The 55815-nt window shown below is 71.1% G+C and carries 57 protein-coding genes and 1 tRNA gene (2 of these 58 only partly in view); 16 read left to right on the plus strand and 42 right to left on the minus strand.

Annotation, left to right across the window (positions count from 1 at the left end; genetic code table 11):
• The 13 genes from rpsJ to ACWGQ1_RS02800 all read right to left on the minus strand — a co-directional run.
• On the minus strand, positions 1 to 274 hold the 5' portion of the coding sequence (rpsJ, locus tag ACWGQ1_RS02740) for a 30S ribosomal protein S10 (protein ID WP_017201594.1). The gene continues 35 nt to the left of window position 1, outside the view; the window shows 274 of its 309 coding nt (coding positions 1-274); its start codon is at positions 272 to 274; the stop codon falls past the left edge of the window.
• 842 nt (positions 275 to 1116) lie between these two features.
• Entirely contained in the window at positions 1117 to 1329 is a 213-nt protein-coding gene (locus ACWGQ1_RS02745; RefSeq protein WP_105723378.1) for a hypothetical protein, read from the minus strand.
• 154 nt (positions 1330 to 1483) lie between these two features.
• Positions 1484 to 2674: an elongation factor Tu gene (tuf, locus tag ACWGQ1_RS02750; RefSeq protein WP_136028873.1), complete on the minus strand. Its 1191-nt coding sequence runs from the start codon at positions 2672 to 2674 to the stop codon at positions 1484 to 1486.
• 148 nt (positions 2675 to 2822) lie between these two features.
• Positions 2823 to 4937 (minus strand): elongation factor G, encoded by a 2115-nt coding sequence (fusA, locus tag ACWGQ1_RS02755; protein ID WP_136028870.1) that lies wholly within the window; start codon positions 4935 to 4937, stop codon positions 2823 to 2825.
• Positions 4938 to 5024: 87 nt separating this feature from the next.
• Positions 5025 to 5495, minus strand: a complete 471-nt coding sequence (rpsG, locus tag ACWGQ1_RS02760; RefSeq protein WP_017201608.1) for a 30S ribosomal protein S7 — start codon at positions 5493 to 5495, stop codon at positions 5025 to 5027.
• A gap of 5 nt (positions 5496 to 5500) precedes the next feature.
• Positions 5501 to 5869 carry a 30S ribosomal protein S12 gene (gene rpsL, locus ACWGQ1_RS02765; RefSeq protein ID WP_013584051.1) on the minus strand — a complete coding sequence of 123 codons (369 nt, stop codon included), beginning with the start codon at positions 5867 to 5869 and terminating at the stop codon, positions 5501 to 5503.
• A gap of 217 nt (positions 5870 to 6086) precedes the next feature.
• Entirely contained in the window at positions 6087 to 6734 is a 648-nt protein-coding gene (locus tag ACWGQ1_RS02770) for a spermidine/putrescine ABC transporter substrate-binding protein (RefSeq protein WP_205812819.1), read from the minus strand.
• Positions 6735 to 6783: 49 nt separating this feature from the next.
• Positions 6784 to 7218, minus strand: coding sequence for a hypothetical protein (locus ACWGQ1_RS02775; RefSeq protein ID WP_206252865.1), 435 nt, complete (start codon positions 7216 to 7218; stop codon positions 6784 to 6786).
• A 65-nt stretch (positions 7219 to 7283) separates the two neighbouring features.
• A complete protein-coding gene (locus ACWGQ1_RS02780; RefSeq protein WP_452312288.1) occupies positions 7284 to 8426 on the minus strand; it encodes an ABC transporter in 1143 nt (380 codons plus the stop codon).
• A gap of 117 nt (positions 8427 to 8543) precedes the next feature.
• Positions 8544 to 8696: a hypothetical protein gene (locus tag ACWGQ1_RS02785; protein ID WP_168387200.1), complete on the minus strand. Its 153-nt coding sequence runs from the start codon at positions 8694 to 8696 to the stop codon at positions 8544 to 8546.
• Between the two features lie 69 nt (positions 8697 to 8765).
• Complete coding sequence (locus tag ACWGQ1_RS02790; protein WP_452312289.1) at positions 8766 to 9668, minus strand: ABC transporter permease subunit; 903 nt, start codon at positions 9666 to 9668, stop codon at positions 8766 to 8768.
• 1 nt (position 9669) lies between these two features.
• Entirely contained in the window at positions 9670 to 11274 is a 1605-nt protein-coding gene (locus ACWGQ1_RS02795) for an ABC transporter permease subunit (protein ID WP_447653166.1), read from the minus strand.
• A 72-nt stretch (positions 11275 to 11346) separates the two neighbouring features.
• Complete coding sequence (locus tag ACWGQ1_RS02800; RefSeq protein WP_136028863.1) at positions 11347 to 12555, minus strand: sugar ABC transporter substrate-binding protein; 1209 nt, start codon at positions 12553 to 12555, stop codon at positions 11347 to 11349.
• 189 nt (positions 12556 to 12744) lie between these two features.
• On the opposite strand from ACWGQ1_RS02800, the gene ACWGQ1_RS02805 reads away from it, so the two are divergent.
• Complete coding sequence (locus ACWGQ1_RS02805) at positions 12745 to 13233, plus strand: YajQ family cyclic di-GMP-binding protein (protein WP_136028861.1); 489 nt, start codon at positions 12745 to 12747, stop codon at positions 13231 to 13233.
• Between the two features lie 409 nt (positions 13234 to 13642).
• Complete coding sequence (locus ACWGQ1_RS02810; protein ID WP_136028859.1) at positions 13643 to 14275, plus strand: GntR family transcriptional regulator; 633 nt, start codon at positions 13643 to 13645, stop codon at positions 14273 to 14275.
• Here the strand turns inward: ACWGQ1_RS02810 and ACWGQ1_RS02815 are convergent.
• From ACWGQ1_RS02815 to ACWGQ1_RS02840, 6 genes are read right to left on the minus strand one after another with little or no spacing between them, the layout of a single operon-like run.
• The gene (locus tag ACWGQ1_RS02815) at positions 14266 to 15276 is read right to left on the minus strand and encodes an alpha/beta hydrolase (protein WP_136035749.1); all 1011 of its coding nucleotides are present in this window, start codon (positions 15274 to 15276) and stop codon (positions 14266 to 14268) included. The genes ACWGQ1_RS02810 and ACWGQ1_RS02815 overlap by 10 nt on opposite strands.
• Before the next feature lie 37 nt (positions 15277 to 15313).
• Positions 15314 to 16345 (minus strand): hypothetical protein, encoded by a 1032-nt coding sequence (locus ACWGQ1_RS02820; protein ID WP_452312290.1) that lies wholly within the window; start codon positions 16343 to 16345, stop codon positions 15314 to 15316.
• Positions 16346 to 16405: 60 nt separating this feature from the next.
• On the minus strand, positions 16406 to 17779 hold the full coding sequence (locus tag ACWGQ1_RS02825; protein ID WP_136028853.1) for an FAD-dependent oxidoreductase: 1374 nt from the start codon (positions 17777 to 17779) through the stop codon (positions 16406 to 16408).
• A gap of 56 nt (positions 17780 to 17835) precedes the next feature.
• Entirely contained in the window at positions 17836 to 18897 is a 1062-nt protein-coding gene (locus ACWGQ1_RS02830; RefSeq protein ID WP_136028851.1) for a polyprenyl synthetase family protein, read from the minus strand.
• A gap of 43 nt (positions 18898 to 18940) precedes the next feature.
• Positions 18941 to 19660 (minus strand): class I SAM-dependent methyltransferase, encoded by a 720-nt coding sequence (locus tag ACWGQ1_RS02835; RefSeq protein ID WP_136028849.1) that lies wholly within the window; start codon positions 19658 to 19660, stop codon positions 18941 to 18943.
• Entirely contained in the window at positions 19657 to 20220 is a 564-nt protein-coding gene (locus ACWGQ1_RS02840) for a DUF402 domain-containing protein (protein ID WP_136028847.1), read from the minus strand. Before ACWGQ1_RS02840 ends, ACWGQ1_RS02835 begins: the two co-directional genes overlap by 4 nt.
• Positions 20221 to 20274: 54 nt before the next feature.
• Here ACWGQ1_RS02840 and ACWGQ1_RS02845 point away from each other — a divergent pair, with 54 nt between their 5' ends.
• The gene (locus ACWGQ1_RS02845; protein ID WP_452312291.1) at positions 20275 to 21528 is read left to right on the plus strand and encodes an isochorismate synthase; all 1254 of its coding nucleotides are present in this window, start codon (positions 20275 to 20277) and stop codon (positions 21526 to 21528) included.
• Positions 21529 to 21543: 15 nt separating this feature from the next.
• Here ACWGQ1_RS02845 and ACWGQ1_RS02850 read toward each other — a convergent pair whose 3' ends face one another.
• The 3 genes from ACWGQ1_RS02850 to ACWGQ1_RS02860 are packed head-to-tail and all read right to left on the minus strand — an operon-like array spanning position 21544 to position 24414.
• Positions 21544 to 22386, minus strand: coding sequence for a polyphosphate kinase 2 family protein (locus ACWGQ1_RS02850; protein ID WP_136028843.1), 843 nt, complete (start codon positions 22384 to 22386; stop codon positions 21544 to 21546).
• Between the two features lie 16 nt (positions 22387 to 22402).
• Complete coding sequence (menD, locus tag ACWGQ1_RS02855) at positions 22403 to 24067, minus strand: 2-succinyl-5-enolpyruvyl-6-hydroxy-3-cyclohexene-1-carboxylic-acid synthase (RefSeq protein WP_247637669.1); 1665 nt, start codon at positions 24065 to 24067, stop codon at positions 22403 to 22405.
• Positions 24064 to 24414 carry a PLD nuclease N-terminal domain-containing protein gene (locus tag ACWGQ1_RS02860; protein WP_136028489.1) on the minus strand — a complete coding sequence of 117 codons (351 nt, stop codon included), beginning with the start codon at positions 24412 to 24414 and terminating at the stop codon, positions 24064 to 24066. The genes menD and ACWGQ1_RS02860 overlap by 4 nt, the downstream gene beginning before the upstream one ends.
• Positions 24415 to 24488: 74 nt before the next feature.
• Between ACWGQ1_RS02860 and ACWGQ1_RS02865 the strand changes: the two genes are divergently transcribed.
• From ACWGQ1_RS02865 to ACWGQ1_RS02875, 3 genes are all read left to right on the plus strand, one after another.
• Positions 24489 to 24929: a hypothetical protein gene (locus tag ACWGQ1_RS02865; RefSeq protein WP_452312292.1), complete on the plus strand. Its 441-nt coding sequence runs from the start codon at positions 24489 to 24491 to the stop codon at positions 24927 to 24929.
• 67 nt (positions 24930 to 24996) lie between these two features.
• Complete coding sequence (locus tag ACWGQ1_RS02870) at positions 24997 to 25650, plus strand: DsbA family protein (protein WP_247637671.1); 654 nt, start codon at positions 24997 to 24999, stop codon at positions 25648 to 25650.
• Positions 25651 to 25717: 67 nt separating this feature from the next.
• Entirely contained in the window at positions 25718 to 27796 is a 2079-nt protein-coding gene (locus ACWGQ1_RS02875; protein WP_247637672.1) for a bifunctional lysylphosphatidylglycerol flippase/synthetase MprF, read from the plus strand.
• 42 nt (positions 27797 to 27838) lie between these two features.
• On the opposite strand, the gene ACWGQ1_RS02880 is transcribed toward ACWGQ1_RS02875, so the two are convergent.
• A complete protein-coding gene (locus ACWGQ1_RS02880; protein WP_247637673.1) occupies positions 27839 to 29119 on the minus strand; it encodes an MFS transporter in 1281 nt (426 codons plus the stop codon).
• Between the two features lie 69 nt (positions 29120 to 29188).
• Between ACWGQ1_RS02880 and ACWGQ1_RS02885 the strand changes: the two genes are divergently transcribed.
• Positions 29189 to 29803, plus strand: coding sequence for a TetR/AcrR family transcriptional regulator (locus ACWGQ1_RS02885; RefSeq protein ID WP_136028668.1), 615 nt, complete (start codon positions 29189 to 29191; stop codon positions 29801 to 29803).
• 9 nt (positions 29804 to 29812) lie between these two features.
• Here ACWGQ1_RS02885 and arfB read toward each other — a convergent pair whose 3' ends face one another.
• From arfB to ACWGQ1_RS02900, 3 genes are all read right to left on the minus strand, one after another.
• Positions 29813 to 30253 carry an alternative ribosome rescue aminoacyl-tRNA hydrolase ArfB gene (gene arfB / locus ACWGQ1_RS02890; RefSeq protein WP_136028667.1) on the minus strand — a complete coding sequence of 147 codons (441 nt, stop codon included), beginning with the start codon at positions 30251 to 30253 and terminating at the stop codon, positions 29813 to 29815.
• Positions 30254 to 30303: 50 nt separating this feature from the next.
• Positions 30304 to 30379 (minus strand) — tRNA-Met (locus ACWGQ1_RS02895).
• A gap of 59 nt (positions 30380 to 30438) precedes the next feature.
• Positions 30439 to 31431, minus strand: a complete 993-nt coding sequence (locus ACWGQ1_RS02900; protein WP_136028666.1) for a helix-turn-helix transcriptional regulator — start codon at positions 31429 to 31431, stop codon at positions 30439 to 30441.
• Between the two features lie 62 nt (positions 31432 to 31493).
• On the opposite strand from ACWGQ1_RS02900, the gene ACWGQ1_RS02905 reads away from it, so the two are divergent.
• From ACWGQ1_RS02905 to ACWGQ1_RS02915, 3 genes are all read left to right on the plus strand, one after another.
• Positions 31494 to 32531: an ABC transporter ATP-binding protein gene (locus ACWGQ1_RS02905; RefSeq protein WP_136028665.1), complete on the plus strand. Its 1038-nt coding sequence runs from the start codon at positions 31494 to 31496 to the stop codon at positions 32529 to 32531.
• On the plus strand, positions 32528 to 33307 hold the full coding sequence (locus ACWGQ1_RS02910) for an ABC transporter permease (protein ID WP_136028664.1): 780 nt from the start codon (positions 32528 to 32530) through the stop codon (positions 33305 to 33307). Before ACWGQ1_RS02905 ends, ACWGQ1_RS02910 begins: the two co-directional genes overlap by 4 nt.
• 159 nt (positions 33308 to 33466) lie before the next feature.
• Positions 33467 to 34333, plus strand: a complete 867-nt coding sequence (locus tag ACWGQ1_RS02915) for an SDR family oxidoreductase (protein WP_452312293.1) — start codon at positions 33467 to 33469, stop codon at positions 34331 to 34333.
• Between the two features lie 31 nt (positions 34334 to 34364).
• Here the strand turns inward: ACWGQ1_RS02915 and ACWGQ1_RS02920 are convergent, their stop codons facing one another.
• The 5 genes from ACWGQ1_RS02920 to ACWGQ1_RS02940 all read right to left on the minus strand — a co-directional run bounded on the left by ACWGQ1_RS02920 (position 34365) and on the right by ACWGQ1_RS02940 (position 40245).
• Positions 34365 to 35765 (minus strand): DUF6716 putative glycosyltransferase, encoded by a 1401-nt coding sequence (locus ACWGQ1_RS02920; protein ID WP_452312294.1) that lies wholly within the window; start codon positions 35763 to 35765, stop codon positions 34365 to 34367.
• Positions 35762 to 36634 (minus strand): N-acetylneuraminate synthase family protein, encoded by an 873-nt coding sequence (locus ACWGQ1_RS02925; RefSeq protein WP_136028661.1) that lies wholly within the window; start codon positions 36632 to 36634, stop codon positions 35762 to 35764. Before ACWGQ1_RS02925 ends, ACWGQ1_RS02920 begins: the two co-directional genes overlap by 4 nt.
• A gap of 91 nt (positions 36635 to 36725) precedes the next feature.
• Positions 36726 to 37895 (minus strand): cytidylyltransferase domain-containing protein, encoded by a 1170-nt coding sequence (locus tag ACWGQ1_RS02930; protein ID WP_452312295.1) that lies wholly within the window; start codon positions 37893 to 37895, stop codon positions 36726 to 36728.
• A gap of 5 nt (positions 37896 to 37900) precedes the next feature.
• A complete protein-coding gene (locus ACWGQ1_RS02935) occupies positions 37901 to 39268 on the minus strand; it encodes a polysialyltransferase family glycosyltransferase (protein WP_452312296.1) in 1368 nt (455 codons plus the stop codon).
• Positions 39265 to 40245, minus strand: a complete 981-nt coding sequence (locus ACWGQ1_RS02940) for a glycosyltransferase (protein WP_452312297.1) — start codon at positions 40243 to 40245, stop codon at positions 39265 to 39267. Before ACWGQ1_RS02940 ends, ACWGQ1_RS02935 begins: the two co-directional genes overlap by 4 nt.
• A gap of 375 nt (positions 40246 to 40620) precedes the next feature.
• Here ACWGQ1_RS02940 and ACWGQ1_RS02945 point away from each other — a divergent pair, with 375 nt between their 5' ends.
• Both ACWGQ1_RS02945 and ACWGQ1_RS02950 read left to right on the plus strand, forming a co-directional pair.
• Positions 40621 to 41520, plus strand: a complete 900-nt coding sequence (locus ACWGQ1_RS02945) for a hypothetical protein (RefSeq protein WP_452312298.1) — start codon at positions 40621 to 40623, stop codon at positions 41518 to 41520.
• 44 nt (positions 41521 to 41564) lie between these two features.
• Positions 41565 to 41861, plus strand: coding sequence for a DUF4229 domain-containing protein (locus ACWGQ1_RS02950; protein WP_136028656.1), 297 nt, complete (start codon positions 41565 to 41567; stop codon positions 41859 to 41861).
• 108 nt (positions 41862 to 41969) lie between these two features.
• Here ACWGQ1_RS02950 and ACWGQ1_RS02955 read toward each other — a convergent pair whose 3' ends face one another.
• The 3 genes from ACWGQ1_RS02955 to ACWGQ1_RS02965 are packed head-to-tail and all read right to left on the minus strand — an operon-like array spanning position 41970 to position 43638.
• The gene (locus ACWGQ1_RS02955) at positions 41970 to 42938 is read right to left on the minus strand and encodes a 1,4-dihydroxy-2-naphthoate polyprenyltransferase (protein WP_136028655.1); all 969 of its coding nucleotides are present in this window, start codon (positions 42936 to 42938) and stop codon (positions 41970 to 41972) included.
• Between the two features lie 34 nt (positions 42939 to 42972).
• Positions 42973 to 43263, minus strand: a complete 291-nt coding sequence (locus ACWGQ1_RS02960; protein ID WP_136028654.1) for a DUF4287 domain-containing protein — start codon at positions 43261 to 43263, stop codon at positions 42973 to 42975.
• 12 nt (positions 43264 to 43275) lie between these two features.
• Entirely contained in the window at positions 43276 to 43638 is a 363-nt protein-coding gene (locus ACWGQ1_RS02965) for a cupin domain-containing protein (RefSeq protein ID WP_136028653.1), read from the minus strand.
• A 45-nt stretch (positions 43639 to 43683) separates the two neighbouring features.
• On the opposite strand from ACWGQ1_RS02965, the gene ACWGQ1_RS02970 reads away from it, so the two are divergent.
• Entirely contained in the window at positions 43684 to 44709 is a 1026-nt protein-coding gene (locus ACWGQ1_RS02970; RefSeq protein ID WP_206252838.1) for an ArsR/SmtB family transcription factor, read from the plus strand.
• 90 nt (positions 44710 to 44799) lie between these two features.
• Here ACWGQ1_RS02970 and ACWGQ1_RS02975 read toward each other — a convergent pair whose 3' ends face one another.
• Complete coding sequence (locus tag ACWGQ1_RS02975) at positions 44800 to 45258, minus strand: Lrp/AsnC family transcriptional regulator (RefSeq protein WP_136028652.1); 459 nt, start codon at positions 45256 to 45258, stop codon at positions 44800 to 44802.
• 72 nt (positions 45259 to 45330) lie between these two features.
• Between ACWGQ1_RS02975 and ACWGQ1_RS02980 the strand changes: the two genes are divergently transcribed.
• A complete protein-coding gene (locus tag ACWGQ1_RS02980) occupies positions 45331 to 46770 on the plus strand; it encodes a DUF6421 family protein (protein ID WP_452312299.1) in 1440 nt (479 codons plus the stop codon).
• Between the two features lie 105 nt (positions 46771 to 46875).
• Positions 46876 to 47535 (plus strand): SDR family NAD(P)-dependent oxidoreductase, encoded by a 660-nt coding sequence (locus ACWGQ1_RS02985; RefSeq protein ID WP_452312300.1) that lies wholly within the window; start codon positions 46876 to 46878, stop codon positions 47533 to 47535.
• 61 nt (positions 47536 to 47596) lie between these two features.
• Here ACWGQ1_RS02985 and ACWGQ1_RS02990 read toward each other — a convergent pair whose 3' ends face one another.
• Positions 47597 to 49066 (minus strand): MFS transporter, encoded by a 1470-nt coding sequence (locus ACWGQ1_RS02990; protein WP_452312301.1) that lies wholly within the window; start codon positions 49064 to 49066, stop codon positions 47597 to 47599.
• 61 nt (positions 49067 to 49127) lie between these two features.
• Between ACWGQ1_RS02990 and ACWGQ1_RS02995 the strand changes: the two genes are divergently transcribed.
• A complete protein-coding gene (locus ACWGQ1_RS02995) occupies positions 49128 to 50195 on the plus strand; it encodes a threonine aldolase family protein (RefSeq protein WP_136033116.1) in 1068 nt (355 codons plus the stop codon).
• A 6-nt stretch (positions 50196 to 50201) separates the two neighbouring features.
• Here the strand turns inward: ACWGQ1_RS02995 and ACWGQ1_RS03000 are convergent, their stop codons facing one another.
• The 6 genes in view from ACWGQ1_RS03000 to ACWGQ1_RS03025 are tightly spaced (at most 32 nt apart) and all read right to left on the minus strand, a layout consistent with a single transcriptional unit that may run on beyond the window.
• Entirely contained in the window at positions 50202 to 50924 is a 723-nt protein-coding gene (locus ACWGQ1_RS03000) for an FCD domain-containing protein (RefSeq protein ID WP_206252835.1), read from the minus strand.
• A gap of 14 nt (positions 50925 to 50938) precedes the next feature.
• A complete protein-coding gene (locus tag ACWGQ1_RS03005) occupies positions 50939 to 52381 on the minus strand; it encodes an aldehyde dehydrogenase family protein (RefSeq protein ID WP_452312302.1) in 1443 nt (480 codons plus the stop codon).
• A 1-nt stretch (position 52382) separates the two neighbouring features.
• A complete protein-coding gene (locus ACWGQ1_RS03010; RefSeq protein ID WP_168443068.1) occupies positions 52383 to 53768 on the minus strand; it encodes a glutamine synthetase family protein in 1386 nt (461 codons plus the stop codon).
• A complete protein-coding gene (locus ACWGQ1_RS03015) occupies positions 53753 to 54517 on the minus strand; it encodes an SDR family NAD(P)-dependent oxidoreductase (RefSeq protein ID WP_136033124.1) in 765 nt (254 codons plus the stop codon). Before ACWGQ1_RS03015 ends, ACWGQ1_RS03010 begins: the two co-directional genes overlap by 16 nt.
• A 32-nt stretch (positions 54518 to 54549) precedes the next feature.
• Complete coding sequence (locus ACWGQ1_RS03020; protein WP_247637687.1) at positions 54550 to 55323, minus strand: gamma-glutamyl-gamma-aminobutyrate hydrolase family protein; 774 nt, start codon at positions 55321 to 55323, stop codon at positions 54550 to 54552.
• A 14-nt stretch (positions 55324 to 55337) separates the two neighbouring features.
• A protein-coding gene (locus ACWGQ1_RS03025) for an APC family permease (RefSeq protein ID WP_136044473.1) crosses the window boundary here: on the minus strand, positions 55338 to 55815 show its final stretch. It continues 1007 nt past the right edge of the window; the window shows 478 of its 1485 coding nt (coding positions 1008-1485); its start codon lies beyond the right edge, outside the window; the stop codon is at positions 55338 to 55340.

Raw genomic sequence — 55815 nt, forward strand, 5'->3', positions numbered from 1 at the left:
GGTCGAGGCGCATCAGCGAGTCGACGGCCTTGGGCGTCGGGTCGACGATGTCGATCAGACGCTTGTGGGTGCGCATCTCGAAGTGCTCGCGGCTGTCCTTGTACTTGTGGGGCGACCGGATGACGCACACGACGTTCTTCTCGGTCGGAAGGGGCACGGGTCCGACGACGGTCGCGCCCGCACGGGTCACGGTGTCGACGATCTTGCGTGCGGACGTGTCGATGACCTCGTGGTCATACGACTTCAGGCGAATGCGGATCTTCTGTCCCGCCATTGTCTGCTCTCTCTCTATAAGCGTCGTACCGTCCTGGACCGGGTGGCCCTGGGGCATTGGACGCACGTCGGCGCGGATTGCGCCTCGGCACGAGAACGGCTCTGCAAACCGATCTGCTGCACCACTGTTCTGCTGTCAGCCGGACGCCCGGAGGCGAACGGATGCCCGACCCTCGCCGCGCACGGCGATGCCCTCGAAATGAAGGTGTCGGGATTGTGTTCTGCTGCCCGCGGCCTAGAACCCTGTGCTTCCGAAGAGGCACCGTCTATGCACTGCCCTGGCAGTGATCCGGCGCACGCACAGCGGCGACGGAATATCGAACCTGTCTATTCTGCCACGGGCGATTTCACTTCTGCAAACCCGGGCGTGTCGCGCCTCGTGTCCGCCCTCTTCGGCGGGGGTCTGCAGCTCGTGCTCAGGCCCGAGTGGAGCGCGGGGCGAGGCATCCCCATGCCTCGCCCCGCTTGGGGAGGGCGTTCAGTGCGAGGGGGCACACCGAACGCGAGGTGCCCAGCGTGAAGGGACGCCGGACGCCTCGACCGAGGGCACGGCGGAAGACCCGCCGCGCAGGCGGGGAGACGCTCTGGCGCAAAGAGTGCGCGCGTCGCACGATGATCCCCAAGATCGTTTTCCCCAGTGTGAACGCGGTAGAACCGCGTGCTTCAGGAAACCGAACCCCTTCGGTTTCCCCGACCGCAAGATCCCCAGGCGGTCTGCATCATCCTACTCGATCTCTCCGTCAGTTCGCCAGTTCGCGCTGGCGCGTGCCGAGATTCCAGAGCGCCCGGGTACGAGAAGAGCGGCGCCCCTCGGAGGAAGCGCCGCTCGTGAACGATCTCGGGCTACTCGTTGCCGACCGCCTTGTCCGCGCTGTCACGGATCTCGTCGATCTTGTCGGCCGCACCGGGAGCGATCTTCTTGGCGAAGTCGGCGACACCGTCGAGCACCTTGTCGCTGATGTCCTCGGCCTGCTCGCTCTTGACGGCCTCGGCGATCTTGTCCTTGTTCTGCTCGTACAGGTCCTTGCCCTTGTTCACGGCGTCGTCGATACCCATGTGGCTCCCCTTCGGAGGTGTGTGTGTCCGGCCGATGAGACCGGACACACTCATTGTGCATGCCCTCCCCCGCCCGCGGAAGCCCGATTAGAGCGTGGAAAACGACAAAGAGGCCGGACCCGAAGGTCCGACCCCTTTGCGAGGAAGCAGATGCTTACTTGATGATCTTCGTCACCGTACCGGCGCCGACCGTACGACCACCCTCACGGATGGCGAAGCCGAGGCCCTCCTCCATGGCGATCGGCTGGATCAGCTCGACCGTCATGTCGGTGGTGTCGCCGGGCATGACCATCTCGGTGCCCTCGGGCAGCGAGATGACGCCGGTGACGTCCGTGGTGCGGAAGTAGAACTGCGGGCGGTAGTTCGTGTAGAAGGGGTTGTGGCGGCCACCCTCGTCCTTGGACAGGATGTACGCGGTGCCCTCGAAGTCGGTGTGCGGCGTAACCGAACCCGGCTTCACGATGACCTGGCCACGCTCCACGTCCTCGCGCTTGGTGCCGCGGAGGAGCAGACCACAGTTCTCGCCGGCCCAGGCCTCGTCGAGCTGCTTGTGGAACATCTCGATACCGGTGACGGTCGTCTTCTGCGTCGGACGCAGACCCACGATCTCGACCTCGGAGTTGATGGCCAGCGTGCCACGCTCGGCGCGACCCGTGACGACGGTGCCACGACCGGTGATCGTGAAGACGTCCTCGACCGGCATGAGGAAGGGCTTGTCACGGTCACGCTCCGGGTCCGGAACGCTGTCGTCGACAGCCTGCATCAGGTCCAGGATCGCCTGGGTCCACTTCTCGTCGCCCTCGAGAGCCTTGAGAGCGGAGACGCGGACGACAGGAGCGTCCTCGTCGAAGCCCTGGCCGGCGAGCAGCTCGCGGACCTCGAGCTCGACGAGCTCCAGGATCTCCTCGTCGTCGACCGCGTCCGACTTGTTCAGCGCGACCAGCAGGTAGGGAACGCCGACCTGCTTGGCGAGCAGCACGTGCTCGCGCGTCTGGGCCATCGGGCCGTCGGTGGCGGCGACCACGAGGATCGCGCCGTCCATCTGAGCCGCACCCGTGATCATGTTCTTGACGTAGTCGGCGTGGCCGGGAGCGTCGACGTGCGCGTAGTGGCGCTTCGGGGTCTCGTACTCGATGTGCGAGATGTTGATCGTGATACCACGCTGGCGCTCTTCCGGCGCCGAGTCGATGGAAGCGAAGTCACGCTGCACGTTCGTGTCGGACGGGTACTTGTCAGCAAGCACCTTCGAGATCGCTGCGGAGAGCGTGGTCTTGCCGTGGTCGACGTGACCGATCGTTCCGATGTTGACGTGCGGCTTGGTCCGCTCGAACTTGGCCTTAGCCACTGGGTCCTCCTCAGGACGTCGTTGTAGAGGTGCCGGGCACTGGTTTGCGACCGGTTCTCTACGGGTTAGGTTCTCAGTTTAGTAGAGAGGGAATGTGAAGTTGTAGGTGACCTGGGAACAGAGCGGCGGGCTCTGTTCCCAGGAAGTGTTACTCGCCCTTGGCCTTCTGGACGATCTCGTCGGCCACCGCGCGCGGGACCTCGGCGTAGCTGTCGAACTCCATGGAGTAGACGGCGCGACCGGAGGTCTTCGAACGCAGGTCGCCGATGTAGCCGAACATCTCGGACAGCGGCACCGCAGCGCGCACGACCTTGACGCCGGCGGCGTCCTCCATCGACTGGATCTGGCCACGACGCGAGTTCAGGTCACCGATGACGTCGCCCATGTACTCCTCGGGAGTACGGACCTCGACGGCCATCAGCGGCTCGAGCAGCACGGGGTTGGCACGACGCGCGGCCTCCTTGAAGCCCATGGAGCCCGCGATCTTGAACGCCATCTCCGAGGAGTCGACGTCGTGTGCCGCACCGTCGACGATGGTCGCCTTGACGCCCACCATCGGGTAGCCCGCCAGGACACCGACGTTCATCGCGTCCTGGAAACCGGCGTCGATCGAGCCGATGTACTCGCGCGGGATGCGGCCACCCGTGACCGCGTTCACGAACTCGTACGTCTTCTCGCCGTCGAGCTCGAGCGGCTCGATGTTGAACTGGATCTTGGCGAACTGACCCGAACCACCGGTCTGCTTCTTGTGCGTGTAGTCGTGCTTCTCGACGGCCTTGCGGATCGTCTCGCGGTACGCCACCTGCGGCTTGCCGACGTTCGCCTCGACGCGGAACTCGCGCTTCATGCGGTCGACGAGGATGTCGAGGTGCAGCTCGCCCATGCCCTTGATGGTCGTCTGACCGGTCTCGGGGTTGAGCTCCGTGCGGAAGGTCGGGTCCTCCTCAGCGAGCTTCTGGATGGCGAGACCCAGCTTCTCCTGGTCGGCCTTGGTCTTCGGCTCGATGGCGACCTCGATCACCGGCTCGGGGAACGTCATCGACTCGAGCACGACCGGCTGCTGCGGGTCGGCCAGGGTGTCACCGGTGGTGGTGTCCTTCAGTCCGATCACGGCGTAGATGTTGCCGGCGGTCAGCTTGTCGACCGGGTTCTCCTTGTTGGCGTGCATCTGGAAGATCTTCCCGATGCGCTCCTTCTTGCCCTTGGTCGAGTTGATGACCTGAGCGCCCGACTCGAGCTCACCCGAGTAGACGCGCACGTACGTCAGGCGACCGAAGAACGGGTGCACGGCGACCTTGAAGGCCAGGGCCGCGAACGGGTCCTTCGCGTCGGGGTGACGCTCGATGATCTTCTCCTCGTCCTTCGGGTCGTGCGCCTCGATGGCGGGCACGTCCAGCGGGGACGGGAGGTAGTCGACGACGGCGTCCAGCATCGGCTGCACGCCGCGGTTCTTGAACGCCGAGCCGCAGAGCACCGGGTAGATCTCGCTGGCGATGACCATCTTGCGGATGGCGCCCTTGATCTCTGCGACCGTCAGCTCCTCGCCGCCGAAGAACTTCTCGAGAAGCTCCTCGTCGGTCTCCGCGACCGTCTCCAGCAGCTGCTGGCGGTACTCCTCGGCCTTGTCCTTGAGGTCGGCCGGGATCTCCTGCACCTCGTACGAGGCGCCCATGGTCACGTCACCCTTGGCGTCGCCGGGCCACACCAGTGCGCGCATCTCCACGAGGTCGATGACGCCGACGAAGTCGTTCTCGGCACCGATCGGGAGCTGCAGCACGAGCGGCTTGGCACCGAGGCGGTTGATGATCGTGTCGACCGTGAAGTAGAAGTCCGCGCCGAGCTTGTCCATCTTGTTGACGAAGCAGATGCGGGGGACGTTGTACTTGTCGGCCTGACGCCACACGGTCTCGGACTGGGGCTCCACGCCCTCCTTGCCGTCGAACACGGCGACCGCACCGTCGAGGACGCGGAGCGAGCGCTCCACCTCGACCGTGAAGTCCACGTGACCGGGGGTGTCGATGATGTTGATCTGGTTCTTGTTCCAGAAGCAGGTCACGGCGGCAGACGTGATCGTGATGCCGCGCTCCTTCTCCTGCTCCATCCAGTCGGTGGTCGAGGCGCCGTCGTGCGTCTCGCCGAGCTTGTGGTTGACGCCCGTGTAGAACAGGATGCGCTCGGTCGTCGTGGTCTTGCCGGCATCGATGTGCGCCATGATGCCGATGTTGCGGACCTTGCTCAGGTCCGTGAGCACGTCTTGTGCCACAGGAGTGTCCTTATCTTTTGGAGCAGTCGTACTGCGAAGAGGGGGTGCCCGTCCCTCGGCGGGTGGCCGAGGGACGGGCCGAGCTGATTACCAGCGGTAGTGAGCGAACGCGCGGTTCGACTCGGCCATCTTGTGGGTGTCCTCGCGGCGCTTGACCGCGGCACCGAGGCCGTTCGACGCGTCCAGGATCTCGTTCTGGAGACGCTCGGTCATCGTCTTCTCACGACGACCCTTCGCGTAGCTCACGAGCCAGCGCAGCGCGAGGGTGTTCGCGCGGTGCGGCTTGACCTCGACCGGAACCTGGTAGGTCGAGCCACCGACGCGGCGGCTGCGGACCTCGAGCGTGGGGCGCACGTTGTCGAGCGCCTTCTTGAGCGTGGCGACGGCGTCCTGACCGTTCTTCGCCTCGACACCGCGGAGGGCGCCGTAGACGATCGACTCGGCCAGCGACTTCTTGCCGTCGACGAGGATCTTGTTCACCAGCGAGGTGACGATCGGTGCGCCGTAGACCGGGTCGTTGACGACGGGGCGCTTCGGGGCGGGACCCTTACGAGGCATCTAACTCAACCCTTCTTCGCGCCGTAGCGGGAACGAGCCTGCTTACGGTTCTTGACGGCCTGGGTGTCCAGGGCGCCACGGACGATCTTGTAACGCACACCGGGGAGGTCCTTCACGCGACCGCCGCGGACGAGCACCAGCGAGTGCTCCTGCAGGTTGTGGCCCTCACCGGGGATGTACGCGGTGACCTCGGTCCCGTTGCGGAGCTTCACACGGGCGACCTTGCGCATCGCCGAGTTCGGCTTCTTCGGGGTGGTGGTGTAGACGCGGGTGCAGACCCCGGCCTGCTGCGGGTTCGACTTGAGCGCCGGCGCCTTGGTCTTCGAGACCTTGGGCGAGCGACCCTTGCGAACCAACTGCTGAATGGTTGGCACGTTCTCTCCTCATAGTGCTGCACGGTGACAGCGTGATGGGTTTCACATCATGACCCACCGGCACGCCGGAACCGGCGAGCTTTTGGTGTGGTGGGTATGCCGTGGGGGCGGACCGGCATGGGGCCGACGCCCAGCGCGCACGTCAGGACGTGCACACACCTGATCAAGTGTAATGCCGCGTAACCAACGCGGTCAAATGAGGGCGGCCGCCGCCGGCTCAGCTCACGTCGGGGCCGAACGGCGAGTCGAGCGACTCCGTGAGTTCGGCGAGCATGGCTTCGATCTGCGGTTCGACGTGCTGCGACACCGCCGCCTGAATCGAGACGCGGTGGCGCAGCAGCAGGCCGCAGATCTCGCGGCCGATGAGGTTCGCGTACTCGTCGGCGAGGGCCACTTCCTGCCGTAGCGCGATCTTCGCCTCCTCCGACAGGGGCGGCAGCGGCGGGAGCTCCGCCGCGGAGTCGTCGGCGAGACCGGCGATCGTGAACAGGAACGGTGCGCCGGGAACCGGCTCCGGGTCGAGCGGCAGGCCCTCGAACTCGGGAGCCAGGTCCTCGGTCGGGCGGTAGCTGCGTGCTCTGTTCCTGGCCGCTTGGCTGTCGAGCTCGCGCTGGAGCATCGGAAGGTTGCGGGCCGTGTAGTCCGCGACCGCGTGGTCGACGATCGTCTTGATGCGCGTCGACAGCCCGTGCTGCACGCCGTGGGGTGTGTCGCCCGCGATCCCGGCCGCGGCGAGGATGGGCGAACCGAGACAGCGACGGCACGGCGCGACCCGGCCGCGGTGGGTGGCCGGCTCCCAGCGCGGCACCCAGCGCAACCACGCCTCGACGGCCTGGTCCACCTGCGTCTCCAGTGAGCGCTCCACGACACCAGCGTACGGCGCGTCACCGCTCCCCGCGCGGATTTGCGGGGGGTCACTCCCCCTCGTCGTGCTCCCAGGGCCATCGCGGACGTTCGCTGCGGGTCCGACGGAGGGCGATACCGCTCCAGCCCGCGATCGCCGCCGCCACCAGGACCACCGCGCTAGCGCCGCCCCGGACGAGGTCTCCCGCGACGGCCGTCGCGATGATGAGGCTCTCTGCGGCAGCCAGCACCGCAATCCACAGCGTCGCGAGATGGACCAGCGCGGTGAGGAGTGCGATCACCAGCGCGGAGCCGAACGACGGACGCCGGCGCCGCAGCGTCGCGCCGAGCGACAGAGCGAACGCGACCACCGCCAGGATCATGCCCACCACACCCGGCACCTGGCCGAGGCCCTCCACCGCGATGATGTCCCGATCCGTCGCCACGCTCAGCGCGCCCAGCCCGAACACCGACAGCGCGAAGAACCCGATGGAGGCGAGCACCACCGCGAGGACAGGCGAAACCCCCGCGGACTCGGGCCCGCGGGGGTTCGGCGTGGTGGCGTGCGTGACTACCTCGCCAGCGTCGGGCCGGCTTCGAGGGTGCGCTCGTACTCGCGCTGCGCCTCGGCGTTCAGCTCCGTCTTGCGGGCGCCGCTGCGGGCCACCCAGGCACCGAACCAGATGGTCAGCTCCCTGGCGAACACGAATGCAGCGATGGCGAGCGGGGCGAGCAGCTGCTCCCCCGCGAGCTCCAGGCCCTGCGAAGCGGTGAGCTTCCAGAACGGCGCCTCGAAGAGCTGTCCGAGGATGTGCCCCGCGTACGCGATGAGCCCGACGATGATGCCGAACACCACCCAGAGGCCCCAGCGGCCGCGGTTGATGATCGCGCCGAGGAGCCAGAAGCCCAGGAAGAACACGACGACGGGCGTCCAGTAGCCCCACGTGAGCAGCGGCGCCAGGAAGGCCTCGCCGATGTTCTCGCCCGTGACGTCTCCGGCGATGGCGCGCAGGCCGACCGCGGTGCCGAGGTAGAGGATGGCGAAGGCGACCGTCGCCAGGAGGCCGATCGCCCCGGCCGTTCCGCGGTTTCCGCGGTCGCGCGGCGGCTCCGGAGCCTGAACGAAGATCGGCTGAGGCTGAGCTGCGGCGGCGCCGGCTGTCCCGACGTACGGCTCCGACGGGACGATGCGTGTGTCGGCGTCGTCGGAGTGCGGGGCGTATGCCGTGTCCGCCATGGACGACTCCTCGTGACGTGGCGACCAGGAGGCCGCCCCGGGAGTCGGGAAGGCCGCGGTCGCATCGGCGTCGCGACGATCGTCCGCGACGCGGTCATCCGGACGGTCGCCCGCGAGCCGGTCGGCGGGAAGACGCTCGGCACCGCGGTCGTCGGCGAGCCGGTCGGAATCCGCTCGCTGCTCGGCGACGGCCGCACGGTCGGCGACGGGTACCGCGCCCGCGGCGGGAGCGGTCGAGCTGAAGGCGCCGGGGTGGTCGCGCTCGGCGGCCTCGAACGCGGCGAGATCGGGGTCGACCGGCGGGTGCTGGCGCTCCGGGTTCGCGTCGGCGGGCGTGCGCTCCGCCTCGGCCTCCGCGTCGGAGCCGGCGACGTCCGCTCGGGCTGCGGCGGCAGCATCGAGACCGGCGTTCGCGCTACCGACGACGTCGTCGACGTCGCGCGGCTTCTCGGGCTGACGAGCCTCGGGATCACTCATGGGGGTGCGCCTCTCATCGATGTGTGCTCTGCGAGGGTACCGCCGCGTGTCCAGGCCCTCACGGAGGCGTGCCGACGTGTCGCCGGGTCGGTGCCTGCGGAAGGGGGGAACCGCGGATCAGGGCAGGGCGGAACGCAGAGCGTCGCCGAAGAACTGCGCCAGCACCGGCATCATCGGCAACGACAGCCAGAGCAGGCCGCCGATGATCACGGTGCAGATCACCCCGGCCACCCAGCTCATCCCGATGCTGCGACCACCCACCCGTGCCATGTCGCCAGGGTACGTCGCGCCCCGTCGACCGCCGGGGTGCAACGCCGAGGTGACGGGCGACCGGACGGCTTAGCCCTTCGTGGCACCGGCGGTGAGGCCGCCCACGATGTACTTCTGCAGGAACAGGAACAGGATCATCACCGGGATCGCGGCCATGACCGCACCGGCGCTGAAGGCCGACCAGTCCGCGTAGCGCGGGTTCGCGACGAGCTTGGTGAGCCCGACCACGAGTGTCTGCTGATCGACGTCGACGAGCATGACGCTCGCGATGACGTACTCGTTGACCGTGCCGATGAATGACAGCAGCCCGACCACGGCCAGGATGGGCGCGACGAGGCGCAGGATGATCGTGAAGAAGATGCGTGCGTGACCCGCACCGTCGATGCGCGCCGCCTCGTCGATCTCCTTGGGGATCGTGTTGAAGAAGCCGTACATCAGATACGTGTTCACCCCGAGCGCTCCACCGAGGTAGACCAGGATCAGCCCGGTATGGGTGTTCAACCCGATCGCCGGGAACCAGTCGCCGATGGTCGACATGAGCAGGAAGATCGCGACGACCGCGAGGAGCTGCGGGAACATCTGCACGACGACGATCGTGACGAGACCGACCCGGCGACCGGCGAAACGCATGCGCGAGAAGGCATACGCGGCGCAGGCTCCGATGAACACGGTCACGGCGCCGGTGACCACCGCGATGAGCAGGGTGTTCAGGAACCAGGTGCCGTAGGGGTTCTGGGGGTCGCTCAGAATGCGTACGTAGCTGTCGATGCCGATGGCGGAGAACAGCTGGTTCGAACCGGTCAGCGTGCCCTTAGGGTTCAGCGAGGCCGAGACCACGTAGAGCAGCGGGAAGAGCGCGAACGCGCTCACGACGATCGCGACGAGGTGCCGCCAGCCGGTGTCGGCGAACCAGGCGCGGAACGAGCGGCGGCGCGGAGCCTGACGGGCGGCGGTGGGGCTGGTCGTGCTCATGTCAGTTCAGCTCCTCGAGGGCCTTGGTCTTGCGGAAGCTGATGATCGAGATGGTCGCGACGACGATGAAGATCAGGATCGTGAACGCCGAGGCGAGTCCGTAGTCGCGGGTCTGCCCGGTGAAGGCGACCTTGTAGACCATCGAGATGAGGATGTCGGTGTGGCCGACCGGGATCGACACGTCGCTGAACCGGGGACCCCCCTTGGTCAACATGTAGATCAGGTTGAAGTTGTTGAAGTTGAACGCGAACGACGAGATCAGCAGCGGGGCCACCGTCACCAGCAGCAGGGGGAGCTTGATGCGCCGGAAGATCTGCCAGGCGTTCGCCCCGTCCATGACGGCCGCCTCGTTCACGTCCTCCGGGATGCCCTGCAGCGCGCCCATGCACACCAGGAACATGTACGGGAACCCGAGCCACAGGTTCACCAGGAGCACCGACACCTTCGCCAGCACGGGATCGGTGAGCCACGGGATCGCGGCACCGCCGAACAGCACCTGGTTGATGAAGCCGAAACTCTCGTTCATCATGCCGGCCCACACCAGCGCCGAGAGGAACGCGGGGAACGCGTACGGCAGGATCAGGATGATGCGGTAGCCGTTGCGGAACCGCATCCGCGTGTTGTTGAACACGAGCGCCAGTAGCAGCCCGAGGAAGAACGTGGAGGCCACCGAGACCAGGGCGAAGACGAACGTCCACACGGTGACCGAGATGAGCGGACCCCGGATCGAGGAGTCCGTCACCGCGCGTACGAAGTTGTCGAAGCCGACCGTCGTCTGCCAGCCGGGAAGGAGCTGATCGCCGTTCTCGGCGGTGAACGCACCCTCCCCCGTGTCGCGGTACACGGTGCCCGTGTCCGTGTCGGTGATGGTGTCGGCCGTCGCGTCGTACGCGAGCGTCGAGACGTACAGGTAGCCCTTCTGCCCGTCCGGCGCGCGGAGGCTCCCATCGTTCGGGTCGTCGCTGAACGGCACCGAGAGCTGCTCCAGCTGGTCGGACAGCGTGAACACCGTCGCGAGCGGAAGGGTGGTCCACCCGTCGACCGCGACCGCCTGCCCGCCCTGGAAGTCGGCGTCGACCTCGTGCAGCGGCTCGTCGGCCGTGCCGAGCAGCGCATCGCCCGTCTCGGGGTCGGTCACCAGGAAGCCGTAGGTGCCGAACTGCTCGACCACGGTCACGGGGTAGGTCGGCGAGTCCTCGACGCGCTCCTGCGCGGAGGCGAGGAGCGAGGAGATCGCCTGCTCCTTGGTGCCGTTGTGGCCGGTGCCGTAGTTCGTGAACCCGATGTACCCGGTGTAGAGCAGCGTGAACACCTGGAAGAGGACGAGGAAGATGATGCCGGGGGTCAGGTATTTCGCCGGGACGCGCCGGCGCGAGAAGTAGATGTAGTTGACGAGGATCGTCACCAGGACGACGATCGCGAGGATCAGCCACTCCCGGTGCGCGAAGAGCACGAAGGCCGCATAGACCGCGATCGCGTCGACGATGGCCAGCAGCAGGATCTTCAGCAGCATCCAGCCGATCGGTCGGGACGCCGCTTCGGCGATGGCGGCGGCTTGGCGCTGTCGTTTGGTCAGAGGCGCGATGCGCTCGTCGGTGTCTGTCATGTCGTCCTCGTCATGATCCTGCCGGAGCGGGCGGTGCGGCCCGCTCCGGCAGGGTCTGTGCCGTTGCGGCGGTTACTTGATCGCGGCGGTCACGTCGTCGACGAGCTTCTGCCACGTCGCCTTCGGGTCCGCACCGTTGATGATGGCGGCCTCGGCCACACCCCAGTACTGCCACACTGCGCCCATCGCGGGGATGGCCGGCATCGGGACGGCGTCGGCACCCACGGCCTGGAATCCGGCGATGATCGGGTCGGACGCCGCGGAGTCGGCCGCAGCGGTGAGGGCGGGCAGCACGTTGCCCGCCTTGAACAGCTCGAGCTGCACGTCCTCGGTGCCGATGTAGTTGACGAGGAAGTCGTTCGCCGCGACCTTGTTCTTCGACTCGGCGCTCACGAAGAAGCCCTTCACGCCCGCGAACGGGGAGGCGGTCTGGCCGGTGGGGCTCGGGATCGGGTCGATCGCGACGTTGATGCCGGCGTCGGTGGCCGCACCCACGTTCCACGGGCCGGTCAGCCAGAACGCGGCCGTGCCGTCGAGGAACTGCTGCTTCGCGATCTCGCCGTCCACGTCGGTGTTGAGCGTGCCGGCCGCACCCTGAGCGCCCAGCCAGTCGGCGAAGGCGAAGCCACCCTCGCTGCCGAGCTGCAGGTCGCTCGGGTCGTAGCTGCCGCTGTCGTCGGTGCCGAAGACGGGGGCGCCGAACGCGGTCTGGAACGGGTACAGGTGGTACGGGTTGCCCTCGGTGCCCTGCTCGACGACGAACTTCCCCTTCGAGACCATGTCGTCAAAGCTGGTGGCCGGCTGGGGCACGAGGTCGGCGTTGCGCAGGACGGCGATGTTCTCGACCGCGTACGGCAGCATGTAGACCGTTCCGTCGTAGGTCGCAGCCTGGAGGGCCACCGGGAGGTAGTCCTCGGAGCTGTCACCGAGCTCGATCGGGGCGACGACGCCATTGGTCGACAGCTCGCCGAGCCAGTCGTGGGCGCCCATCACGATGTCGGGGCCCTTGCCCGTCGGCACCTGCTGGATGAAGTCGTCCTTCATGTCGTCGACGGACTTGCCGACCAGCTCGACCTTGACGCCGGTCTTGTCCTGATAGGCGTCGGCCGCACCCTGGAGGGCGTCGACACGTTCGGCGTCGACCCAGACCGTGAGCGAGCCGCTGTCGTCGCCGCCGGAGGAGGATCCGCCGCTGGTCCCCGCGGAGCAGCCGGCGAGCGTCAGAGTCGAAACGATGGCGATCGCGCCCGCGGCGAGCACGCCCCTCTTGTTCACCTTCATTGGTGTGTGCCTCTCTCAATGCTGTTCAACCTGCAAGGACTGCAAGCGCTTACAGTATGCATCGATCAGGAGCGGGATCGCAATCGAGAGCAGCGTCGATATCAACCTGTGATGGGGCACGCGGGGCGGCACCCGACTGAAAACGCTTCCACGCCTGTCGTCACGAGGGCTGCTCGATACACTGCCTGTATGGCTGACAGTTCCTTTGACATCGTCTCGAAAGTGGATCATCAGGAGGCCGAGAACGCCCTGAACCAGGCACGGAAAGAGGTCGAGCAGCGCTACGACTTCAAGGGCACCGGGGCATCCATCGCGTGGAGCGGGGAGCAGATCCTCATCACGGCGAGCTCGGAGGAGCGCGCGAAGGCCGTGCTCGACGTGTTCCAGTCGAAGCTCATCAAGCGGGGCATCTCCCTGAAGAGCCTGGACTCGGGCGAGCCGTTCGCGAGCGGCAAGGAGTTCCGCATCGTCTCGAGCCTCAAGGACGGGATCTCGTCGGAGAACGCGAAGAAGATCGGCAAGATCATCCGCGACGAGGGGCCCAAGGGCGTGAAGAGCCAGATCCAGGGCGACGAGCTGCGCGTGCAGTCGAAGAGCCGCGACGACCTCCAGGCCGTGATCGCTCTCCTGAAGGGCTCCGACCTCGACATCGACCTGCAGTTCGTCAACTACCGCTAGGTCGCGCGGCACAGAGGGGATCCGGCGTCGCCGGGTCCCCTTTCGCGTGCGCTCCGACTTTCCCCGGTCAACGCATATCGAGATATCGGTGTGCTTGACCAAGACTGGAAGCGGCCCCGATCCGTCGGAGCCATGGACGCCCTCGTTGCACGCCGCCCGCGCGGAACGAGGTGCCCGGGATTCGCAGGTGCTCTCGTGGGGACGAGGGTGCAGGCACCGCGGGCTCGCGTCACCGGATCCGAAGTGCCCGCACCACGGTGAAGGAAGAAAGAAACAGCTCACCGGCCCGCTGCCCGCCCCCACGAACATCGGATCCGCAGGTGAGAAAGATCGGCACGGCGTCGCCGGCCCCACCGCCACACGGGGGGACCGCGGAACCGTGACAAGAAGTGAAACTGGGGGCTGGTCCATGGGGCACGTCGAGACGAAGACCATCGGAGAAAGCAAGCAACTCCTCGCCGACGAGGTCTTCCACCACATCGGAAGACTCATCGTCGAGGGCGAACTGGGGGAGGGCGAGCGCATCCGCGACGTCGACGTGGCCGATGAGCTCCACGTCTCCCGGACCCCGGTCCGAGAGGCGCTGCAGCGACTCGAGAGACTCGGGCTCGTGACGATGTACCCGAGTCGGTACACCGAGGTGACCGCGGTGACGGCGGCCGTCGTGACGCAGTCGCTCGAGTTCGCCGGGTACCAGGCGGGCATCGCCGCCCGGATGGCCGTGCCACGGCTCAGCCCGGCGGAGCGCCAGCGGGTCGTCCGCCTGATGGAAGAGGTGCGCCGCACGCTGCGCGACGGGGCATCGACCTCGAGTGCGCGGTGGGCCGTGTTCGCGTATCTCGCGGAGCACAGCGGCAACCACCAGCACCGCATGCTGATCACCGACGTCGACGTCGCCCTCGCCCGTAACCTGCGCGCGTGGGTGGTCCCTCGCGGAGACCGTGAGCGCATGCGACAGGTGTACGACGACTTCGAGATCGCCGTCACGCGGGGCAACGGGGACGAGGCGGAACGCCTGGCCCGTGCGATGTACTACGTCTGAGCGGCCCTCCAGCCGACCACCCAGCGGTCCAGGCGTCGATACGCGTCCTCACGGGCCGCGTGTCGCGACAGGAACACGTCGTGCAGCGCTCCGTCGATGCGCTCGACGGTCACCGTCGAGCCCAGCCGGAGCGCTGCACGGGCGATGTCATCGACCACGAGCACCGAATCCGCCGACGTGAGGTCGTCCGACCATCGCGTCGGCGGGACGAAACGCGCCGACAGCAGCACGCACACCGGTGCCTCGATCGACAGCCCGGCCGCCACCGTCCGATGGCCCGACAGGATCGCGTTCAACCAGCCGGCGTACACCGCCATGGTCTGCACCGGACGCCAGGCGAGGTTCACGTCCATCGGGTCGTCGGGGTCGGCCACCTCCTGCTGGGCCCTGGTGTAGTAGCCGAGGTCGACCTGGGGCGCCGCGTCCAGCGGCCGGATCCGCGCCTGGAACTCGACCATCGGCGCGATCGCCGCGCGGACGGGGGCGAACTGGAACTCCAACCACGGACTGTTGAGGATGAGGGCGTCCGCGGTGTGCGGGTGCCGGGACGCCCACAGGCTCAACGTGAGCCCGCCGGTCGAGTGACCGAGGAGGACCAGCCGCCGTGCGGACTCCTCTCCCCCCTCACCTCGGCCCATCGCCGTCAGTGCGGCGGCGATGTCCTCGTCATAGGTCGCCAGGTCGCTGATGTACCCCGGGGTCTGGCCCTCGCGCAGACTGCGTCCGTACTTGCGCAGGTCCAGCGCGAAGAAGCGCGCACCGCGAGCCGTCCAGAAGCGCGCCAGCCGCTTCTGGAAGAAGTAGTCCGACCAGCCGTGGATGTAGAGCACGTCCACGCCCTCGAGCAGGCGCCGACGGCCCCTGGCCCGATCCCACCAGCCGGACGGCGCGGGCAGCGCACGCACCAGTGTGGCGACCACGGGTCCCTGGTCATCGACGCCGAGGTCGAGCGTCAGCTGTTCGAACTCCTCGCCCAGCACATCCGGGATCCACTCGGCCATGCGTCTCCCCCCGTCGCCGCCAGGCTAGCCCACCGGGCTACTGACCGCCCGGGCGACCGACACCGAAGTTCTCCACGATGGTCGACGCGAGCGGCGCGAGGTCGCTGATGCCCGATCCCTGGAAGGTGATCAGCCGCAGCCAATCCGTCCCGACGCGGACGTCGAGCACCGTGCGGCCCTGCTCGTCCACACCCGTGAGCGCGGCATCCGCGCCCGCGACCTCCACCGGCTTCTCGCCCTCGATCTGCTCGAACGCCCACGCCCCTCCGGGCAGTGTCGTCAGCATCAGGTAGCCCTGCGCGCTGTATTCGTCGTCGCCCGAAGCGTAGTAGCAGATGCGGGAACCGTTGACCGTCTGGTACACCTCGGCCGGGATGGACCACCCGCCGAAGCCGTCGATCACGTGCACCTCGGTGCCGAGCTGCTCACCGAACTCGACGTCGGTGAGGAACCGCGAGCACTCCACGCCCGCGATCGCGCTCTCCGGCACCACGACCTCACGCAGCGACGCCGCGGCGGCCGCGCCGATGCGACGCAGTCCCTCCTTGATCGCCGGCGCATCGTCCGGGCCGAGCGCCGGATCGACGACCGCCCCGGACACCAGCACCTCGCCCTCCACGACCTGGAAGAAGCAGTACCCGCCGACCTCGCAGCGCGCCTCCTCACCCGCGTAGCCACCGCGCGACTCCGCGCCCTCGATCAGGGCCGTCGCGCCCGGTGCGACCGAGACCTCCCAGTTGCGCTCGCTCGTACCGGACGAGCACGCGATGCCGCCCGCCCGCTGGAACATGTGCTGTGCGGGTCCCGGATACCAGCTCGGCGCCGACCACACCCCCAGCACCTCCGCGACCTCGCCGGCCGGTTCACCGGTGGCGGTGGTCATCTCGGCGGCCACGTCGGTGCAGCTCACATCGAACGCCGGCGTCGGGGCGACGATCGGATCCGTCGTCGGCGTGGGCGATGCCGAGGCCGACGGCGTCGACGTCTCGGTGGGCTCAGGCTCCGGCGCGCATCCGGAGAGGAGCAGCACGGTCACGGCCGCGAGGGCCAGGAGGAGGCGGTGTCGCATGCCCTCAGCCTAGGGCGGAGTGCTCCTCCGGCCCGGGCGCGCTGCGGCGATCCGGGCGGGTCACTCGCCCCGCGACACCCGCACCATCTCCTCGCGCGGCACGACCTTCACGCGGGCGCGCTCGTGCGGGGCGCCCAACGCGATCTCGTGCTCGTCGAGGCGGTGCCACCCGTCGAGGTCGGTCCACGCGACGCCGCGCTCGGCCAGCAGCGCCGGGATGGCCTCCTCCGACGGATCCTCCGGGTGCCACCAGGAGCCCTGGTCGTTGATGACGTGCCGCACGGTCTCCATGGCGTCGGACTTCGTGTGCCCGATGAGCCCGACAGGTCCGCGCTTGATCCATCCCGTCGCATAGACGCCGGGCACGCGCTCGTTGGAGTCCTTCGCCAGCACCTGACCCTCGCGGTTCGGGATCACGCCGTGCTTCTTGTCGAACGGAACACCGGGGAGCGGGGAGCCGAAGTAGCCGATCGCGCGGTACAGCGCCTGCACCGGGACCTCACGGAGCTCGCCCGTGCCGATCGCGCCACCCTGCCCGTCGGGCTTCGTGCGCTCGTACACCAGGGCGGCGACGCGGCCCTGGTCGTCTTTGCGCACCTCGACCGGCTTCGCCCAGAAGTGCAGGTGCAGGCGGCGCGAGGCCGTTCCCCCCGCGTTGTTGACGGAGTCGCGCTTGCGCCACGACTGCAGGATGCGGTCGATCACCATGACCTGCTTGTTGCTGGCGATCGCGTCGCGCGCCGCCTCGTCGTAGTCGAAGTCCTCGTCGTACACGACCATGTCGACGTCGCGCAGCTCCCCGAGCTCGCGCAGCTCCAACGGGGTGAACTTGACCTGGGCCGGACCGCGGCGACCGAACACGTGCACGTCGGTGACAGCGCTCGCCTTCAGCCCCTCGTACACGTTCTCCGGGACCTCGGTCACCAGCAGGTCCTCCGCGTGCTTGGCCAGCATGCGCGACACGTCGAGCGCCACGTTGCCGTTGCCGAGCACCGCGACCGACTCCGCGTCGAGAGGCCACTCGCGCGGCACGTCGGGGTGGCCGTCGAACCAGCTCACGTAGTCGGCGGCGCCGTACGATCCGACCGCATCGATGCCCGGGATGTCGAGGGAGGTGTCGCGGATCGCGCCCGTCGCGAAGATCACCGCGTGATAGTGCCGCTTGAGGTCGTCCAGCGTGATGTCCTCGCCGAAGCGCACGTTGCCGAACAGGCGGATGTCGCCGCGGTCGAGCACATCGCGGAGGGCCGTGATGATGCCCTTGATGCGCGGGTGGTCCGGGGCGACCCCGTACCGCACCAACCCGTAGGGGGCCGGCAGCTGCTCGAACAGGTCGATCGAGACGTCGAACTTGCGCTCGGCCTTCAGCAGGATGTCCGCGGCGTAGATACCGGCGGGGCCGGCGCCGACGATGGCCAGTCGGAGCTTGGTCATGGAGGTCCTTTCGTATGCCGTCGCCGCCGTCACGCGGCGCGAAGCCGCGGGTCGCGTCAGCTCGAGCGCTCGGCGAGGGTCTCGGCGAATCGGGTCAATGCCTCGCGCACGGTGCCGCGCGGCAACGGCCGGAGGGCGTCGATCGCCTCCTGGGTCCACGCATGCGCGAGTTCGAGGGTCTTCTGCGTGACCGGGTGGTCGCGCAGCTCGTCCAGGGGGCCGTCGAGGATCGCGGGGTCGGCTCCGTCCGCGATGAGCGCGACGCCGTCGTCGATGCGGGCCGCCAGGTCTTCGGCCGTCGCATCCTTCTGCGCCTTGAGCAGCAGGTAGGGCATGGTCGGCACGCCGGCGCGCAGGTCGGTGCCCGGCACCTTGCCGGTCTCCTCCGGCTTGGCCGACAGGTCGATCACGTCGTCGAGCAGCTGGAACGCGACGCCGATCTTCTCGCCGTACACCCGCAGCGGCTCCTCGTACTCGGTCGGCGCGTTCGAGAAGATCACGCCCCCCTGCGTCGCCGCGGCGATGAGCGAACCGGTCTTGTCGGCCAGCACCTGGATGTAGAACGCGATCGGGTCGTCATCGGGCTGCGGACCGAGCGTCTCGTGCATCTGTCCGAGGACGAGGCGCTCGAACGTGTCGGCCTGGAGACGGATCGCCCGCTCGCCGAGCCGCGACATGAGCTGGCTGGCCCGGGAGAACAGGATGTCGCCGGTGAGGATGGCGATGTTGTTGCCCCAGACCGCATGGGCAGCGGGCACCCCGCGGCGGCGGTCGGCGCCGTCCATGACGTCGTCGTGATACAGCGATCCGAGGTGGGTGATCTCCAGCGCCTTCGCGACGTCGATCACCTCGGGGGTGTTGCCGTCACCCAGCTGCGCGGCGAGCAGCGTGAGCACGGGCCGGATGCGCTTGCCGCCGGCCTCGTACAGATAGCGGCTCGCAGCGTCGGCCAGCGGATCGGCCACGCGGACGTCATCGGCGAGCCCGGTCTCCACGAGCTCGAGCCCGTCCTCGATCGTGCGGGCCACCCGGCGTCCGGCGGGGCCGATGAACACGCGATCGCTGAAGCCGAGACGGCTCGCCAGTCGCGAACCCGGGGGGTGGGGGCTCGAAGTCACGCTCCCAGCCTACCCGCGTCGGATGCCGCGGTTCGCGCCGTGCTCACGCGGGCTTGCGCGCGCGGTGCAGGGCGACGATGCCGAACGAGAGGTTGCGGTACGCGACGTCCTGCCACCCGGCATCGCGGATCCACGCGGACAGCCGCTTCTGGTCCGGCCACTCGCGGATCGACTCGTTCAGATAGTCGTACGCATCGCCGTTCGTCCCGGCCACCCGGGCCACCCGCGGGAGCACCTGGGCGTTGTAGAAGCGGTATGCCCCGCGGAACAGCTTGCCCGGCGGCGTCGAGAACTCGTTGATCACCAAGCGCCCGCCGGGCTTGGTCACGCGGTAGAGCTCGCGCAGGGCCTTCTTCGGGTCGTTCACGTTGCGCAGCGCGTACGACATGGTGACCGCGTCGAACTCCCCGTCCTCGAACGGGAGGGCGGTGGCATCGGCCTGCACGAAGGACAGGTTGCGCATCGCTCCGTGCCGACGTCGGCCCTCCGCGAGCATGCCCGGCGAGAAGTCGGCCGCGACGACCTGCGCGCCGCTGCGGGCCAGGGACGCCGAGGACGACGCCGTGCCCGCCCCGAGGTCGAGGATGCGCTCCCCCGGCTTCGGCGCCACGGCCCGGGTGGTGGCGGCGCGCCACAGGGCGTCGTTGCCGAACGTCATGGCGGTGTTCGTGCGGTCGTAGCCCGCCGCGACCTGGTCGAACATGCCGCTCACGCGGGCGGGGTCCTTGCCGAGGTCGGCGCGGTTCTTGTCGTTCGAGGTCACGCGTTCAGTCTAGGCGCGAGATCGAGCGCCTCCAGCCGGTCGAGCCAGACGTCGGCGGTGGCATCGTCGAACGGCGCGACCCTCGCCCGCACCCGCCCCTCCAGGTCGAGCGCGAGCGCCTCCAGGTGGGTCATGACGTCGGCCGGATACCCGTACACGACGCTGTGCTCGGCCCACTCGTCGCGGTCGTCGACCCAGGTGCCGCGCTCCCCCTCCACGCGCACGACGTCGAGGTCCATGTCGATCCCGACGGCACGCAGCGGGTCGTCCGACCACTGCACCTCCCACCCGAGGTCGATGTAGATGCGCAGGCCGCGCGGGTGCCGCCGGTTCACGGTCAGGGCGAAGTCGCGACTCGGCGGGACCAGCGTCACATTGGGCGTCGCGGCGTGGAACTCCGCCCCCGGGCGGACGCTGTGCCAGCCGGCGGGCTGACCGACCCAGTCGCCCCAGTGATCGGCACCCAGGTAGACGCACTCGTGCCGCCAGTGCGGCGACCCGTCCCACTTGCGCCACTGGAAGACCATCTCGGTGCCGGGTGCGGGGCGCGCGTCGCTCATCCGCCCACCCTACGACGCGGGATCGCCGCCGGCGCCGCGGCCTAGGCTGGACACGTGCATCACACCCACCTGGTCGTGGAGACCCGACAGATCGACCCGGTCGAAGACCTCCTCGCCTACGCCGACCCCGCACGCCCCCTCGCCTGGCTCCGCCGTGGAGACGGGATCGTCGCGGTCGGCGAGCCGTTCGCCGAGATCCGTCCGACCGCCGAACCGGGGCAGACGCGTCTCGAAGCCCTCGCGACGTTCTGGCGGGGGCTGTCCGCCCAGGCCGACGTGACCGACCCCCTGGGGCTGCCGGGCACCGGGCTCGTGGCGTTCGGCGCCTTCACGTTCGATCCGTCGTCCACCGCCGACAGCGTGCTCACGATCCCCTCCCGCGTGCTCGGCCGCCACGGCGACCGGTTCTGGGAGACGCGGATCCGCCTGGCCGAGGACACCGCGCGACCCACAGCGCTCGAGACCCGCCCGTACGGTCCGCACTGGGCCGGTACGGTCGGCCCCGGCGCACAGAGCCCCCAGGGCTACCAGGACGCGGTCCGCGCCGCGCTCGAGCGCATCGCCGACGGGGAGCTCAGCAAGGTCGTGCTCGCGCGCGACCTGCGCGGCACCGTCCCCGCCGGGTCCGATCTGCGGCGCCTCGTGCGAGCCCTCGCGACCGGCTACCCCGACACCTGGGCGTTCGCGGTGGACGGGCTCATCGGCGCGAGCCCGGAGACCCTCGTGACCGTGCAGGACCGCACCATCACCGCGCGCGTGCTCGCCGGCACCATCGGCCGCGGTGCCGACGCCGACGCCGACACGGCCGCGTCGACGCACCTGGCCTCCAGCATCAAAGACCTCGACGAGCACCAGTACGCGGTGCAGAGCGTGCTCACGGAGCTCCGCCCGCACACCAGGGCGCTGGCCGCGAGCGAGCAGCCGTTCCTCCTGAAGCTGCCGAACCTGTTCCACCTCGCGACCGATGTGGAGGGCGAGCTCGAGGAGGGGAGATCGGCCCTCGACCTCGTGCGCGCGCTGCATCCGACCGCGGCGGTCGCCGGCACGCCCACGGCCGCGGCGGTCTCCGCCATCCGCGACCTGGAACCCTTCGACCGCGGGCGCTACGCCGGACCGGTCGGCTGGGTCGACGCGGACGGCAACGGCGAGTGGGCCATCGCGCTCCGGTGCGCGCAGTTCACGGCGACCGGAGGCGCGATCGCGGTGACCGCCTACGCCGGCGCCGGGATCGTGGCGGGATCCGATCCCGAGAGCGAACTGCTGGAGACCCGCGTGAAGTTCCGCCCCCTGGTCGACGCCCTGGCCTGACGACCACAGCCCCGGTCAGCTCGCGGCCAGCCGCCTCTTCTCCGCCTCCACGTCGAAGTCGGCGACGGGCCACTGCGGGTCGATGTCCTGCAGCGCCGCGAGCAGCAGCTCCTGCACCGCGAGCCGCGCGTACCACTTGGCGTTCGCCGACACCACGTACCACGGCGCCGCGTCGGTCGAGGTGCGGTCGAACACCGTCTGGTAGGCCTGCATGTACTGCGGCCACAGCATCCGCTCGTCCACGTCGCCCGGGTTGTACTTCCAGTGCTTGTCCGGACGCTCCAGCCGCTCCATGAGTCGCGCCTTCTGCTCCTCGGGCGAGATGTGCAGCATCACCTTGACGATGCGGACGCCGGAGGCCGCGACCCGCTCCTCGAACGCGGTGATCGCGTCGTAGCGGCGCTCGATCTCCGCGGCATCGGCGAGCTGCCGCACCCGCCCGATCAGCACGTCCTCGTAGTGCGAACGGTCGAACACCCCGATGAAGCCGGGCTCCGGGAGGCGCTTCTCGACGCGCCACAGGAAGTCGTGCCGCCGCTCCTCCTCGGTCGGGGCCTTGAACGCGGCGAGCGCGACGCCCTGCGGATCCACACCGCCGACCACGTGCCGGACGATGCCGCCCTTGCCCGCCGAGTCCATCGCCTGCAGCACCAGAAGCACCGCGTCCTGCGCCGTGCCGACCCGACTCTGCGCGAACAGACGCTCCTGCAGGTCGTTCAACCGCTCCAGCCCGGCGGCGAGGTCCTCCCTCCCGCGCGACTTGCCGTGGTCGTACCCCGGCGTGGCGTCCGGATCGACATCGGCGAGGCGGAAGCCGGGCCCCACCCGCAGGTTCTGAGTCCAGGTGTGCGCGTTCATACGCACATCCTGCCAGTCACCGCGCCAGCGGCACCTCGATGATCTGACGTCCGCCGTGCGGGGACGTGAGGGCCTGATCCAGCGCCGTCCGGGTCGTGACGCGCTGATACTCCCACCCGTACGCCAGCGCGAGATGCTCCAGGCGCACGCCATGCGGGGTGTAGAAGACCCGGTCGAGATGCGCGGACGGCGCCGACGACGCCACCTCGAGCCCGTCGAAGATCGTGCCGCCGCCGTCGTTGCCGACGATCACCTGCAGCCGCGGCTCCTGCTCTCCGGGCGGCAGCAGCAGCGCCCCGACGTCGTGCAGGAACGCGAGATCACCCAGCAGCACCCGCGTGATCCCGGGGGCGCCGGCGGCCTGACTCGCGACCGCGATACCGGTGGCGGTGGCGATCGTGCCGTCGATGCCCGCGAGCCCGCGGTTGGCGTGCACCGGGACCTTCTTGCCCGCCAGGACCTCGTCGGCCACGCGCACGAGCCGGGACGACCCGAACACGAGGCGGTCGTGCGGCCACGTGGCCCGCCACACCGCGTCGACCAGCCGCTCGCGGTCGAGCGGGCGGCGGACGGCGTCGAGCTCCGCGCGGACGGCGTCGCGCCGGGCGGCGAGGTCGGTGGACGCGAGGGCATCGGCGTCGGGCGCCTGCTCGCTCAGGTCGACGGCCTCGGCAGCCGACGCCCGCATCCACTGCCCGAGCCACTCGCGGTCGGGCTCCCCCGGGGCCACCGTGACCGCCGCGACCGCGCGCGTGCGGTGGTTGAGGTCGAGCTCCTCCCCGCCGCGGCGCACCGCCACGACCTCCACGTCGTGGCGCGACAGCAGCCGCGCGGCCTCACGGCTCAGCGTGGGATGGCCGAACACGACGACACGCTCGATGCGGCCGCCGAGGTCGTCGCGGGAGAGCAGCCGACGGTAGCCGTGCACGAGGCGACGCCCGAACCGCGCGCCGCTCACGACCTCGGCGATCAGCGGCCAGTCCGCCGTGTGGGCGAGCTCCTCCGCGGCGGCACCCGCGTCGGCGCCCGCGAGCACGACCGTGCGCGGACCGCGCGGCAGCACGACCGGCTCGGACACGGCGGCGACCGGTGCCGCGCCGTCGCGCACGTCGACCGGGGGCATCGCCCCGGACAGCGGCTCGCGCGACGGCAGGTTCAGGTGCACGGGGCCGGCGACGCCCGGGACGGCTGCGGTGTCGGCGACGCCCACGGCCGCGGCGACGGCCTCGGCCGCCAGACCCCGCCAGTCGCCGTCGCCCGGCACCGGGGCGTCGACCGTGGCGCGCACCCACGGGTCGAACAGCCCCGGCTGGACGGTGGCCTGGTTGGCGCCGACACCGCGCAGCTCCGGCGGACGGTCGGCCGTGAGCAGCAGCAACGGCACCCCCGCGTGAAACGCCTCCATCGTGGCGGGCAGGAGGTTCGCGACCGCCGTCCCGCTCGTGCACACGACCGCGGCGGGCACGCCCGTCTCGCGTGCGATGCCCAGGGCGGTGAAACCGGCGACGCGTTCATCGATGCGCACGTGCAGCCGCAGCACCCCGTCGTCGGACAGTCGCGCGGCAGCGAGTGCGAGGGCCTGCGAGCGCGACCCCGGCGACAGCACCACGTCGCGCACGCCGTTCGCCACGAGCTCGGCGAACAGGGACGCCGCGGCGTCCGTCGCGGGCGACGACGTCACGGGCGCGGATCCGCGGTGGGCGGCTCGTCGGTCTCCTCGTCCAGGCGGGCGAGCTCCTCCTCCAGACGGCGGATCCGGGCGTCCTGCTCCGCCTTGCTGATGCTGCGCAGGAACGCCGGATCGTCATCCGGGGCGAGCGTGCGCTGCACGCCCTGGTCGTTCGCGCGACGACGGCCGATCACGAACCAGAGGATGCCGCCGATGACCGGGATCAGGACGACGATGGCGATCCAGGCGGCCTTGGGCACACCCCGGTGCCGCGTCGGCGGCTGCACGGCGCAGTCGACGATGCTGAACACCCAGAACACGGCGGCGAGGAAGCCGCCGATGATGAGTAGTCTCGCCACCCTTCCAGTGTAGGCGTGTCCGCGCGGGCGGGGCCCCGGTGAGGCAAAGGCCCCGTTGCTAGACTGCGCGGGTCATGCCGCCTCTCGCGACCACCCGGAGCCCGCGAGCGCGCGCCGAGCGGATCCTGCTCGCCAGGGTCGTCACCGCCGTCGGCCTCGCGCTCCTCCTCGTCGTCGGCGCCTGGTCCACCGCGCACGGCCCCGGCGACAGCCACGCGACCCTGTGCCTCGCCGCCGGGACCTCCGCCGCGGGGGCGGAGGCCGCGGACGGCGCCCCCGTCGCCGCCGCCGTCGCCGTCGCAGCCCCGGAGGACTCGACCGGAATGGCCGCGGTCGCCTGCACCGCGGCGGCGCTGTGCTGCCTCACCCTGGTGCTGCTCCTCGGCCGCCGCATGCTCCGCGGACCCGGCACGCCGCTCGGCCGGACACCCCGCACGACCCCGCCGCTGCGCGCGACGCCCCGCCCGCGCCGGCTCGCCCCCTCCCTCGCACAACTGTCCCTCTCCCGGACCTGAGCCGTACGACGACTCCGCGCCGCGCCCGCGGCACCCCCATCCGTCGTACCCCTGTCTGGAGAACCCCGTGAGAACCCCTGTCAAGGCGACCCTGATCGCCATCGCCGTCGCCGTCGTCCTGCTGATCGTCGCCATCGTCTGGGCCATCACCCAGCGCGCCGACGAGCCCGACCCCGACGCGGGCCAGCGCCAGCCGACCGTCCGCACCGATTCGCACGTGCTCGACGAGGGCGGTCCCGACGCCGTCACGGTCGTCGAGTTCCTCGACTTCGAATGCGAGGCGTGCGGCGCCTTCTACCCGATCGTCGAGGAGCTCCGCGACACGTACGACGGCGACATCCGCTACGTCGCGCGCTACTTCCCGCTCCCCGGCCACGTCAACTCGACACAGGCCGCCCTCGCCGCCGAGGCCGCCGCGCAGCAGGGCCGCTTCGAGGACATGTACCACCACCTGTTCGCGACGCAGGCGAACTGGGGCGAGCAGCCCGAGGAGACCCCGGAGGTGTTCCGCGCGTTCGCCCAGGAGCTGGGCCTCGATCTCGCGGCGTACGACGAGGCCGTCGCCGACCCCGCCACGCTCGCGCGGGTGGAGCAGGACAAGCGTGACGGCGAGCGACTCGGCGTCACGAGCACCCCCACGTTCTTCGTCGACGGCGAGATGCTCGAGCTGACGGCCTGGGGCGATCTGGAGGACGCGATCGCGAACGCCGTCGCGGACTGACCCGGCGGCAGCGGAATACCCCGGCCGGGTCCCGCCGGCCGGGGGGACCCGTCGCTACGCTGAGCGCATGTCCGAGGATGCCTCCGCTCCCGCGCGCCCCCTGATCACCGTCGCCCGGCGCATCCCAGCGACCCTCACGATGGTGGGCCTGATCCTGGTCGTCGGCGTCGTCTCACAGGGACTGTGGCGGCCGTTCGAGGATTCGGAGCTGTTCCCCTCGGTCGCGTACGGCCTGCCCAACCTGTCGGACGGCAAATGGTGGACGCCGGTCACCGGCACGTTCTTCGTCAACCAGCCGTGGGTGTACCTGTTCACGATCGCCGGCTTCTGGGGCATGGGGTACCTGGAGTTCCGTCGCGGAAGCCGCGTCGCGATCGCCTACTACGTGGTGGGACAGCTCTTCGCGATCTTCGCCACCGCGCTGCTGCTCCTGCTGCTGTCGCAGTTCGAATGGGCGTGGGCGGCGGAGCAGGCGCGCGCGCTCGACGTGGGCGCGTCCGGGGGCACGATGGCCTGCATCGCTGCAGCCGTCGGCCTGTTCCGTCCCCCGTGGCGGGTACGCGGCTGGCTCATCCTCCTCGGGTTCGTCTTCATCGCGATGATGTTCTGGGGCAAGGTCGCCGACCTCGAGCATCTGCTGGCGGTGCTGCTGATCCTCGCGGTGGACCGCAGCCTGCGCGTGCGGCACACGACGGTCCGCGAGCAGCGCCTCATCGCGGTCATGGCCGTGCTGCTCCTGCTGGCGACCGAGGTCATCACCGTCCTGGTCCCGACCGACGGCCCCTTCGGCCCCACCGCACCCGTCTCCGGCGGATTCCTGGACACCGCGCTCGACGCGGCCGTCATCCTGCTCATCGCGAACGGGCTGCGTCGCGGTCGGCGATGGGCGTGGGTGCTCGCGATCATCCTCGCCAGCCTCAACGTGCTCTCCGGCGCGCTCATCCTGGCGCTGATCATCCTGACCAGCGAGGCACAGCTCGAACTACAGATCGACGGCGAGACCGAGCTCGCCCTCGCCAGCGGCGTGCTCTGGCTGCTGATCCTCGTCTACCTGATCGTGGTGCGGCGGGCGTTCCGAGCCCGACGGCGGTCGAAGCTCGGCGCGCAGCCGGCACCCACGCTCGCCGATCTGGAGAAGGAGCTGAAGACCCACGGCGGCGGCACCCTGTCGTGGATGACCACCTGGGAGGGCAACGCGTTCGCGCGCGTGGACGGCGGCATCGTCGCGTATCAGCGGCGCAACAGCGTGGCACTGGCACTGGCGGATCCGATCGGGCCGCGCGAACGCCGCACCGATGCGGTGCGGGACTTCATCCGCGCGGCGGAGGGCGCCGGGCTCATCCCCTGCTTCTTCAGCGCCGACGATGCCACGCGGGCCGCGGTGCCGGAGACCTGGCGGAGCCTGGTCGTGGCGGACGACACGATCGTCGACCTGCCGGGCCTGGAGTTCACCGGAAAGCGCTGGAACTCCGTGCGCACCTCCCTCAACAAGGCAGGACGCGAGGACATGACGTTCCGGATGACGCATCTGAAGGAGGAACCCTGGGGGGTGCAGCAGCAGCTGCGGGCGATCTCCGAGGCCTGGGTCGGCGACAAGGACCTCCCCGAGATGCGCTTCACACTCGGCACCCTCGAGGAGGCGGAGGATCCGGAGGTACGGCTCGCCCTCGCCATCGCCCCCAACGGCGACGTCGACGGCTTCCTCTCCTGGCTGCCCATCTACGGCGAGGGCGGCGTCGTGCGGGGGTGGACGCTCGACCTGATGCGCCGCAGGGAGGGCGGATTCGGCCCCGTCATGGAGTACCTCATCGGGTCGTCCGCGAAGCAGTTCTCCGACGAGGGCGCGCAGATCATGTCGCTCTCCGGGGCTCCGCTCGCGCACGACTACCCGCCGGACGCGGGCATGATCGCGGCGCTCAGCGACCGGCTCGCGGAGGCTCTCGAACCCGTGTACGGGTTCGGTTCGCTGCACCGGTTCAAGCAGAAGTTCCACCCGCGCTACGAGACCATGTACCTGCTGTTCCGCGACGAGAGCGACCTCACCCGGATCGGCGGCGCGCTGACGCGGGCGTTCCTGCCGGATGCCACGCTGCGGCAGTTCGCCGGTGCCGGGCTGGAACTCGTCCGCGGAGGCGGGAAGGACTGAGCCGCGGGGCGCACCGGATCACCGGGGCACCCCGCGGAGCTGTCACTCGGCGGCCACGAGCTCCGCGGGCGCCGGGCCGGAGGGTGCGGGGCGCGGGCGCTTCGCGGTGTTCGCGATGTGGGCGCGTGCCACGACGATCCCCGCGACGGCCATCAGCGCGACCCCGAGCCAGTAGGGGGCGGCGTGGCTCACGGCGGTGTAGAGGGCCGCGGCGATCAGCGGCGCGACCGTGCCCATCGCGGCGTTGAGCGACTGGGTGGCGCCACCGAGCCAGCCCTGCTCGTCGTCGCCGACGGCGTTGGACATCGCGCCGTCCATGGCGGCCTGCGCGGCTCCCTGTCCGGCGGCGAGCAGCAGCGCCCCGACGATGAACAGCCACGGCTGGGCGATCAGCGTCGCGACGACCGCGAGACCGGCCAGGCCGATCGCCTGGGCGACGATGCCGCTGAGGATCACGCCGCGCTCCCCCATCCGCGGAAGCAGGATGGCCAGCAGCACGCCCTGGATGAGGATGTCGACGATCCCCACGCCCGCCGTGAGGAGCCCGATCTGCGTCGGCCCCCACTGGATGGAGTCGAGCGCGAGGATGCTGAAGTTGTTGACGAAGAAGCCGAACGGCAGCGCGAGCAGGCCGAACGCGATCATCAGGCCGCGCAGCTCCCGGCGTCCGAAGGCCTCGCGGAACACCGCGAACGGCTGCACGGCGCGCAGCGTGATCCGCGGGATGCGGTTCTCGGGCTTCAGGCTCTCCGGCAGCAGGGAGATGCTGAGGATCGCGATCACCAGGGCGACGGCGGCGGTGAGGAACACGGGCAGGCGCAGGTCGATCGCCGCGAGGAGCCCGCCGACGGCCGGGCCGATCATGGTGCCGATGCCGGTCAGCGCTCCGAGCAGGCCGAAGCGCTGTGCACGCTTCTCCGGCGGGGTGATGTCGGCGAGGTAGGCGAACAGCGCGGGCAGGTCGCCCGCCGTCAGCCCCTGGATGACACGGGCGAGCACGAGCACCCAGAGCGCTCCGCCGATGCCGAACAGGGCCATGGAGAACGCGGCGCCGAAGGCGGCGGCGATGATGACGGGCCGTCGGCCGAACCGGTCGGAGAGCCGGCCGAGGAAGGGCGCGACGAGGAAGGCGCACAGGCCGTTGACCGCTTCCAGCACGCCGACCCAGAGGGCCAGGTCGCGCTCGTGCGAGACGTACTGCAGCACGACGAACGGCAGCACGGGGAGCACCACCGTCATGCCGATGACGGTGAGCATCGTCAGCACGATGAGCATGATCCAGGCGCGGGTGGCACCACGGACCGAGGAGATGGGTGAAGTCATATCGAAAGTGTAGCGATACCAGTTTTGGCGTCAAGCCACTTTTATACCGAGCGCGGTAGCCTGGCTCTCATGACCACCCCCGCGCCCCTCGGCCGCCGCGAGCGCAAGAAGGCCGCGACCCGCAAGAACATCTCCGACGTCGCGACGAGGATGTTCCTCGAGCGCGGCTTCGACAACGTCAGCATCCGCGAGGTCGCCGACGCCGCCGACGTCTCCCCGACCACCGTCTTCGCCCACTTCCCCCAGAAGGAGGCGCTCGTCTTCGACGAGGACGACGAGCAGCGCGACCGCCTCGTCGCCGCCGTGCGCGACCGCAGGACCGGCGTCACCATCAACCGCGCGATCCATGACTTCTACGCCGCCGAGATCGGCGCCAACCTCGACGAGCACGGAGACGACGTCGCCCGCACCTTCCTGCGCTTCCTCAACGAGACGCCGGCCCTGCGCGACTACGCGGCGAAGATGTGGCTGCGGCACGAAGACGCCCTCGCCGACGCGATCGCCGAGGAGCTCGGGCTCACCGCCCCCACGGCGGAGATCCGCGTGTACTCCCGGTTCATCCTGCAGATGCAGATCCTCGTGACCGAGAGCGACGACCAGCGCGACATCCTCGAGGCCGGATTCACCGTGCTGGAGGAGGGCTGGGGCCCCGTCGAGAAGCGGCTCACCCGCGACTCCGGCTGAGCGGCTCCCTCACTCCTCGCGCGGACGACGCCGCAGGCTCTTGACGTCGGTGCGGCGGTGCTTGGCCGTGAGCCGACGCTCCCTCGATCCGCGGCTCGGCTTCGTCGCGCGGCGCGGCGGGGCGGGCGGACGCAGGGCCTCCGCGACCAGGGCGGCCAGGCGTTCGCGTGCGGCCTCCCGGTTGCGCAGCTGCGCCCGATGCTCGGACGCCGCGATCGTCAGCACCCCGCCGACGAGCCGTCCCCGCAGACGCTCCAGGATCCGCTCGCGCTGCACCGGCGACAGGACCGCGGAACCCGCGGCGTCCCACACCAGCTCCACGCGCGAGTCCGCCGTGTTCACCCCCTGTCCCCCGGGGCCGGAGGAGCGCGAGAAGCGCCACGACAGCTCGGCGTCGGGGATCGTGAGACCGGCCGTGACGCGGAGTCCGGGTCGAGGGGCGGTGGGCATCCGTCCATCATGCGCCATGTCGTGGACGCGGACGCGAACGCCTCAGGGAGTGGACGCGACGGCGGGAGTCGAACCCGCAACGCCTCCGGATATGAGCCGGGGCCCGGGACCGCCCGGATCGCCGCGATGGCACTGACGTTACCTGGCCGTGATGTTCCCCGCCAGGGTCGTTCCCTGGGATGACCCTATGAGTCCGCGGATGACGCGGGCGTGGGAGCGTCCAGCGCCCGCAGCAGTCGCTCGACCGCCTCGCGCAGCTCCGCACGGTGCGGCTCGGGGAAGCTCGTGGTGTACTCGACGCCCGCGGGGATCCAGAGCAGTCCGTACATCGCCTCCCGCCAGTCCGCGCCGCCGAAGGGCCAGCGCGTGCGGTCGGGTCCCTCCGCCGTGGCGCCCTGTCCCCACGGCCCGAACCGCTCCTGCATCTCCGCCAGCGGCAGCTCCATCACCGCGTCGGTCTCGATCTTCTGCGGCGACCACGACGCCGCGATCAGCACCCGCTCCTCGATCTCCTGCGCACTGAGCTCGCGCCGCGCGAACAGCACCCTGGTGTGCTCGACGGACGTGATGCGGTCGACGCGGAACGTGCGCCAGTCCTCGCGGTCGAGGTCCCAGCACAGGAGGAACCACTTGCGTCCGGCCGGGGCGAGGGCATGCGGCTCCACGCGCCGCACGCTCTCCTCCCCCTGCCCGTCGACGTAGCGCAGCCGCAGCCGCTCGTGGTCGCGCGTGGCGAGCGCGATCTCGCCGATGACCACGGGCGACACCACCGGTCCCGCGCCGATCCGCGGGGGCTGCACCGCCGCGGCGAGCGCGTTCACCCGCTGCCGCAGCGCCGAGGGCAGCACCTGCTCCAGCTTCGCCAGCGCGGTCAGCGTCACCTCCGCGCCACCGACGAGCTGCTGCGTGGCGGCGACCCGCAGGCCGATCGCCATCGTGACCGCCTCGTCGTCGGTCAGCAGCAGCGGCGGCACGGCGCTCCCCGCCTCCAGCCGGTAGCCGCCGGCCGATCCCGGCGTGGACTCGACGCGATAGCCCAGCTCGCGCAGGCGGTCGACGTCGCGGCGGACGGTGCGCTCGGTGACGCCCAGTCGCGAGGCGAGCTCCGTGCCCGGCCAGTGCCGGTGCGTCTGCAGCAGGTTGAGCAGGGCGAGGGCGCGGGCGGTGGTGTCGGACATGAGCTCAGATTGGCAGACGATGCGGACAGGATGTGTCCGCGTTGCTTTCTACGCTCTCTCCCATGAACGAAACCCTCATCGAGACCGAAGGCCTGACCAAGACCTTCACCGTCAAGAAGGCGCCGGTGCACGCGGTCACCGACGTCTCCTTCAGCGCCGTGCGGGGTGAGCTCGTCGCATTCCTCGGCCCGAACGGCGCCGGCAAGTCGACGACCCTCCGCATGCTCACCACCCTGATCCCGCCGTCGGCCGGCAGCGCGCGCGTGGTCGGGCACGACATCCGCACCGACGCCGCGGGCGTCCGCGCGCGCATCGGCTACGTCGGTCAGCTCACCAGCGGCAGCTTCTCCCAGCGCGTGCGCGACGAACTGCTCAGCCAGGGCGCCTTCTACGGCCTGACGAAGCGCGACAGCGTGCGGAGGGCGGACGAGCTCATCGACTCGCTCGACCTGTCGTCGTTCGCGGGCCGCACCGTGCAGCAGCTCAGCGGCGGGCAGAAGCGCCGGCTCGACATCGCCCTCGGGCTCATGCACGCACCACCCCTGCTGTTCCTCGACGAGCCCTCCACGGGGCTCGACCCGCAGAGCCGCGCGAACCTGTGGGAGCACATCCTCGACCTGCGCGCACAGCACGGCACCACGGTCTTCCTCACCACGCACTACCTGGAGGAGGCCGACCGCTACGCCGAGCGGGTCATGGTGATGGACAAGGGCCGCATCATCGCGGACGACGACGCGGCCTCGCTCAAGGCCACCCTCGCGGGCGACGTGCTCACGTTCGGGTTCGCCGACGCCGCGGAGGCCGAGCGGGCGCGCACCGTGGTCGCCCGACGGAGCCCGGCCGAGGTCGTGCGGGACGACGCCTGCCTCTCCCTCGCGGTGCCCGACGGCGACCGGCTGCTGCCCGTTGTCGTGCGGGAGCTCGACGCCGCGGGCATCGTCGTGCAGCGCGCGACCGGAGTGCCGCCCACACTCGACGACGTGTTCCTCGCCCTCACCGGGCGCACCCTGCGCGATGCGGGCGAGGGTGCAGGATCCCCCGAGTCCACGGACGAGCCCACGCCCGCCTCCACCCCGACCACGACAGGAGTCCTCTCATGACCACCACCGACACGCTCGTGCGCCCGAACCTCGCACGCGACACCCGCCACGTGCTGACGCGGGAGCTCAAGCCCGTGGTGCGGGACCCGTTCACCCTGATCTTCAGCCTGCTGCAGCCCCTGGTGTTCCTCGGGCTGTTCGCCCCGCTGCTGATCGGCCAGTCCGGACAGCCCGCGGGCGAGACCCTGTCGTGGTTCGTGCCGGGCGTGCTGGTGATGATCGTGCTGTTCGGCACCGGCGCCACCGGGTCGAACCTCCAGTACGAGATGATGACCGGCTCGCACGAGCGCACCCTCGTCGCCCCGCTCGCCCGGTCGTCCCTCCTCGTCGGCCGCGCATTGAAGGAGATCGCGCCGATCGTGGTGCAGGCCCTCGTGATCGTCCTGATCGCATGGCCGTTCGGGTTCGCGGTCGACGTGCCGGGCCTGCTGATCGGCCTCGCGCTGCTCGCCGTGTTCGGGGTGGGCCTCGGCTCGCTCTCGTACTCGCTCGCGCTCGCGACCAAAGACCGGGAGTGGCTGTTCTGGGGCGTGCAGCAGTCGCTCATCTTCCCGCTGCTGATCCTGTCGGGGATGCTGCTGCCGCTCGACGCCGCGCCGGACTGGATGCGCGCGGTCGCGACGGTCAACCCGGTGAACTGGGTCGTGCAGGCGGAGCGGGCGCTGTTCGCCGGGGACCTGGGCGACCTCACCGTGCTGTGGGGGTGGATCGCCGCACTCGCGGTGGCCACGGTCGGCCTCGTGGTGGGCGTGCGCGCCATCCGCCGCAGCAACTGACCCGCGCTCGACGCCCGCGACGGCGGCCTCGATTCTGCGGGGCCACCGCCGCGGGCATCGGGTCGCTAGCGCCGCCACCCGCCGCCGTCAAGCGCATCGACCGTGCTCCGTCGGCCCTCGTATCGTCGCCCGCACGACCACGAGCAGCAGGAGGGCCGCATGTCCGAATCGCAGCACAACGACAAGACGCCGACCACGGGCCTGGAGTCCGGGGAGCCGCAGGCGCGCCTGGAAGCCGAGGCCCGACGCGCGATCGTGACCGGCGCGGACTCGGGCATCGGCCGCGCGACCGCGGTCGCCCTCGCCGCGGCCGGCATCGACGTGGGCATCACCTGGCACAGCGACGAGGCCGGCGCCCAGGAGACCGCGGAGGAGGTGCGCAGCCACGGCGCTCGGGCCGTGGTCGCCCGCCTCGACGTGGCGGACATCCCCGCGTGCGGCGACGCGGTCGACGGCCTGATCGCCGAGCTCGGCGGGGTGGACGTGTTCGTCAACAACGCCGGAGCGGGACTGCAGACCCCGTTCCTCGACGTGACCCTCGACGAGTGGAACCGCGTGGTCGACACCGACCTCACCGGCGCGTTCGTGTGCCTGCAACGGGCGGCGCGGGCCATGGTCGCGGCCGGACGCGGTGGCCGGCTGATCGCGGTCACCAGCGTGCACGAGCATCAGCCGATGGTCGGGGCGAGCGCGTACGACGCCGCGAAGCACGGGCTCGGCGGCCTCATGAAGAACCTGGCGCTCGAACTCGGTGCGCACGGCATCAGCGCGGTGAGCGTGGCCCCCGGCGAGATCGCCACACCCATGACCGGGCAGACCGACACCGACCCGCACACGGAGGACCGCCCCGGCATCCCGCTCGGACGACCAGGGGACGCGCGCGAGGTGGCCGCGCTGATCGCCTTCCTGGCCTCGCCCGAAGCCGCCTACATCTCCGGGGCCTCGGTCGTGATCGACGGCGGCATGCTGCACATGGGCCCGCAGGCCGGCGCCGCGGTCGAGAGCCACGACTGGCGCCGCCTCTGACGCACCACGACCCGGATGGACGAGGCGGGGCTCAGCGACGCAGCGAGTCGGCGAACGGGTTCGGCTCGAGCGTGTAGTCCGTGGACGGGTCCGCCCACGTGGAGGCGCCCTCCGGACTGCGGCGAGCGCGGACGCCGGACAGCAGCCGCACCGCCGGGGCTCCGACCGCGAGCGCGAGCCGTCCGGAGATGCTGCGGTCCTCCCGTCCGAGCACACTCGCCCGGTGCCAGGCCTCGTGCAGCGCACCCCCGCGCGCGGCGGGCACCCGGCGCGGAGGCAGCGCGCCCGCTCGGCGCAGCGCGACCAGCTCCTGCACCCGGTCCCACCAGTCCGACTCGGCGGCGGGGTGGAAATAGTTGTCGCGCAGCCAGGCCGGGTGCGGGCGCCGGAAGCGGCCGGCGACGACCTCGCCCGCCCCGCCCAGCAGCCCGCTGCCGACGAAGACCGTGTTGAGCAGGCTCTTGCTCACCCCGAAGCGGTCGAGCGCGATGACCGGCACCCCGTGCGCCAGCGCCTCCACGGCGGCGGTCGAGCTCACGGTGACCAGCCCGGCCGCCGTCTCCAGCGCCGTGTCCATCGGAGCGTGCGAGAACACGAGGTTCCGCGGCCGCGCGGCCCCGAAGAGCCCGGTGTAGGGCTCGCGGTCGAGGTGGGTCTCCGCCTCGCCCTGTCGCGCACGCAGCTTCACCACCACGCGCCGGTCGGGGTCGGCCTCGGCGGCGCGCACCAGCAGGGCCGCGATGTCGGCCCTCGCCGCGCGATCCGCGGGCACCAGCGCCTGGGCGGCGAAGACGACGTCCGTGGCACCCGGCCGCGGCTCCGCGTCGGCCACCGGCTCCGTCGGGCGGTCGGCGAGGGCGGTCCGCGGCGCCCCTCCGGCGAGGATCCGCGCCTCGGCACGCTCCGCCCGCCTCCGGCCGCCGTGCGGGCCCCGTGCGAACGGAAGGGTCGCGAGCGCCAGCGGCACCGGCACCCCGATCCGCTCCCCCAGCTCGGCGAACGCCCTGACCTCGCGGTGGGAGTGCACGATCAGCAGGTCGGTGTGACGCCGGTACTCCAGGGCTCCGCGCTGCGCCGGGATCGCCATACCGGGCAGCCCCGACACGACGACGGGCCGGTGCGCGAGCGAGTCGATCACGCGTCCGAGCAGCCGCACGAACGGCCCGCGACCGGCGAGCAGCACCGCGTCGGGCCGCTGCCGGTCCAGCCACGCCGCCACCTGCGCGAGGTCGAGCCGGGTGACATCGGTCGCCGCGACCCCGGTGCCCTCCCGCGCCGCGCGCTCCTGCTCCGCGCTCACCGTGAGGGGCGTGCGCACCAGCAGCAGCTGCGGGCGCAGACCGGGCACCGCGCCGAGCAGCGAGGCCGACCACTTCACGAACGAGTCGGCATCGGCGACCGCGACCACGCGCAGCCCGGAGGCGTCGGTCATGCCGGCACGCGACGCAGCTTGGCCATGGGGGCGCGCTCGCTGTCGAACACGCGCTTCACGCCGTCGCCCACCGCCCGCTCGATCACCCGGATGTCGCGCACCAGGTGCTCGAGTCCGGTCGGCTCCAGCGACGCGGCGTGGTCGGAGCCCCACATCGTCCGGTCGAGCGTGATGTGCCGTTCGACCGCGACGGCGCCCATCGCGACCGCGGCGAGCGAGATCTGCAGGCCGCGCTCGTGGCCCGAGTATCCGACGGGGATGCCGGGGTAGCGGTCGCGGAGGGTCGCGATGACCCGCAGGTTCGCCTCCTCCGGCTCCAGCGGATACGTCGAGGTCGCGTGCATCAGCACGACCCGGTCGGTGCCGAGGGTGTCGAGGGCGCGGTCGATCTGCTCGATCGTGGACATGCCGGTGGAGAGGATCACGGGCTTGCCCGTCTCGCGCAGCGCGGTCAGCAGCTCGGTGTCGGTCAGGCTCGCGGAGGCGACCTTGTGCGCCACGACGTTCAGCTCCTCCAGGAACGCCACGCTCGGCACATCCCACGGCGACGCGAACCAGTCCAGCCCGAGCAGCGTGGCGTGGTCGCCGATCTCGACGTACTCGTCGCGGCCGAACTCGACCCGGCGCCGGTAGTCGAGATAGCTCATGACACCCCACGGCGTCTCCCGCGGTACATCGCGCATGTGCTCCGGCGTGGAGATCTCGGGGGTGCGCTTCTGGAACTTGACCGCGTCGGCCCCGGCCCGCGCCGCGACGTCGATCAGTCGCTTGGCGATGTCCACGTCGCCGTTGTGGTTGAGGCCGATCTCCGCGATGACGTAGGCCGGACGGCCGCCGCCGATCACACGCGAGCCGATGCTGACAGTCATGAATCCTCCGGTCGTCGAGCGGGTTGCCGCCGTCCTTCCTGAGTACGCGCCGCGGGTGAACGGCCCTCGACCGGAGGGTTACCGGGGGCGGTCAGCTCGACAACACGCGTTCGACGAGCTCCCTGACCGCACCGTCTCCCCCGCGGCGGTGCAGCACGACCCTGGCCTCGGCCCGCACGAGCGGGTGCGCGTCGGCGACGGCGACCGGCCACCCGACGATGCGCATCGCCGGGAGGTCGTTCACGTCGTTGCCGAGGTACGCGATGTCGGCGAGCGGCATGCCCTGCTCCTGCGCCCACCGCCGCAGCGCGTCCTCCTTGTCGTCGATGCCGTGCAGCACGGGGACGCGCAGCTTGTCGGCCCTCGCCCGCACGACCGGGTTGACCTCGGTGGAGAGGATCAGCATCGGCACGCCGGCGCGGCGCAGCAGCGCGACGCCCATGCCGTCCTCCCGGCTCACCCGTACCCGCTCCCCTCCGTCGGCGTCGACGATCGCGGTGTCGTCGGTGTGGACGCCGTCGAAGTCGGTGACCACCGCGCGCACCGGGATCCGCGCGGGAGTCTCACGCAGGGCCGCCAAGGCCCGCGCCGCCGCGAGCTGCTCCGCGTCGTCGATCTCGATCGCGCTCCACTCGGGCACCGCGATGATGCGGGTGCGGCCGAAGAAGCGGTGCCGGCTGCGGCGGAACCCGTCCGCCCGGAACACGTAGAACGCCCCGGTCTCGAGGTGATGCGGCTCACGGTCCTGGCGCCGTGGACGGTGGCTCGCGTCGTGGTTGAGCGCCTCCGCCTCCCCGTCGGGCCCCGTGCGCCACAGGAAGCCGTACGTCTCGACGGCCGCGAACGCGCTGTCGGCCGTGCCCTCCCGCACGGCCTCGACGGCGGCGGACAGCTCCACGCTCGGCACGAAGGGCGACGTGGCCTGCACGAACGCGACGACCGCGAACGACTCTCCCCGGCGCTCGAGCTCGTCGAGCGCGTGGAGGATCGCCGCCTCGGACGACGCGGTGTCGCCCGACAGCTCCGCGGGGCGCCGGACGATGCGCGCGCCCGCGGCCTCCGCGACCGCCGCGATCTCGTCGTCGTCGGTGGAGACCACGACCGCATCGATGCCCGCGGCGGCCGTTGCCGCGTGCACGGCCCTGGCCACGAGCGGCACCCCGCCCACGCGCTCCAGGTTCTTGCGCGGGATCTGCTTCGACCCGCCGCGCGCCGGGATGATCGCCACCGTCCGCGGCGCTCCCTCGTCTGTCTGCTGCATGCTCGTCATCCTCCCCGGATCTCCCGCCACGCGCGACCGGCGCGACGCCGTGCCCCGATCGCCGTCAGCCGCCACTCCTCGATCCGCCCGATGCCGCCCGCGGGGTGCCGCAGGCGCTGTCGCAGGGTCGCGGGCGCGGCGCCGGGCAACCGCAGCTGCGTGAGGCGTTCCGCCGAGAAGTACCGGCGGCGCTCGTCATCGTCGAGGTCGCGCAGGAACTCCTCCGCGCGCTCCCGCAGGTGCTCGGCGACGAGCGGCTGCATGGCATAGCCGACCGCATCGACGAGGCGCTGCAGCTCGGGCGGCTCCGGGCTCGGGGCGTCGGTGCGGGTGAGGGCGTCGACGATCGTGAGCGGGATGCGGTTGCTGTTCTCGAACGGAGCGAGCGTGCCGAGCAGGTCCGCGGTCCCGGCGGCACCGATGTCGCGGCCGAACACCGTGTGCACGGTCGGCAGCGCGGTGGAGAACGCCGCGACCACGGCTCGCGCATCGAGGCGTTCGGCCGCCAGCTCCGCGGGCCCCGTGCCGCGGTGCTCCTCGAACGCCATGCCGAGCGACTGCGCCCTGGCACGGACGGCATCGGTGAGCAGGGGTGGCGCCGCCGGATGGGGCTTGAACACGATGCGCTCCGGCTCCCACGCAGCCGCCCGGTCGACCAGGCTCTGCTGCAGCGCGATCTCCTGCGCCGGTGTCTGCAGTTCGAGCGCCGACAGGTACTGCCCGAGCACCAGCACGGTGGACGGTCCCGGCTCCGGGTCCGCCGGCACCGTCGGCACCTCCGGCGTCGCGGTCTCGCGCAGCGCCGCCGCGAAGGCCGCGCGCGGCACCGGCACGGTCTCGGCGGTCGGCGACGCGACGAGCGGACGCACGCCGGGCACGACGTCGGCGTAGACCACGCGGCCGATCCGTGCCGTCACGGTGTGCGGCAGCCGCACCCGCATCGGCGCATACGTCATGAGGCCGTCGCCCACGATCGTGAGACGCGCGTCGGGAAACAGTCCGAACAGCGTCCGCGCCGGAGCGACCTGCGGGCTCTGCACGCACAGCTCCAGGTCGCGGGGGTCGATGCCCCAGGCCCGGGCGATCAGCCGACCGAGCACGGGCAGTTCGCCCTCCGGGGGCTCCCACGCGCTGGGGTGCAGCGGGCCGAGGAGGTCACTCAGCGGCTCGATGCGGTCGAACCGGGCGCGCAGCCGACCCAGGGCCGGGTCGGCGTCGATGCCGACCGCGAGCTCGGGCACGCGCGACGAGGTGAACGGCACCAGCACCTGCTCAGGGCGCGCGGCGGTCGGCCCATCGAGGAGGCCGCGGTCGATCGCCGCGACGGCGGTCGCGAGACCGTAGGCGCTGTGCAGCGCGAAGACCCGCGTCACGGCGTGTGCCCCGCACGTCGGAGCGTGCGCGCGAGCACGCGGCGCCGGGGCGCGTCGAGCCGCTCGACCACCGCGGCGACCTCCGGCGCGGGGAGACCGCGGAGCAGCTCGCGGATGCGCGACCGCATCTCCGCGCGCACCGGCGGCGACATGCGCCGCGAGCGCACCAGGTGGTGAGAGCTGAGCGCGAGCGCGGTCCACACGGCCTTGGGCAGGAAGCGCTCGGCGTCGCGGTCGCGCTGCGCCAGGGCGACGACCTGGGACAGGGCCTCGGCGAAGTCGAGCTGCCGCAGGTCGGCGATCTGGGTGAGCGAGCCCGCGACGCCGCGGCGGTAGAGCAGCGCCGGGGCGTCGACGACCGCGAACGACGAGGCCTCCAGGTGCAGCCGCCAGATCCACGGCCGGTCCTCCGCGGTGAACAGTCCGGGCGGGAACCCGGCCAGGCCGCGGTCGAGGAGGCGGCGGTGGAACAGCCCGGCCCAGGCGTACGGGTAGTCGACCATGGTCGGCTCGTCGGCGGGCAGGATGGCGCTCCGCGGCGAGGCGACGGTCTCGCGCCAGGGGAACGGCGCGCGCACCAGCGTGCGGCGGGTGCCGGTGACGGTCACGTGATCGGTGCGGACGAAGTCGCAGCGCAGCGCGCGCAGGCGAGAGGCCAGCACGGCCAGCCGCCGCGGCTGCAACCAGTCGTCGCCGTCGAGGAAGCAGAACGCCTCGCCCTCGACGAGCGCGAGACCCTGGTTGCGGGCGCTCGCCAGGCCGCGCGGCGTCGGGTTGTGCACCACCCTGGCGCGCGGGAACCGGTCGGCGTAGTGCTGCATGAGCGCGCGCGTGTCGTCGCGGGAGCCGTCGTCGATCGCCACGAGCTGCAGATCGTGCGGGTCGTCGAACTGCCGGGTGAGGGTCTCGAGGGTCGTCCCGATGTAGGGTCCGGCGTCCTTCGCGGGAAGGATGACGGTGACGAGGGGCGTGCGCACGGAACTCCCGGGGTGGGCGGTGTGCGGAGATCGTCGCAGTCGCGCGTGTCCGGTCGGCGACGTCACGGTGAACGGCGGGTGACGCGAGGCGCGGCAGGCACAACGCTGAGGTGTGGTCCGCACCCGAACGAACCACACCCCCAGTGCGTTGCACTGCCGGGTGCGAGCACCCGGGAAACCGACACCGTGCGGTGCCGGCCCACCCCGCGGTTTACTGGCCCCCACCAGCGGGCCGAGGGGTGTGCGTCGAGAGCGACTCCATGAAGATCAACACTCAACACGTAACATGATACATACCTCTCCACGAGATGCCGAATCGATGCGGGGAGCCGCGTCGATTGGCGCGGTCACCCGGCATCCGCGACCATGGAGCCCATGCTCTGGCCGTTCGGAACGATCTGGCGACCGGTGCGACGGCGCCGCCGGAGCACCGGGATCGACCTGCGCTGGCTGTCCGCGCGCACGTGGACCGAGCGCTGGTATCCCCAGGGCATCGACGTGGGCCGGCTGCGCGGACGACGCACGCTCGCGGTGAGCTGGTTCCGCCAGGACAGGGCGGGCCGCCACCTCGCTTCCCGGGTCACGATGATCGACCTCGACCGGTCGCGTCACCTCGACGTGGTGCTCGCCGTCCCCGGGGAGGACGGCCGCCTGGAGCCCGCCCCAATCCACGCCGGCGGCCTCGCGTGGTTCGACGACCGCTTGTTCGCGGCGGCCACGGGCCAGGGGATCTGGGAGTTCGACCTGGCGCGGCTCCGCCGGGTGCGCGGCTCCGACGCCCACCGCCTGGCCGGGAGCCGCCGCCGCGGAGGTCGCAGCACCGTGCTCGTCGCCGTGCGCACGGCTCAGCACCCGGTCGACCTCCGCTGCTCGTTCCTCGGGCGGGTGTTCACGGCCGACGGCACTCCCCTGCTCCGTGTGCTCATCGGCGAGTACCGCGGGAACGACCGCGGCGTGGTCGGCGAGTTCGACATCCCGAGCGCCGCGCAGCCCCGCTTCGTGGAGCGCGACCGGGTCGCGCCCGGCCTCCGGCACCTGCAGGGCGCCGTGCGCTGGGGCGAGACGCGCTTCGTGTCGCAGTCCGATCTGCTGCACCCCGGAGCCCTGTGGACCGATCGCGACGGTTCCTGGCGGCGACACCCCGTCCCACTGCCCGCCGGGTGCGAAGACCTCGCCCTCGACCCCGAGGCGGGGGTGCTCTGGACGCTCGGCGAGCACCCGTGGCGACGCGTCGTCCGCGGCATCCCCTTCTCCGCGCTCGACCTCCCCGGGTGAGCGGCGGCGGCTGGCACATCGGCGGGCGAACGTAGACTGAGGGAGTGAAGAAGCCCGCCCCCCTCCTCGTCTACACCGTGCTGCGCCTGCTGGCATTCCTCGTCCCGCTGGCGATCCTGTGGTTCTTCTTCCCGATCTTCCGCGAGTTCTGGTGGCTCGCCGCCATCTTCGCCGCCCTCATCGGGGCGAGCATCTCGATGCTGTTCCTGCGCACGCCGCTGTCCGACGCCTCGGCGCGTCTGCACGAGCGGCGCGAGGGCCGCGTGTCGGGTCAGCAGGCCGATGCCGATGCGGAGGACGAGGCGATCGACGCCGCCCCCGACGAGACGCGCCGCGACTGAGCGCTCCCGCGGTCAGCCGACGGACGCGGAGATCGCGACGGACGCCCGGATCACGACGGACGCCGAGATCAGCCGACGAACGCCGAGATCAGCCGACGGACGCCGAGATCAGCCGACGAACGCCCAGAACAGCGCGCCCGCGTAGAGCAGCGACGTGAGCGAGGTCAGGGCCAGCGCCGTCACCAGCTCCCGCGGCTGACGGTACGTCCAGACGATCAGCACAGCGGGCAGCCCCGCCAGCAGCGCGAGCAGCGCGATCCACGCGATCGGGAACAGCAGCGCCAGGAACACCGCGATCCCGAACGGCGCGAGGACGAACAGGGTGAACAGCACCTGGGTCGCACGCCGCCCGATCAGCACCGTGAGCGTGCGCTTGCCGACGGCGCGGTCCTGCTCGATGTCGCGGAGGTTGTTCGCCAGCAGCACCGCGCACGCGAACAGGCCGGCCGCGATCGCCCCGAGCCACGCCTGCTGCGGGAGCGCGAAGATCTGCACCCACGTGGTGCCGAGCGTCGCCACGAGCCCGAAGAACACGAAGACGAACACCTCGCCCAGGCCGTAGTAGCCGTAGGGTCGCTTGCCGCCCGTGTAGAACCACGCCGCGACGATGCACGCGGCGCCGATGGCCAGCATCCACCACTGCTCCGTGCGCACCACGATCGCGAGGCCGACCGCCGCGGCGAGCGCGAAGAACACGAGCCCGATGATCAGCACGGTGCGCGGCTTCACCCGCCCGGAGGCCGTCAGCCGCGCCGGACCGACACGGTGGGCGTCGGTGCCGCGGACCCCGTCGCTGTAGTCGTTCGTGAAGTTCACGCCGATCTGCAGCAGCACCGCGACCGCGAGGCACGCGAGGGCGATGACCCAGTGGAACTCGGGCCCCGTGCTGCGCGCGGCGCCCGTGCCGATCACGACCGGCGCGACCGCCAGCGGCAGGGTGCGCAGTCGCGCGGCACCGATCCAGTCGGAGACGGTGACCGGACCGGCCTCGACCGCGGGCCGCTTGGCCGGGTTTCCGCTGGTGTGCGGTCGGGTTCGGGTGCCGCTCTTCTTCTTGCGCCGGGAGGATGCTGCCACGCTCGAAATCCTAGTCCGCGCGGCGCGGGGACCCTCAGCGGTGCGGGTTGCTGTCCTTGCCGTCGAGCCACAGGGTGTCGGACGCATCGCTGTGGGAGCCTCCCGTGCCGACGTGCTTGTCGCTGATCTTCGGTCCCTTGAGGATGACGTGGGTCATGGCCTGCGCGTGACCGTGGCCGAGGCCGTACTCCTGCTTGAGCCACGTGAGCACGACCGTGGACTTCGTGCCCTCGTCGAAGCCCTGGGCGCGGGCGAGCTCGATGAACTGGCGGGGCGTGAGCCCGGTCTGGGTCTCGACCTTGTCGAGGTAGGCCTGGAAGGACATGGGTTCTCCTGATCAGTCGTTGTCGAGGAAGGTCTGGACGATGGTGGCGGAGGCGTGGATGCACAGGATGCGCAGCAGCCCGTCCCCCGCGTTCGTGAAGCCGTGCGGCGTGAAGGCGGCGACCGTGGCGGTGTCGCCCGGTCCGGCGAGGAGGATCCGGTCGCCGACGCGGAGGCGGACGGTCCCCTCCAGCACCACCCAGGTCTCCGAGTACGGGTGCCAGTGCAGCCCTGGACCCTCGCCCGGCTGATTCTCGACGAAGAAATAGGAGACGTCGGCGCCGTGCTCGGCCCCGACGAACCGGCGGCTGCGGCCGGTGCCGATGCGGAGGACGGCGTCGCGGACGAGCGACGAGGGAGCGGGTGCGGTGGTCATGTGCCCAGTCTCGACAGCGCACCCGCGGGCCCCTAGTGTTTCGATGTGGATCGAAACTCAACGCCCATCGAGGGGCGGGAGCATCCTGACCACCGGGTCGAGTTCCACCTGAGTCCCGGTGACATGGAGGCGGTGCGCTTCGGTGTCTCCCCCGGCCACGAACTGGCCCACGCCGTCCGCGCCCTCCTCCGCCCGGCGGCGCATCCGCTCCAGTGGGGGTGGCTGCGCGTCGTGCGCGAACGGCTGCCGCGCGACGGCTTCGCGCTGCTCGCCGCGGTGATCGGCGACGACGGCTACCTGCCCGACTTCCTCACCACGACCCCGCGGTGGGACCTCACCCCGGAGGCGGAGCTCGCGGCGCTCCGCACGACCGCGCTGGAGCCCATGCGCGTGGACCTCGGGAAGATGGTGCAGCGCTCCGCCGGCCGTCGACGCGAGGCGCTGCGGGACATGCGGGACGATCCGGCGCGGGCCAGGGCGCGGATCGCCGACGCCTGGTCGGAGCTGTGGGAGGTGGCGCTGCACCCGGTCTGGCCGCAGCTCGAACGACTCCTGCGCGCAGACATCGCGGTGCGGGCGCGCGCGATCGCCACGTCGGGCATCGCGGGGATGGCGAGCGACCTGCATCGGCAGGTGTCGTGGGGCGACGGCGCCGTGCGGGTGTCGCTGCGGCGGCACAGCGAGCGCGTCGACTGCCGCGGCAGCGGACTGGTGCTCGTGCCCTCCGTGATGTCGTCGTGGGGATGCATGGTGCTCACCGAGCCGCCCGCGCAGCCGACCCTCTTCTATCCGGCCCGCGGGGTCACGGCCGGGTGGGCGCGCGACACCACCGAGGTCGAGTCGGCCCTGGGCGCCCTGCTCGGCCCGGCCCGCGCCGGCATCCTGCTGCGGGCGGGCGCCGAGCGCACCACGTCTCAGGTCGCCGCGGAGGCCGGGATCGCGGTGTCGACGGCGTCGCACCACCTGACCGTGCTGCGGGAGTCGGGGCTGATCGCGAGCGAGCGCCGCGGCAGCCGCATGCTGCACCTGCGCACCCCGCTCGGCGAGGCCGTGGTCGGCGCGGCGCTCTGACGCGGGCGGGTCAGCGGGCGGTCGTTCGACGGCGCAGACCGCGGCGACGCGACGCGGATGCCGGCCGACGGTGCGCGCTGCGGCGGTGGGCTACTCCCCGGCGCCGACCGGGATGATCGGGCGGTGCTCGTAGTAGGTCTGCAGCACCACCGTCGTGCGGGTGCTCACGTTGGCGGCGAGCCGGACGTCGCGCACGAGCTGCTCCAGGTCGCGGGGGGTCGGAACGCGGACGAACAGCATGTAGCTCGCCTCTCCCGCGATGGAGTGGCAGGCCTCGATCGCGTCGAGGTGCTCGAGAAGCTCCGGCGCGTTGTCGGGCTGGGCGGGGTCGAGCGGGGTGATCTCGATGAACGCCGACAGCGGAGTGCCCACCTGCTCCGGATCGAGGATCGCTCGGTAGCCGGAGATCACCCCGCGCGTCTCCAGGCGGCGCAGGCGGGACTGCACGGCGGAGACCGAGAGGCCGACGGCCTCGGACAGCTGGGACAGCGTGGCGCGGCCGTCGCGGGAGATCGCGGCCAGGATCGCGCGGTCGACAGAATCATCCATAGCTGTAAGATTATCGTCAGGATTCCGTATTCGCCGGAATCTTTCCGTTAAACACTGCGATCGGAGGTTCCGATGTCCCTCGTTTCCGCCAACAGTTCCGCTGTCCAGGCCATCGTCGGCGAACCCGAGGTCGTCGAGGACGCGTCGACCGCGGAGCAGTCCGCCGCCTGGACCCAGCTGAAGTCGGCCGCCATCGCGCTGCGCGAGCTGCAGATCAAAGACGGCTCGATCCCCGAGGCCGCGCACCACGACGACGCCCGCGCGCTCGTCGGCGCGATCACCGCGAGCATCCAGGCCCTTGCCCCCGCCTTCCCGCACGATGCCGACTACCTCGCCGCGTCCGTCGCCGACTTCGAGCGGTGGGCGTCGGAGGACTTCGGCGTGCCGGACTTCCTCGACTCCCTCGTGGCCTTCCAGCCGCAGCAGCACCGCATCGACGGCATCCGCCACCTCGTGGTCTTCCCGATGTACACCCAGAACGGCTCCAGCGACCGCCTGGTCGAGGCGCTGATCGTCGAGACCATCTGGCCCGAGTTCATCGCCGCGCTCGAGGCCGGCGACTACGGCAACAAGTTGTTCGTCTCGCTGCGACTCGTCGACTTCACCCCGGGCTACGACACCAACTCCGCCGTGCTGTTCCCCGAGACCGTCGCCATGCGCGAGATCCCGACGTTCACGTGGGGCGCCATCTTCCAGGACCGCGAGGCCGCCCGCTACCGCCGGGTCGTCCGCGCCGCCGCCGGGATCACGAACCTGGAGCTGCCAGAGCGCGCCGCCGCGATGCTCGACGACCAGGAGATGGCCGAGAAGACGTTCGTGATGTGGGACATCATCCACGACCGCACGCACATGCGCGGCGACCTGCCGTTCGACCCGTTCATGATCAAGCAGCGGATGCCGTTCTTCCTCTATTCGCTGGAGGAGATGCGCTGCGACATGACCGCGTTCCGCGAGTCGGTCAAGATCGAGCGCGCCCTCGACGCCCGCGTGGCGGCGGGCGAGGAGCTCACCGAGACCGAGCGCGAGATGCACGAGTACGCGCACCTGGTGCAGTACGCCGTGATCTTCGACCGCATCTTCCGCTTCGCGATCACCGGCACCCGCGTCCGCAACTACGACGCGGTGGGCGGCCAGCTGCTGTTCGCGTGGCTGCACCAGCGCGGCGTGCTGCACTGGACCGACACGGCCCTGGCGTTCGACTGGGACAGCGTGCCCGACGCGGTCGTGGCGCTGGGTGATGCGATCGACGACCTGTACTGGCACTCGATCGACCGTCCGAAGGTCGCGCACTGGCTCGCCGCCTACGACCTCGTGCGCGGCACCCTCACCCCGCACCCCGCCTCGCAGTGGGCACGCGGACTCTCGGACGAGATCCTCGCCGGCGCCCCGAAGGGCTACACCGACGCGGTGATGGACGACGAGTTCCCCCTGTCGATGTTCTTCGAGACGCTCGACAAGAAGATGATGCCCGTCATCGAATCGACGGTCGGCATCCGCGGCACGGACGACTGATCCCCACCGCCACCGTTGTGACGCTGGGGCGCACAGCCTCTGCGGCCGGAGACCCGAATCCGGGTCCGGCCGCAGAGGCCTTCTCGGCAGGAGGAGAGTGATCGCATGACCGACACCACGCCGCACGGACCGCGCGGACGCACCGTGCTCCTGGCCGGGGCCACCAGCGCCGCGGGACTCGCCGTCACCCGGGCCCTGCACGACGCCGGCGCGCGGGTGGTCGCGACCGGCCGCTCGGCCGAGCGCCTCACCCCTCTCGCCGACGCGGGAGCCGAGACCCGGGTGGCCGATGCGACCTCCCTCGCGGAGATGACCGCGCTCGCGGAGCAGCTCGGACCCGTCGATGCCGTGGTGCCCCTGGTGGGCGGCTGGCGCGGCGGCGGAGGTCTCGCGGGACAGAGCGACGAGGACTTCGACGCGCTGCTCCCGGCGCTCGAGGCGGTGCGAGCCACCAGCCGGACGTTCGATGCGGCCCTGCGCGCCTCGACGGCCGGGCGGTTCGCGGTCGTGTCGTCGACGGCGGTCGCGCGCCCCCTCGCCGGTGGCGCGAACCACGCGGAGGTGGAAGCGGCGAGCGAGGCGTGGACGCGCGCAGGTGCGCACAGACATGCGAAGAACGCGCGCGACGCCGGCGAGCCGCTGCGCGCCGCCGCGGTGGTGTTCCGCGCGAAGGCGCTCGACCCCGCAGCCCTCGCGGCCCGGGTCGCCGCGCTGTGGGAAGACGACGCGGCCGAGCTCAACGACCGGATCATCGACCTGGGCTGAGCCTCTGACGTCGGGCAGGCTGCGGACGCGCGGGCTGCGGGCGGGGCTGCGTCCGTGTGGGTCAGCGGGACTCGGGAGGGATGCCGCGGACGACCGGGGGCGCATCGGGGTGATGGCCGTGCGCGCGGCCGTCGCGCGCGTCGCCCGTCTCCTGCCGCTCACCGAGAGGATCGTGTGCCGCGGGGCCGGTGCCCTCGTCCGTCGCGTCGGGCGCCTGATCCGGCGCCGTCGCGTACAGCTCGGTGAGGTGACGGTACGACCGCGTGAAGAACGCCAGCGTCGCCGCGACGACCATGATCAGTCCGGCGAACAGGCAGATGAGGGCGATGCCGCGCGCCTCGCCCTCGCCGAGCAGCCACTCCCACTGCCGCTGCCCCTCGGCGGTGTCCATGTAAGGGATCACGACGTACTCCGCGATCGGCGCGATGAGGAAGGCCGTGATCGGGGCGGCCGCGGCCTCCATCGCCGCCGCCGTGCCGAACACCCGCCCCTGGCGCGTGAACGGCACGACCTTCTGGATGACCGTCTGCTCCGCGGCCTCGACCGGAGGGACCAGCGCCATGTACACCCACATGCCCAGCACGTACAGCGGCCACCACTCGCGCAGCATGAAGATCGCGCCGAGGAGCCCCATCGCGATCACCACGAGCAGCATCGTGCGCACCGGTTTCTTGCCGAGGCCGAACTTCGCGACCAGCCCGCCGCCGATGAGGAAGCCGGTGGAGGAGAACGCGAGCGCGAAGCCCCACATCTGCGCATCGAACAGCGTGAGGCCGTACGGGTCCATGAGCGCCATGTAGACGCCGCCGATGAGGTTGTTGAACGTGGAGAACACGATGAGGGCGAACAGCCCGGGCGCCTGCCGGATGGCCTGCACACTGCCGCGGAAGTCGACCGCGCTCTTCGCCTCGGGGTCGACCTCCGGCTCGGACTCCGGGATGCGGATGAACAGCAGGTGCGCGAAGGTGAGCGCCATCGCCACGATCGCGATCCCCAGCGTCCACCCCATGCCGAGGAACCCGATCGACAGGCCGGAGAACACGCTCGTGACCAGGAACGCGATGCCCTGCACCGTGCCCACCAGGCCGTTCGCGTTGGCCCGCTTCTCCTCGGGCACCAGCAGTGTCACCGTGGTGGACAGCGCGATGTTGCGCAGCTGCTCGATCACGCCGCCGAACAGGATGATGCCAGAGAACAGCCAGAACCACGGGCCGCCCAGGTCGAGCAGCGCCGCCTCGGGCTGCCACACGTAGAGCACGCCCGCGATCAGGAACGCCACCGCCGAGATGACGCTCGACAGCAGCATGACCCGGTGCTTGCGGTGCCGGTCGACGATCGTGCCGAAGAACATCGCGAAGAACGCGACGAACAGCATGTAGGCGCCGCCGATGATCCCGGTGGCCAGCACCGACCGCGTCTCGATGTACACCCAGAACGTGAGGGCGAACCAGAGGAAGCTCGTCGTCACGTTGGCGATCAACGTGTTGACGAGGACGTTCGCGAAGGCCGTCTTCGCCGCGGTGCGCTCCATGGGTTCGAGGGTAGGGCGGGGCTCGGACATCCGGTAGGGGAACCGCGATTAGGCTTGACCGGTGAGCATCCCCCATGACCCCGCTCTGCGGGGCTTTGCCAGCGACAACTACTCCGGCATCCACCCCGAGGTCCTCGCCGCGATCGCCGCCGCGAACGGTGGCCACCAGGTGGCGTACGGCGAAGACGCCTATACCGCCCGCCTGCAGGAGGTCTTCCAGCAGCACTTCGGCGAGGGCGTCCAGGCGTTCCCGGTGTTCAACGGGACCGGCGCGAACGTCACCGGCCTGCAGTCGATGCTGCCGCGCTGGGGTGCCGTGATCGCCGCATCGACCGCGCACATCAACGTCGACGAGGGTGGCGCGCCCGAGAAGATCGGCGGCTTCAAGCTGCTCACCGTGCCCACCGACGACGGCAAGCTCACCACCGAGCTCATCGACCGCGAGGCGTGGGGCTGGGGCGACGAGCACCGCGCGCAGCCGCTGGTCGTGTCGATCACGCAGTCCACCGAGCTCGGCACCCTCTACACGGCCGACGAGATCCGCACGATCGCCGACCACGCGCACGAGCGGGGCATGAAGCTGCACCTCGACGGCGCCCGGCTCTCCAACGCGGCCGCCGCACTCGACCTCCCGCTGCGCGCCTTCACGCGCGACGTCGGCGTGGACGTGCTGACGTTCGGCGGCACGAAGAACGGCGCCATGCTCGGCGAGGCCATCGTGGTGCTGAACCCCGCCGCCGCCGACGGGCTGCCCTACGCCCGCAAGTTCAACATGCAGCTGTCGTCGAAGATGCGCTTCGTCTCGGCGCAGCTGATCGCGCTGCTCGAGGGCGACCTGTGGCTGCGCAACGCCCGGCACGCGAACGCCATGGCCGCCCGGCTCCGCTCCCGCATCGAGGCGGGGCTCGCCGACGGTTCCGTCGCCGGTGTCGAGTTCACCCAGCCCACCCAGGCCAACGGCGTCTTCGCGACGCTGCCCGAGGGCGTTGCCGACCGGCTGCGCGACGTGTTCCGCTTCTACGACTGGGACGCGGCCCGGCGCGAGGTGCGGTGGATGTGCGGCTTCGACACCGAGGAGTCCGACGTGGACGCCTTCGTCGACGCGCTCGGACGCCTCACCACCGCCTGAGCGGTCTCAGTGGTCGACCACGCGCGTGAACTCCTCGCGCGTGGTGCGCAGGTGCGCGCGCATCGCCGCATCGGCCGCGTCGGCGTCGCCCCGCCGCACGGCGTCGAGGATGCGCTCGTGGGCGTGCCAGCTGGACTCCTTCACGAAGTCGAAGCTCATCAGGTCGACGGGCTCGAACATCCGCACGCGCGCCTCTTCCACCGCGTCGCGCACGAACGTGTTGCCCGACGCCGCGGCGAGCGCGAGATGGAAGTGCGTATCGGCGATGCGGGACTCGGCCTTGGTGGCCGCCCCCGCCAGCTCGCTCTGGGCGAGGGCCATCGCCTCCAGATCCGCCGTGCTGCGTCGCGCCGCCGCGAGCGCCGCCCCACCGGACTCGACGATCTCGCGGAACTCGGTGAGCTCGCCGATCTCGGCCGAGCGCGTGCGCACCTCGTCGCGGATGAGCCGCGGATCCAGCGCCGCGTCCTGGACGATCGCCCCGCCGGACGCTCCCCGGGTGATGACGATCTGGCCGCTCCCCTCCAGGATGCGCAGCGCCTGCCGCAGCGTCTCGCGCGAGACGCCGAGCTGCTCCGCCAGACGCCGCTCCGGAGGCAGGCGGTCGCCGGGGCGGATGCGGCCGAGCGCCATCTCCCGGCGCAGGAACCCCGCCACGGCCTGATAGCCCGACACGGGGTGCAGCACGGCGCGGGAGAAGTCGTGCGGCGCGTCGTCACGCTCGCCCATGGCCACTCCTCCGGTCAGAGGGGAAGACCGGCGCGGTCCGTGCCGACGACCTGCTTCCCCGTGAAGAAGTCAAGCACATCGTCGTCGCCGTGCCCGCCCAGGCCGCTCGCGCCGAAGAAGCTCTGCGCGGAGGCCGGCGACATGTCGAGCACACTCGTGCCGTTGACCTTCACCTCGCCCGCGACCAGGCGGGTGCCCAGCGCCGCGGCCCCCTCCTGATCCGCCCCGAACACGTAGCCGGCGAGGCCGACCTGGCCGGTGTTCGCCAGGCGCACGGCCTCGTCCTCGTCGTCGTAGCCGCCCACGAGCAGCATCGGCCCGAACACCTCGTCCGCGAGCCCCGGGCCGTCGAGCACCGCCACCGTGGGGGCGAAGAACCATCCCCGTTCCGGCACCGCGGACACCCGCAGCAGCTCGGCGCCGGCGGCCGCCAGCCGCTCCCGCTGGTCGTCGAGCTCGTCCCGCCGGGCGGCGAAGGCCACCGGGCCGACCTCGGTCGCGTCGTCGAGGCTGGATCCGATGGTCCGGCGGGCGAACGCCGCGATGAGCAGACGGGCCAGCTCGTCGCGCCGGGCGCGGTCGACCAGCACTCGACGCGGAGCCTCGCACCACTGCCCCGACAGCTTCAGGACGCCGTCGGCGAGCGCCTCCGCCGCCTGCTCCAGGTCGGCGTCGGCCCGCACGATCGCGGCGTTGTTCGAGCCGAGCTCCAGCTGCAGCCGGGCGAACCGGGGCGCGGCCGCGGCGGCGATGGCGCGGCCGGTCGGCGTGGAGCCGGTCATCGAGATCGCGGCGATGCGCTCGTCGGCGACCAGGGCACGGCCGATGCCGCCGCCGCCCTGCACGAGTCCGACAACACCGTCGGGAATGCCCGCCTCGTGCACGCCCTCCAGCAGCAGCTGCGCGCTCCACGGCGAGAACGACGAGGGCTTGAGCAGCACGGTCGCTCCGGCGGCGAGCGCGAACGCGGTCTTCTTCACGGCCATGGCGCTGGGCGCGTTCCACGGCAGGATGAGCGCGGTCGGTCCCCACGGCACACGGTGCAGTCGCACGCCGCCCTGCTCGGCGGGGAGCTCCGCGACGTCCCCGCGGACGACGGCTCGGCGGGCGGCGTCACGCAGGGTCGCGCCGTTGGCTCCGCCGAAGAGCCGTGTCACCGCGAGCGGCACCCCGCTGTTGAGCGCGTCGAGGCGGGCGATCTCCTCGGCACGGTCGTCCAGCCACGCGGCCAGCGCCCCCAGCCGGACCGCGCGCTCCTCGGGGGCGAGTCCGCGCCAGCGGCCATCGTCGTGCGCCCGACGGGCGGCGGAGACGGCCCGGTCGACCTGCTCCAGGGAGCTGGAGGCGGTGGGCACGAGGGGCTCGCCGGTGTTCGGGTCGTGCAGCCAGGAGCCGTCGGCCTCCGGACTCTCCTCGGCGACGCCGCCGATCCAGGTGCGCAGGGCGGGGAAGGTCATCTCAGATCCGATCGAAGTAGCGGTGCAGGTCCCAGTCGGTGACGCGGGACATGAAGGTGGACCACTCGTGGTCGAGCAGGATGCGCTGATGCGAGATGAGCTCCGGCGTCAGCAGCTCCTGCACGAACGCGCTCTCGGCGAAGAGCGCTCCCGCCTGCCGCGGGTCAGCGGGCATGGCGCCGTCGCCGGGGAGGTCGTAGGCGCTGCCGCGCACCGGATCGCCGAGCTCGGCCCCCGTCCGCATCCCGTCGCGGGCCGACGCGAGGATGCCCGTGAGCGCGAAGTACGGGTTGGTGTCGGCGCCGGGCAGGCGGAACTCGAACCGGAGCGCCTGCGGCGAGTGGCCGACCACACGCACCGTGGTGGTGCGGTTGTCGAAGCCCCAGGTGCGCCCGCTGCCGGCGACGTCGGTGGAGTTGCTGCGGCGGTACGAGTTGACCGTCGGGGCGTACCACGCCATCAGCGCCGGCGCGTGCTCCAGCGCCCCGGCGATCGCCGAGCGCATGCGGGGGCTGAGGTGATCGGGGTCGGAGTCGTCCCAGAAGAGTGCCGTGCCCTCGTCGTCGACGAACGACACGTGCACGTGGCACGACGAGCCCGGCTGGTCGTTGAGCGGACGCGCCATGAAGGTCGCCGACATGCCCGCCCGGGCGGCGGTGTCACGCACCGCGAGCTTGTACAGCGCGTGCCGGTCGGCCATCTCCAGCGGGTCGCCGTACTCGAACGTCATCTCCCACTGCCCGAGACCCCACTCGCTCTGCGCGGCCTCGACGAGGATGCCGCTCGCGCGCAGGTCAGACCGCAGCCTCTGGAAGAACGGCTCGTAGAGGTTGCCCTCGTGGATCATGAAGTCGGAGGGGGTGAGGGTCGTCGGATCGAGGTCGCGGAACCCCGAGCGGCGCAGCTCCCGCGGGTCGTTGCGGAACAGGTAGAACTCCAGCTCGGTGCCCGCGAGCGGCGTGAGACCGAGGTCGCGCAGGCGCGCCAGCTCCTGCTTCAGGATCACCCGCGGCGACAGCGGCATCGGCTCGTGCGTGTGCACGTCGACCGGGTCGGCGAGGCAGATCGCGACACCCTCCAGCCACGCCGCAGGACGCAGGGTGTCGAGGTCGGGGAGCAGCGTGACGTCGGGCACGCCGTTGTGCATGCCGCACAGGGCGAAGCGGTTCTGGTCGATCAGCTCGAGCCCCTGATCGATGTCCCACGCCCACGCGCAGGTGCAGATGTCGACACCGTTCGCCACGACCCGGCCGAAGCCCTCGACGGGGATGCGGCGACCGACGAGCCGACCTTGGAGGTCGGGCGTCGCGACGATCACGGTGCGGATCCCCGCGGCCTCCAGTTCGTCCGGCGCCAGGCGCACGTCGTCGATCATCGCGTCAGCCACCCTCCGTCGACGGGGAGCTGGATGCCGTCGATCCAGGACGCCTCGTCGCTGAGCAGCCAGGATACGGCCGCGGCGATGTCGCTCGGCAGGCCCACCCGTGGCACGAGCAGCCGCTGCTTCATGAACTCCAGCGCCTCGGGGCTGGTGACGCTCTCGTAGTCGAAGAAGTCGGTCGCGATGGGGCCGGGGGCGACGCAGTTGACGCGGATGTTCTTGGCCGCGAGCTCGACCGCGAGCGCCTTGGTGAGCATGGGCACGCCGCCCTTGCTGGCGTTGTAGTGCGGCTGCGCGGTGCCGGTGCTGGTCACCACGACCAGTGCCTCCACGGTGGAGAGGTTGACGATGGCGCCGCCGCCCGACTCGGCGATGAGCGGCGCCACCTCCTGCGCCACGAGGAACTGGCCCTTGAGGTTGATGTCGAAGACGAAGTCCCACGCCTCCTCGGTCAGCGTCTCGAACGAGTGCTCGGTGACAACGCCGGCGTTGTTGACGAGCAGGTGCAGGGCTCCCCACGCCTGGGCGGCCTGCGCGACCGCGGCGCGGATCTGCTCGCGCGAGCGCACGTCCACCACCGCCGCGAGCGCCGTGCCTCCGGTCGCCTCGATCAGGCGCACGGTCTCGGCGGCGCCCTCGGCCGAGACGTCGGTGACGAGGATGCGTGCCCCCTCGCTCGCCAGGCGGAGGGCGGTCTCGCGGCCGATCCCGGATCCTGCGCCCGTGATGAAGGCGTTCCTGTCTGCGTGTCGCATGGTGTCTCTCCTTGTTCGTGCGTCTGCGGCGCCTAGGCGACGCTCTCGGTCGCGGGGGTGGGGGCGACCGCGGTGTGCGCGGACGCCTGATCGACGAGCCAGTCGAAGACCGGGTCGCCGCCGAAGGTCTCGGGGTGCCACTGCACGCCCACCACCGGCAGCCCGTCGAGCTCGATCGCCTCGACGACGCCGTCGGGCGCCCAGCCGGTCACGGTCACCCCGGCGCCGGGGGTGTCGACCGCCTGGTGGTGGAACGAGTTCACGCGGGTGCTCTCGCCGTAGAGGCCGTGCACGACGCTGCCCTCTGCCGTGCGCACCTCGTGCACCCGGTGGGCGCGGGGGTAGGCGTACGAGCCGTGCGACTCGCCCTCGCCCGCGGCGAGGTGCTGATGCAGGGTACCGCCGCGGACCACGTTGAGCAGCTGCGCTCCCCGGCACACCCCCAGCAGCGGCAGCGCGCGCTCGATCGCGGCGAGGATCAGGCCCGACTCGAACTCGTCGCGTTGCGGGTCGACGAGGGGCGTGAACGGGCCGGGGGTCTGCCCGTACCGGCGCGGGTCCACGTCGTCGCCGCCGACGATGACGACGCCGTCGAGCCGCGCCACGAGTTCGGCCGGGTCGGCATCCATGGGCAGGTGCACGGGCAGGCCGCCGGCGCGGAGCACCGAGGTGGCGTACTCGCTGAGGTACGCCTCCAGCGGGGCGTCGGCGAAGCCGTACGGGGCGCCGATCGCCGCGCCGCTGGTGCGACGACCGGAGATGCCGATCAGGGGCCGGGGCAGGGCGGGGAGACTGATGATGTCCATCCTTCGGTTCGGGGTCAGGCGTTCTCGTCGAAGCGCCGCACGATCTGGGCGTAGGCCGCCGGTGCGCTCGCCCGCATGATCGCCGCCTGCACCAGGCCGATCACCGGGGCGATGATCACGACGGCGACGAGGGTGATGCTGATGACGCCCCACGCCGGGTTGCCGTCGGCGTCGACATCGCTGACGAGCAGCGGGAAGTTCGCGGCGATGAGCACGGCGGACACCGCGAGCCCGAGCAGGCCGAGGCCCGGGGCGATCACGGTGTGCCAGGGGCTGCGCAGGGCGCGGGTGCGGGCGAAGTACACGATCACGGCGAGGCAGGTCACGGCCATGAGGATCACGATCGCGAGGGTGCCGATGCCGGCGAACCAGGAGAAGATGTTCTCCGGCGCGAAGCCGAGGATGGCGAGCAGGGCGATCGCGACGCCCGAGGTGGCGACCTGCACGAGCGAGGCGACGTGGGGCGATCCGTGTCGGGTGTGCACGCTGCCG

The sequence above is a fragment of the Microbacterium sp. NPDC055599 genome, assembly GCF_053618975.1.

Coding starts and splice junctions, on each gene's coding strand:
- ACWGQ1_RS02745 (WP_105723378.1), bottom strand. CDS start 1,329: ATGGGTATCGACGACGCCGTGAACAAGGGCAAGGACCTGTACGAGCAG.
- rpsG (WP_017201608.1), bottom strand. CDS start 5,495: ATGCCTCGTAAGGGTCCCGCCCCGAAGCGCCCCGTCGTCAACGACCCG.
- ACWGQ1_RS02780 (WP_452312288.1), bottom strand. CDS start 8,426: ATGAGTGATCCCGAGGCTCGTCAGCCCGAGAAGCCGCGCGACGTCGAC.
- ACWGQ1_RS02785 (WP_168387200.1), bottom strand. CDS start 8,696: ATGGCACGGGTGGGTGGTCGCAGCATCGGGATGAGCTGGGTGGCCGGG.
- ACWGQ1_RS02790 (WP_452312289.1), bottom strand. CDS start 9,668: ATGAGCACGACCAGCCCCACCGCCGCCCGTCAGGCTCCGCGCCGCCGC.
- ACWGQ1_RS02795 (WP_447653166.1), bottom strand. CDS start 11,274: ATGACAGACACCGACGAGCGCATCGCGCCTCTGACCAAACGACAGCGC.
- ACWGQ1_RS02800 (WP_136028863.1), bottom strand. CDS start 12,555: ATGAAGGTGAACAAGAGGGGCGTGCTCGCCGCGGGCGCGATCGCCATC.
- ACWGQ1_RS02805 (WP_136028861.1), top strand. CDS start 12,745: ATGGCTGACAGTTCCTTTGACATCGTCTCGAAAGTGGATCATCAGGAG.
- ACWGQ1_RS02810 (WP_136028859.1), top strand. CDS start 13,643: ATGGGGCACGTCGAGACGAAGACCATCGGAGAAAGCAAGCAACTCCTC.
- ACWGQ1_RS02815 (WP_136035749.1), bottom strand. CDS start 15,276: ATGGCCGAGTGGATCCCGGATGTGCTGGGCGAGGAGTTCGAACAGCTG.
- ACWGQ1_RS02820 (WP_452312290.1), bottom strand. CDS start 16,345: ATGCGACACCGCCTCCTCCTGGCCCTCGCGGCCGTGACCGTGCTGCTC.
- ACWGQ1_RS02825 (WP_136028853.1), bottom strand. CDS start 17,779: ATGACCAAGCTCCGACTGGCCATCGTCGGCGCCGGCCCCGCCGGTATC.
- ACWGQ1_RS02840 (WP_136028847.1), bottom strand. CDS start 20,220: ATGAGCGACGCGCGCCCCGCACCCGGCACCGAGATGGTCTTCCAGTGG.
- ACWGQ1_RS02850 (WP_136028843.1), bottom strand. CDS start 22,386: ATGAACGCGCACACCTGGACTCAGAACCTGCGGGTGGGGCCCGGCTTC.
- ACWGQ1_RS02865 (WP_452312292.1), top strand. CDS start 24,489: ATGCCGCCTCTCGCGACCACCCGGAGCCCGCGAGCGCGCGCCGAGCGG.
- ACWGQ1_RS02875 (WP_247637672.1), top strand. CDS start 25,718: ATGTCCGAGGATGCCTCCGCTCCCGCGCGCCCCCTGATCACCGTCGCC.
- ACWGQ1_RS02880 (WP_247637673.1), bottom strand. CDS start 29,119: ATGACTTCACCCATCTCCTCGGTCCGTGGTGCCACCCGCGCCTGGATC.
- ACWGQ1_RS02885 (WP_136028668.1), top strand. CDS start 29,189: ATGACCACCCCCGCGCCCCTCGGCCGCCGCGAGCGCAAGAAGGCCGCG.
- arfB (WP_136028667.1), bottom strand. CDS start 30,253: ATGCCCACCGCCCCTCGACCCGGACTCCGCGTCACGGCCGGTCTCACG.
- ACWGQ1_RS02900 (WP_136028666.1), bottom strand. CDS start 31,431: ATGTCCGACACCACCGCCCGCGCCCTCGCCCTGCTCAACCTGCTGCAG.
- ACWGQ1_RS02905 (WP_136028665.1), top strand. CDS start 31,494: ATGAACGAAACCCTCATCGAGACCGAAGGCCTGACCAAGACCTTCACC.
- ACWGQ1_RS02910 (WP_136028664.1), top strand. CDS start 32,528: ATGACCACCACCGACACGCTCGTGCGCCCGAACCTCGCACGCGACACC.
- ACWGQ1_RS02915 (WP_452312293.1), top strand. CDS start 33,467: ATGTCCGAATCGCAGCACAACGACAAGACGCCGACCACGGGCCTGGAG.
- ACWGQ1_RS02920 (WP_452312294.1), bottom strand. CDS start 35,765: ATGACCGACGCCTCCGGGCTGCGCGTGGTCGCGGTCGCCGATGCCGAC.
- ACWGQ1_RS02925 (WP_136028661.1), bottom strand. CDS start 36,634: ATGACTGTCAGCATCGGCTCGCGTGTGATCGGCGGCGGCCGTCCGGCC.
- ACWGQ1_RS02930 (WP_452312295.1), bottom strand. CDS start 37,895: ATGCAGCAGACAGACGAGGGAGCGCCGCGGACGGTGGCGATCATCCCG.
- ACWGQ1_RS02945 (WP_452312298.1), top strand. CDS start 40,621: ATGCTCTGGCCGTTCGGAACGATCTGGCGACCGGTGCGACGGCGCCGC.
- ACWGQ1_RS02960 (WP_136028654.1), bottom strand. CDS start 43,263: ATGTCCTTCCAGGCCTACCTCGACAAGGTCGAGACCCAGACCGGGCTC.
- ACWGQ1_RS02965 (WP_136028653.1), bottom strand. CDS start 43,638: ATGACCACCGCACCCGCTCCCTCGTCGCTCGTCCGCGACGCCGTCCTC.
- ACWGQ1_RS02975 (WP_136028652.1), bottom strand. CDS start 45,258: ATGGATGATTCTGTCGACCGCGCGATCCTGGCCGCGATCTCCCGCGAC.
- ACWGQ1_RS02980 (WP_452312299.1), top strand. CDS start 45,331: ATGTCCCTCGTTTCCGCCAACAGTTCCGCTGTCCAGGCCATCGTCGGC.
- ACWGQ1_RS02985 (WP_452312300.1), top strand. CDS start 46,876: ATGACCGACACCACGCCGCACGGACCGCGCGGACGCACCGTGCTCCTG.
- ACWGQ1_RS02990 (WP_452312301.1), bottom strand. CDS start 49,066: ATGGAGCGCACCGCGGCGAAGACGGCCTTCGCGAACGTCCTCGTCAAC.
- ACWGQ1_RS03000 (WP_206252835.1), bottom strand. CDS start 50,924: ATGGGCGAGCGTGACGACGCGCCGCACGACTTCTCCCGCGCCGTGCTG.
- ACWGQ1_RS03005 (WP_452312302.1), bottom strand. CDS start 52,381: ATGACCTTCCCCGCCCTGCGCACCTGGATCGGCGGCGTCGCCGAGGAG.
- ACWGQ1_RS03015 (WP_136033124.1), bottom strand. CDS start 54,517: ATGCGACACGCAGACAGGAACGCCTTCATCACGGGCGCAGGATCCGGG.
- ACWGQ1_RS03020 (WP_247637687.1), bottom strand. CDS start 55,323: ATGGACATCATCAGTCTCCCCGCCCTGCCCCGGCCCCTGATCGGCATC.